This is a genomic window from Pseudomonas sp. GW101-3H06 (assembly GCF_059424605.1).
In genome coordinates this window covers 686,063-743,733 of the sequence record NZ_JBWKZO010000001.1, presented here as the reverse complement: position 1 = coordinate 743,733, position 57,671 = coordinate 686,063, and the positions used below count along the sequence as shown (strand labels likewise).

Below are 57,671 nucleotides of genomic sequence, written 5' to 3'. Positions count from 1 at the left end.
CACCGATACAGGGCAGAATACGCGCCGCTCAACCTCACCTTCGACCCCAGAGGATCGCCCATGGCTAAACCCAATTATTCCTTCGCCAAACGTCAGCGTGACTTGGCCAAGGAGCAGAAGAAAGAGGAAAAGCTTCAGCGCAAGAAAGCGATGGCTGAAGACGCAACACTGAACCCTGACGGTGACGTCGCGACAGAAGATGATGTTGAAGCACCGAAAGACCAGGCGCCCGATGCCTGAGACCCTCCGGGCCGGATGAACACATCAGGCCCACCGGATCTGTGTCCAGGGTTGGCAGTCTTGCTGCCGGCCCTCACGGGTCAATCTGAAATACCCAATCCCTGAACACTCCACACATCCCTGTGGGAGATTCTATGTTGCAGGCTCGCTCCCACAATTAGTTCTCTATCAATCCAGTGGCATCACGGTGACGCGGACCTCCGGGTCATGATTACCGCCTCCCAGAATCACCCCCCGCAACGGCGACACATCGGAAAAATCCCGGCCCCAGGCCAGGGTGATGTGTTCCAGTGCCGGTTGCACGTTGTTGGTAGGGTCGAAATCTACCCAGCCCAGCACCGGGCAATACACTGACACCCAGGCATGGGAGGCATCGGCGCCGATCAGCCGTGGCTGACCGGGCGGGGGCTGGGTCAGCAGGTAACCGCTGATATAGCGCGCGGCCAGGCCTCGGGAGCGTACGCAAGCCAGCATCAGGTGGGCGAAGTCCTGGCAGACCCCGCGCCGACGCTCCAGCACTTCCACCAGCGGCGTTGCCACTTGAGTAGCTTCGGCGTCGAAGGTGAATTCGCTGAAGATTTTCTCCATCAATGCCTGCACACCCAACAACAGCGGTCGACCTGCCGGAAAGCAGCTGTCTGAAAACTCGACGAAGTTGCGTTTCAAATGCACGTAGGGCGATTGAAACCGATAACGGCACGCATCCAGCAATTCAGCTGAAAGCGGCTGACTGCTGTAGGTCAACGCATTGCGGGTTGCTTCCCAGGCCGGGGACAGATTGAAATCCAGCGCAGGCCGGGGCAGCACTTCGATCGTGAGGCTGGCATTGACGAGCAGTTCATCATGAGGGCGCTCGAACGCCAGCCGGGTCAGCGGGTTGCCGAATACATCGAACTCATCACGGCGGGTCGTCGGGTCCGGACTGATCTGCAATTGCTGCTCGGTGCAACGTTGCCAGGTGCATGGACGCGGCCACAGATGCGCCAGTTGCTGGGCCAGGGAAACCGGGCTGTCGTAGTGATAATGGGTGTCATGGAAAATCTGGTATCGAGCACTCATCAGACGGACACCGTGCGCTGGCTGACATCATCGACATGGGCAAAATGACGCAAGGCCAGGCGATCGGATACTTGCCCGCTGGCATCGGCGATCTCTTGCAGCAGATCGGCCAAACCTTCGAGCGCCGCGCGCACGCTGGTTTCGCCGAACAGCGGGTTTTCCAGACAGCCCAGGTCAAATCCCGCCAGTCGCTCCACCAACTGCGGCAGCCCGGTTTCTCGCGGGGCACCAAAGTCATCGTTCAGGCGTTTGAGGGTACGGCTCACCAGTTTCAACTGGAACAGCACGGCGTGAGGGTTCTGTTCGTCGAGCAGCAACAGGTCCAGCACCGGGATCAACTGCGCCACCGCCAGATACCGCGAACGGTAGGTGATGCTGCTGTTGCCCAACTCCAGCAACCATTCGAGACCGGCCTGATCGAACGCGCCCGCACCCCGCAGAAACGCCGCCAGGCTGCCGCTGAGAAACTGCAGGCGCTCGATCCGTCGACCGATCATCAAAAAGCGCCAGCCTTCGTCCCGGGTCATGTCGTCGAGGGCAAAACCGGACAGCGCCGCCAGAGACATCACCAGACGGTTGAGGAAATCCAGCAGCTCGCCGAAGTCCGGCTCATCGGTCTCCAGCTCCATGGCTTCACGTTGCAACTCCACCAGCGCTTGCCAGTTTTCCCGCGAAAGCTTGCCGCGAACCTGCGAAGCCGCCCACTGCAAGCGCTGCAGGTTGGAACGCAGGCTGAACGGCCAGTCATCACCAAGTATCGCCGCCAACAGGCGCTCGGGCAGCTCGCCTTCATCGGGCAACAGCATCAGCCGTTCGCCCAGGTCGACTGCCGCCTGCAACGCCTGCGGATCATCACCGTCCACATAGCGCGCCAGCATGATGCGCAGCAATCGCGCACTGTCATCGCAACGCTCGCAATAACGGCCGAACCAAAACAGGTTTTCCACTACGCGCGACGGCAAATAGGGGTCGCGTCGTACCAGATCATGCACGCCAACGTTGCGCTGGGCTTTCCATTGCTCGCCACTGGGCGGGCGATCGCCCAGTATCCAGGTGTCCTTGCTCGCGCCACCGCGCTGCATCGACACGACTTCGGCATCGGCGTCGGCGGCCACTCGGGTCAACCCGCCGGGCAACACCCGATAACCATCGTGGCTGGCCACCGCATACACGCGCATGCCGATCGCCCGAGGCTGTAACTGCCCCCCCTCGGCCTGCCAGATCGGTGCCTGAGACAACTGCGCCAATTCTTGCGCCACATAAGCATAAGGTCGCGCCTGCATGCGCCGGGCGAGCTCATCACGCTGTTTTTCACTCAAATCGCGGCCAAAGACGGGTGTAAAGCTCTGAGAGGGGAACGCCGGTTTGATCAGTAATTCCGGCAGTTTCTCCAGCGCCTGGGCCAGTACGGGGGCTTCACCACACCACCAGGTAGCGATGGACGGCAGGATCAGTTCTTCACCGAACAGGAATTGGCTGATTTTCGGCAGAAAACCCAGCAAGCCCGGCGACTCCAGCACACCGCTGCCCAGGGCGTTGGCCACCAGTACCCGCCCTTGTCGAACAGCCTCAAGCAGACCCGGTACGCCCAGTGCCGAATCGGTACGCAACTCCAGCGGGTCACAGAAGTCGTCGTCGAGGCGGCGCATGATCGCGTGGACGCGGCGCAGGCCACTCAGGGTTTTCAGGTAAACCGTGGCATCACGCACCGTCAGGTCGCCGCCCTCCACCAGCGGATAACCGAGTTGGCGAGCGAGGTACAAATGTTCGAAGTAGCTTTCGTTGAATCGCCCCGGCGTCAGCAGTACCACCAGTGGCACGTCTTCATCGCTGGGTGCCTGGCGGGCAAGGGTTTCCTGCAGCGTGCGGAAGAAGCCGGCCAGATGCTGCACCTTCAGATCGCGGTACAACTCGGGGAAAGCCCGGGAGACGATGGTACGGTTTTCCAGCGCATAGCCGGCACCGGAAGGCGCTTGAGTACGATCCGCCGTGACCCACCAACGGCCATCGGGAGTGCGCGCCAGATCCACGGCATACAGATGCAGAAAGGCGCCGTCAGGCGGGCTGATGCCCTGACAGGGCCAGAGAAAATTGTTGTGGCCGAAAACCAGTTCGGCCGGCAGCAAACCTTCGGCGATCAGGCGCTGCGGCCCATACAGGTCGGCAAGCACGGCATTGAGCAATCGGGCACGCTGGGCGATGCCGGCCGACAACTGCTCCCACTCGTCAGCGGCAATCACATGGGGCAGCAGGTCCAGTTCCCACGGCCGATCGGCACCCTTGGGGTCGGCATAGACGTTATAGGTAACGCCGTTTTCCTGAATCTGCCGAGTCAGCAGTGCCTGCCGCTGCACCAGTTGCGCTGGCGTGCTGCGCTGCAATTGGTCGAACAGTCGACGCCAGTGCGGACGTACCTCGCCGCTGTCGTCGAGCAGTTCGTGATAGGTGCCCGCCGTCAGCGGGTAGCGGTCTAGCAGGTCAGGCATGGAAAGCTCGGCAGACAGCAAGGAACGGTCAGACTAACGCAGGCTCGTGACGCCCGGGTATACGAAAAGTCCGAGCGTCGCGTACGGTTTAGAAACGTCGTAAATCGAGCGTCATCGGCAGTTCGTCATTGATTTCCAGAATCGGTATAGGAAGTTTCCCTGGCGTGTGTCCGATGCGGAAGAATCGCGCCATGCGCCGGCTCTCTGCTTCATTGGCATTGACTGGCAAGGCCTCGTAATTGCGCCCGCCCGGATGTGCGACGTGGTACTGACAACCACCCAGTGATCGGCCCATCCAGGTGTCGAGCAAGTCGAATACCAACGGTGCATGAACCGGGATGGTAGGTTGCAAACAATTCGCCGGTTGCCAGGCACGGAATCTTACGCCAGCGACGAATTCGCCTACACGCCCGGTTGGCTGCAATGGCACGGGGATGCCGTTGCACGTCAGCAAATAACGCTGTGGCGGCAGGCCGGTGAGTTTGACCTGCAAACGCTCCAGGGATGAATCCACATAGCGCACCGTGCCACCGACCGCACCTTCCTCGCCCAGCACATGCCACGGTTCGAGTGCCTGCCGCAGTTCCAGCGCGATACCACTGACGGCGTAATCGCCCACCTTGGGAAAGCGGAACTCCAGATGGGCCGCAAACCACTCGGCCCGCACCGGATAACCCGAGGTATTGAGATCGACGATAACGTCGGCGAAATCCTGTTCGATAAAGTGCGGCAACAAGAACCGGTCATGCAGCTCCGTGCCCCAGCGCGCCAGTTTCGGCGGCGCGTAAGGCTCGCGCCAAAACCTCGCAACCAGCGCTCGCAACAGCAGCTGCTGAGCCAGGCTCATGCGTGCATGGGGTGGCATTTCAAAAGCGCGCAACTCCAGCAAGCCCAGGCGTCCTGTGGCGCCGTCCGGCGAATACAGTTTGTCGATGCAGAACTCGGCGCGGTGGGTGTTGCCCGTGACGTCGATCAGCAAGTTACGCAGCAGCAGGTCGACCAGCCACGGCGGGCACTCCTCGCCGGGTTCCGGCATCTGGGCAAAGGCGATTTCCAATTCGTACAAGGCGTCGTTACGGGCTTCGTCGACCCGCGGCGCCTGGGATGTCGGGCCGATGAACAGTCCGGAAAACAGGTAGGACAGTGATGGATGGTTATGCCAGTAACTGATCAGGCTTCGCAACAGATCCGGGCGACGCAGAAACGGCGAGTCAGCCGGTGTCGCACCACCCAGTACGAAATGGTTTCCGCCACCGGTGCCGGTGTGCCGGCCGTCGATCAGGAATTTCTCGGTAGTGAGTCGGGTCTGTCGGGCTTCTTCGTACAGAAATTCGGTGCGCTCGACCAGTTCATCCCAGGTCGCGGATGGTTGCACATTGACCTCGATTACACCGGGGTCCGGGGTGATGCGCAAATTGCTCAAACGCGGATCGCTGGGGGGTTCATAGCCTTCGAGCAGTACCGGGCAATGCAGCTCCCCGGCAGTGGCTTCAATGGCAGCGACCAGCTCCAGATAGTCCTCAGCGCGCTCCAGCGGTGGCATGAACAGGTACAGCCGCCCCTCCCGCGCCTCGGCGCAGAACGCCGTGCGCGTCAGCCAGTCGGCGGATTCGTCGATCTTCGGCATGCGCTCCTGCGCCTCAGCCGGCTCGCCATGGCTGTTCAACTGCGCGGTGTCGGGCAGCGGCGGGAAATCCTGATTCGGGTCCTGTGGATGAATGAATGGGTACTCGGCCGCTCTCACCCAAGGCTGCGAGCCGAGCGGCAGCCGATAACCCAGTGGAGAATCTCCCGGTACCAGCCGGCAATGCTCGTCGCGCAGGTACCAGCGCCCGCTTTGCCACTGATCGCCCTTGGCGGTACGCGCCAGCGGCAGCACCTGCCCAATGACCTTGTCCAGGCCCTGGCTGAAGACTTTGCGCAGCCGCGCACGCTCCAGCGGTTCTTCAAGACGTGAATCTTCGGCGCTGACGTTCTGCGGCAACGTGCCTTCGCGCCAGAGGTAGTAGAAATTGTCTTCGTAAGCCGGAAATACAAAGCGTGTCGGAATTTTCAGGCGTTCAGCCACACTCGCCAGAAACCGCCCGGCCAATTCGCCATCGGCACCATAATCTTGCTGCTCATCGGCAATCAGTGCGCTGTTATGCCAGATCGGCACACCGTCGCGACGCCAATAGCAATTGAGCGACCAGCGCGGCAGCTGCTCGCCGGGATACCACTTGCCTTGACCGAAATGCACCAGCCCTTGAGGCGCATAGTGTTTACGCATGCGCTGGAACAGTTCTGCGGACAGCCGACGCTTGTTCGGACCCAGTGCGGCAGTATTCCATTCGGCGCCGTCAGGATCATCGATGGACACGAAGGTTGGTTCGCCGCCCATGGTCAGGCGCACGTCCCCTTCGAGCAGGTCGGCATCGATCTGCCGGCCCAGAGCCTGGATCGCCAGCCACTGCTCTTCAGTGTAGGGCTTTGTAACCCTTGGCGCCTCCCAGATCCGCTCCACCGACATTTCATGGCTGAATTCACACTCGCAAGGTTCCACCAAGCCACTGATCGGTGCCGCAGAGGACGGATCGGGACTACAGGCCAACGGGATATGCCCTTCACCCGCAAACAGCCCCGAGGTTGCATCCAGGCCGATCCAGCCCGCACCGGGCAAGTAGACCTCACACCAGGCATGCAGATCGGTAAAGTCCACCTCGGTGCCGGAGGGACCGTCGAGGCTTTTCACATCGGCGGTCAACTGAATCAGGTAACCCGAGACGAAGCGCGCTGCCAGCCCAAGGTTTCGCAGCAGTTGCACCAGCAGCCACGCCGAATCGCGGCACGAACCTGAAGCCTGTTCCAGGGTGTGCTCAGGGGTTTGCACCCCCGGCTCCATACGAATCAGGTAGTCGACGTCTTCGCTCAGGCGCTGGTTGAGTGCAACGAGGAAATCCACGGCGGGCAGCGGCGTGCGGTCGATGCCCTCCAAATAGGCCTGGAACTTCGGTGTCAGGGGCAGGGTTTCCAGGTACGGCGCCAATTCCTTGCGCTCATCCGCGGCATAGGTAAACGGGATTTTTTCTGCGTAGGGTTCGAGGAAGAAGTCGAAAGGATTGAAAATCGCCATTTCCGCCAGCAGATCGACCTCAATGCGCAGCTCATCGGTTTTCTCCGGGAACACCAACCGCGCCAGGTAATTACCCTGCGGGTCTTGTTGCCAGTTGATGAAATGCTGCTCGGGCGAAACCTTCAGCGCATAGGACAGTATCCGCGTGCGACTGTGGGCCGCCGGACGCAGGCGAACGATCTGCGGACCAAGCTCGACGGCGCGGTCGTAGCGGTAATGCGTGACATGGTGCAATGCGACATGAATCGACACGGCGTGCCTCCTGCGAGCCTTGAGCGTATTCGAAAGCGCGCAAGACTTATGCCATCCAGCAACGCTGGCGCTTTCTCCTGTTACTGGGGGCAGTACAGCACCAAAATCGGGCGATGCGGGAAAATGGTTTGGCGTAGGTGCACGTAAATGTGGCGATCGACCAGAAATTGGTTGGCAGTTCCGGCCTCTTCGCGGGCAAGCCCGCGAAGAGGCCAGTGGCTCCAGCACAAATGGTTAAACCCTGAAATGCAAAACGCCAACCCGAAGGTTGGCGTTTTGTTCATCTCAAGCGAGGCTCAGCGCGGTACGACCGGCTTGCGCGCTGGCTTGGGTCCCTTGCCTTTGGCCGCATCCTTGCGTTCCTTGGCTGCCTGCTGGTTGCGGGCGAATGCCGCCGCCTTGGCCTGTTCACGCTTGTCCCACGGGTTGCCGCCATCGCTGGCACGCGGTGGCAGGCCGGTGTGCTGGGTCAGGATCTTGGTGGTCTTTTCCCCCGCCACTTTATGACTGCCGGCCGGCGTCGAGTTCTTGCGACGGGCACTCTGATAGCTGTCGGTGGACGGCTGGTGCAGCGGGATCAACTGGTTCTTGCCCGGCCCGATCAGGTCGGCGCGGCCCATACGGGTCAACGCTTCACGCAGCATCGGCCAGCCTTTCGGGTCGTGATAACGCAAGAACGCCTTGTGCAAACGACGCTGTTCCTCGCTCTTGACGATGGTCACCGCATCACTCTTGTAGGTCACCTTGCGCAGCGGGTTTTTGCCCGAGTGGTACATCGCGGTCGCGGTGGCCATCGGCGACGGGTAGAACGCCTGCACCTGGTCGGCGCGGAAACCGTTGCCCTTGAGCCACAGCGCCAGGTTCATCATGTCTTCATCGGTGGTGCCCGGGTGGGCGGCGATGAAGTACGGGATCAGGTACTGCTCTTTTCCGGCTTCCTTGGAGTACTTCTCGAACATGCGCTTGAACTTGTCATAGCTGCCGATGCCCGGTTTCATCATCTGATTGAGCGGACCTTCCTCGGTGTGTTCCGGGGCGATCTTCAGGTAGCCACCGACATGGTGGGTCACCAGCTCCTTGACGTATTCCGGCGACTCGACCGCGAGGTCGTAGCGCAGGCCGGAAGCGATCAGGATCTTCTTCACGCCCGGCAAGGCACGGGCACTGCGATACAACTGGATCAGCGACGAGTGGTCGGTGTTCAGGTTCGGGCAGATGCCGGGGAACACGCAGGACGGCTTGCGGCACGCGGATTCGATTTCCGGGCTCTTGCAGGCGATACGGTACATGTTCGCGGTCGGGCCGCCGAGGTCGGAAATGACACCGGTAAACCCCGGGACCTTGTCGCGAATTTCTTCGATTTCGCGAATGATCGACTCTTCGGAGCGGTTCTGGATGATCCGGCCTTCGTGCTCGGTGATCGAGCAGAAGGTACAACCGCCGAAGCAGCCACGCATGATGTTCACCGAGAAACGGATCATCTCGTAGGCCGGGATTTTCTCCTTGCCGTACGCCGGGTGCGGAATGCGCTGATAAGGCATGCCGAACACGTAGTCCATTTCTTCGGTGGTCATCGGAATCGGTGGCGGGTTGAACCAGACATCGACTTCGCCGTGTTTCTGCACCAAGGCACGGGCGTTACCCGGGTTGGTTTCCAGGTGCAACACGCGGTTGGCGTGGGCATACAAAACGGCGTCGCCGCGTACCTTCTCGACCGACGGCAGACGGATCACGGTCTTGTCACGGGTCATCCTCGGGCTGGCCAGAATCTGCACGACCTTGGCTTCCTGCGGATCTTCAACCGGCCCCTTCTCCTGTTCGATGGCGCAAGCCTGGGTGTCCTGGGTGTTCACGTACGGGTTGATGATCTTGTCGATCTTGCCCGGGCGGTCGATGCGCGTGGAGTCGACTTCGTACCAGTCTTTCGGCGTGTCGCGACGGATGAACGCGGTGCCGCGCACATCGGTGATGTCTTCGATCTTGTGACCGTAGGACAGACGCTGGGCGACTTCGACAATCGCACGCTCGGCGTTGCCGTAGAGCAGGATGTCGGCGCAGGCGTCGATCAGGATCGAGTTGCGGACCCGGTCCTGCCAGTAGTCATAGTGGGCGATGCGGCGCAGGGAGGCTTCGATACCGCCGAGTACGATCGGCACGTGCTTGTAGGCTTCCTTGCAGCGCTGGCTGTAAACCAGGCTCGCACGGTCCGGACGTTTGCCCGCCAGGCCTCCCGGCGTGTAGGCGTCATCGGAGCGGATTTTCTTGTCCGCGGTGTAGCGGTTGATCATCGAGTCCATGTTGCCGGCCGCGACACCGAAAAACAGATTCGGCTCGCCGAGCTTCATGAAATCGTCTTTGGACTGCCAGTTCGGCTGGGCAATGATCCCGACGCGGAAGCCTTGGGACTCCAGCAGCCGACCGATGATCGCCATGCCGAACGACGGGTGATCGACATAGGCATCACCGGTCACGATGATGATGTCGCAGGAATCCCAGCCAAGCTGATCCATCTCCTCCCTGCTCATCGGCAGGAACGGCGCTGGCCCGAAACATTCGGCCCAGTACTTGGGATAGTCAAATAACGGCTTGGCTGCTTGCATGTCGATAACCGGTGTTGGCTTTCATTGAATTTCGCGGGCGCGGAATATAGCACAAATTTTGACCAATTCCGACGGCTATGGTCGGAAATTGGTGATACCCCATTTGCGAGCAGGCTCGCTCCCACAGAGGAATGCATTCCAGGGTGGGAGCGAACCTGCTCGCGAATGGGGCCAGTTCAGGCAACAAAAACCTATTCGTCGTCGTCGAAGTTGTAGCTACCCGGCGCCAGGTTCTCGAATCGGGTGTACTTGCCGATAAACGCCAGGCGGATGAAGCCGATCGGGCCGTTCCGCTGCTTGCCGATGATGATCTCGGCAATGCCTTTGTGTTCGGTTTCCGGGTGATACACCTCGTCGCGGTACACGAACATGATTACGTCGGCATCCTGCTCGATCGCTCCGGATTCCCGCAAGTCGGAGTTCACCGGACGCTTGTTCGGCCGCTGCTCCAGGGAGCGGTTGAGCTGGGACAACGCCACCACCGGGCAGTTGAACTCCTTGGCCAGGGCTTTCAGGGAGCGGGAGATTTCGGAAATCTCGTTGGTCCGGTTGTCACCACTGGAACCTGGAATCTGCATCAATTGCAGGTAGTCGATCATGATCAGGCCGACGTCACCGTGCTCACGCACCAGACGTCGGGTACGGGCACGCATTTCCGACGGACTGATGCCGGCGGTATCGTCGATGAACAACTTGCGATCGTTGAGCAGGTTCACCGCCGAAGTGAGGCGCGGCCAATCGTCGTCCTCCAGCTGGCCGGAACGGACCTTGGTCTGGTCGATACGGCCGAGGGACGACAGCATACGCATGATCAGCGATTCGCCTGGCATCTCCAGCGAGTAAACCAGAACGGCCTTCTCACTGCGCAGCACGGCGTTTTCCACCAGGTTCATCGCAAAGGTGGTCTTACCCATGGACGGACGGCCGGCGACGATGATCAAGTCGGCCGGCTGCAGACCGCTGGTCTTCTCGTCGAGGTCGGTGTAGCCGGTGGACAGGCCGGTGATCGCGTTGTCAGTGTTGAACAGGGTGTCGATGCGGTCGATGGCCTTGGTCAGCAGTTCGTTCACACCCACCGGGCCGCCGGTTTTTGGCCGGGCCTCGGCGATCTGGAAGATCTGCCGTTCTGCCTCATCGAGGATCTCTTCAGCCGTGCGACCTTCCGGGTTGAAGGCGCTGTCGGCAATCTCGGTACTGATGCCAATCAGTTGGCGCAGGGTCGCGCGCTGGCGGACGATCTGTGCATAGGCTTTGATGTTGGCGACGGAAGGCGTGTTTTTCGCCAGCTCGCCAAGGTAACCGAGGCCACCGACCTGCGAAGTCTGACCTTCCTTGTCCAATTGCTCGGCAAGGGTCACGACGTCGATCGGGGAGTTCTGATCGGCCAGCTTGGCGATCGCGCGGAAAATCAAGCGGTGGTCATGTCGATAGAAATCACCGTCGGAGACTTGATCAAGCACGCGTTCCCAGGCGTTGTTGTCCAGCATCAGACCACCGAGCACAGCCTGTTCGGCTTCGATGGAATGCGGCGGCACCTTCAGCGCGGCGGTTTGCAGATCGTATTGCTCGGGAGCGGAGATTTCGTTCATGGCCACTTGGTTTTTTTAGGAAAAGCAGGGATTGAAAAACGGGTGTTACCAGAAAGACAAAGGGCACGACCTGTAAACAGGATCGTGCCCGATGTTACCGGCAAGCACCCGAGGGTGCCAGCCGACAAGTGCTGCTTAAGCTGCTACCACGACAACGCGTACGGTGGCTTCAACTTCGGCGTGCAGGTGCACGGCCACGTCGAATTCACCTACGTTGCGGATGGTGCCGTTCGGCAGACGAACTTCGCTTTTTGCAACTTCAACGCCAGAGGCGGTCAGTGCATCAGCGATGTCGTGAGTGCCGATCGAACCGAACAGCTTGCCTTCGTCACCAGCGGTGGCAGTGATAGTCACTTCCAGCTCAGCCAGTTGGGCGGCACGGCTTTCAGCCGAAGATTTACGGTCTGCTGCGGCTTTTTCCAGCTCAGCGCGACGCTCTTCGAACGCAGCCAGGTTGGCTGGGGTCGCAGCGGTAGCCTTGCCGTAAGGCAGCAGGTAGTTACGACCGTAACCAGCCTTAACGTTCACTTTGTCACCCAGGTTGCCCAGGTTGGTGACTTTTTCCAGAAGGATCAGTTGCATGTGAAAATCCTCTTAACTTTTAACCTTCACCGTTCGCGTTATCGGGGTCTTTCGACACCAGACGACCGCGAAAATCAATCAGGCTGTCGACGATGGCCAGGACCACCAGCAACGGATAGATCAGCTGCATGAACAGCAACAGCGTCACGTACAACCCCACCAGCCAGAACCTGGCCAGTCGCTTTTGCGCCACCAGCCCGTGAATCAGGGCCAGCCCGGCGAAAACCAGCGGTACGCTGCACAACGGCACAAGCATGGACATCTGGACACCGAGATTCGGTGTCACAACCATGCCCGCCAGCAGCAACATCGCGGGACCCAGCGGGATTCGGACGGCGCGAAACTCGCGACCGAAACCACCGGGGTTGTACAACAACGCCTGCCAGTAGCGCCCGACAATCAGGCTCAGCACACTGACGATTTGCAACAAGGCCGCTATCAGGCCGGTCAGGATCGGTGCAATCAGGGACGCGAAACGCGCTTGCTCGTCTACCGACATCTTTTGGTAGACCTCACCGAGTAGCGACGGCATGACTTTGATCAAAGCCTGCGCCAGCATCTCGATCTGGGGACCAAAAACCGTCCCCAGCACCACTGAAAACACCACTCCCATCGCTATGCTGACCAGCAGCACGCGGTTCCAGGACTCGCTTGCGCGCAAAACCAACGCAAGGCTCGCAGACCCCAGCAGCACCAGAAGCGCCCGTGGGTCGTCGGAGTAAAGCCACCAGATCAACGCCGGCAGCAGTCCCAGAGCAAGAACGCCCAGGGCGTCCTTCAATCCGCGCCGCAGGAGCACGAGGCATCCGGCGGCAGCACCCAACCAATACAACAACGGCAATGCCGCGCATCCAGCCACTACCAGAGTGGCCTGCATACGGCCCCGCATGATGAACTCAGCCAAGGCCCGCATACATTCAATCCTTTGCTACGTGTCGACTGCCCGGTCTCAGCGGCCGTGGCTGTCGGTGTAGGCCAGCAGGGCCAGGAAGCGGGCGCGCTTGATAGCGGTGGCCAGCTGACGCTGATAACGAGCTTTGGTACCGGTGATGCGGCTTGGAACGATTTTGCCGGTCTCGGATACATAAGCTTTCAGAGTGTTGAGATCTTTGTAATCGATCTCTTTCACGTCTTCAGCGGTGAAGCGGCAGAATTTACGACGACGGAAGAAACGTGCCATTTGATAGGCTCCTTAAAAGGTCCGTGGATTACTCGTCAGCGTTATCGCTGTTGTCGCTGTCATCACCCTCAACGCCTTCAGCGTCGGAGTGCTCAGGACGGTCGCGACGCTCACGGCGCTCACTGCGGTTTTCTTCAGCCTTGAGCATCTCGGATTGGCCGGTAACGGCTTCTTCGCGACGGATGACCAGGTTACGGATCACTGCATCGTTGTAGCGGAAGTTGTCTTCCAGCTCGGCCAGGGCCTTGCCGGTGCACTCAACGTTCAGCATCACGTAGTGAGCCTTGTGAACATTGTTGATTGCGTAGGCCAGTTGACGACGGCCCCAATCTTCCAGACGGTGGATTTTGCCGCCGTCTTCTTCGATCAGCTTGGTGTAACGCTCAACCATGCCGCCGACTTGCTCGCTTTGATCCGGGTGGACCAAAAAGATGATTTCGTAATGACGCATGAATGCTCCTTACGGGTTGTAGCCTGCCGCTCAAAAGCGGTCAGACAAGGAGTGAATGACACTTATGGACTTGCGTGGGTAAGGCACATGCGCGCCTGCCGTCACAGCAAGGGGCGCAATTGTAGAGAAGGGGCGTGGGAGGTGCAAGGTAATTGGTGATTATTTGAACAACCTCCAATCCTTGCCCGCGCACAAATGATTGTGGGAGCGAGCCTGCTCGCGAAGGGGACATAAACATTCAACATTGATGCTGAATGTTACTCCGCTTTCGCGAGCAAGCTCGCTCCCACAGGGATTACAACTGGCTCAAGCCTTTTTGGTGGCCGCTTTCGCGCCGCGCTGGCGCAAGGCCTCGAACAGACAAACGCCGGTCGCTACGGAGACGTTGAGACTGCTGACGCTACCCGCCATCGGCAGGCGGACCAGGTAGTCGCACAGATCGCGAGTCAGGCGACGCATGCCGCTGCCTTCTGCCCCCATGATCAGGATGGTCGGGCCGGTCAGGTCCTGGTCATAAAGACTGACTTCCGCCTCGCCCGCCGTACCGACAACCCACAAGCCACGCTGCTTGAGCTTTTCCAGTGTGCGCGCCAGGTTGGTCACGGCGACCAACGGAATCACTTCGGCGGCACCACAAGCCACCTTGCGAACCGTCGGGGTCAGCGTCGCGGACTTGTCCTTCGGCACAATCACCGCCAGCGCACCCGCCGCATCGGCGGATCGCAGGCAGGCACCCAGGTTGTGCGGATCGGTCACGCCGTCGAGCACCAACAGTAGCGGCGCTCCTTCAGTGCGATCGAGCAACTCATCGAGCATCGCTTCGCCCCAGACCTGGCTCGGACTGACGTCCGCGACCACACCCTGATGCACACCTTCGACCCAGGCATCCATTTCACGGCGTTCGGCCTGGCCGACCTGGACACGATTCTCGTTGGCCAGCTCGATCAGCGTTTGCACCCGCGGATCACTGCGGCCTTCGGCCAGCCAGATCTGCTTGACGCGTTTGGGGTGGTGACGCAGCAACGCTTCTACAGCGTGCACGCCATAGATTTTTTCCAACTGACTCATGACTTGGCCTTAGGTTTACGCGCCCCACCACTTTTGGCTGGGGCCGAGCCCGCTTTTGGCGGACCTTTACGATGTTTGCTCGGTTTGGCTGGCTTGCCGCCGGGAGCCTTGTCAGGCGCCGACCGTGAGGTCTTTCCCGCAGACGCCGCTTTACCGCCGCTTTTTGCGTCGGCCAACAGCGCCTTTTTCAATTCACGACTCTTGCGCACTTCAGCGTTTTTCGCCGCGGCATCGCTCGGACGATAAGCTTCGACAGCCTTCTCCTTGGCAGGACGACGACCGGTTTTTGCCGGCGCGGGCTCTGCGGCGGGCTTTGCCGCAGGAGCGGCGGTTTCATTACCGCGTTTCTTGCGACCGATCGGCGCGCTGATGGTTTTTTCGGCCATCTCGAAGTCGATCTTGCGCTCGTCGAGATCGACGCGCATGACCTTGACTTCAACGGTATCGCCAAGGCGGAAACTGCGCCCGGTACGCTCACCGGCCAGGCGGTGATGCACAGGGTCGAAATGGTAGTAATCGCCCGGCAGCGCCGTGACGTGCACCAGACCTTCGACGTAGATATCGGTCAGCTCGACAAACAGACCGAAACCGGTTACCGCCGTGATCACGCCCGGGAACGATTCACCCACGCGATCCTTCATGAACTCGCACTTGAGCCAGTTCACCACGTCGCGGGTCGCTTCGTCGGCACGGCGCTCGCTCATCGAGCACTGCTCACCGAGTTGCTCCAGCGCCGCTTCGTCGTACGGGTAGATGCGCGCCTTCGGAATGGTCATCGCACCGGCACGACGAACGTGTGGGGTGTCCTGCTTCGAATGGATGACGCTGCGAATCGCCCGATGCGTAAGCAAGTCTGGATAGCGGCGAATCGGCGAGGTGAAGTGGGTGTAAGCCTCGTAATTCAGGCCGAAGTGGCCTTGGTTATCGGCGCTGTACACCGCCTGGCTCAACGAGCGCAGCATGACGGTCTGGATCAGGTGGAAATCCGGACGATCCTTGATACCGGCCAGCAGTGCCTGGTAGTCCTTCGGCGACGGGCCGTCCTTGCCTTTGTGCAGGGACAGGCCGAGCTCGCCGAGGAAGGCGCGCAGCTTTTCCAGACGCTCCGGTGGCGGACCGTCGTGAACACGATACAGCGCAGGAATCTCGTGCTTTTTCAGGAATTCGGCGGTGGCCACGTTGGCCGCCAGCATGCATTCCTCGATCAACTTGTGCGCATCATTGCGCACGGTCGGCCGGATTTCGGCGATCTTGCGCTCGGAGCCGAAGATGATCCGGGTTTCCTGGGTTTCGAAATCGATCGCGCCGCGCACATGACGGGCAGCCAGCAACACCTTATACAGCGCATACAGCTGCTTGAGGTGCGGCACGACGTCGGTGTACTCGCCACGCAGCTTGCGTGCTTCGGTGGCTTTCGGCGTTTCGAGCATGGCGCTGACCTTGTTGTAGGTCAGGCGCGCATGGGAATGGATCACCGCTTCATAGAAGCAGTAGTCGGTCATTTCACCGGTTTTGGAGATGGTCATCTCGCAAACCATGGCCAGACGATCGACTTGCGGGTTCAGCGAGCACAGACCGTTGGACAGCTGCTCCGGCAGCATCGGGATCACACGCTCGGGGAAGTACACCGAGTTGCCACGAACCTGGGCCTCGGCATCGAGTGCCGAACCGAGCTTCACGTAGCTGGAAACGTCGGCAATCGCCACGTACAACTTCCAACCGCCGGAGAACAGGCGCAGCTTGCCCGGCCGGGCTTCGCAGTAAACCGCGTCGTCGAAGTCGCGGGCATCTTCGCCGTCGATGGTGACGAACGGCAGATGGCGCAGGTCGATGCGCTTCTCTTTATCTTTCTCTTCGACTTCCGGCTTGAGCTTGCCGGCTTCCTTGAGCACGGCGTCCGGCCAGACGTGAGGAATGTCGTAGGTCCGCAGGGCGACATCGATTTCCATGCCCGGCGCCATGTAATTACCCACGACTTCAACCACGTCGCCTTGCGGCTGGAAGCGTGGCGTCGGCCAGTGAGTGATCTTCACTTCGACGAACTGACCGATCTGGGCATTGGCGTTACGGCCCGGTGTCACCAGCACTTCCTGCTGGATCTTCGGGTTGTCGGCAACCACGAAACCGATACCGCCCTCCTCGAAGTAACGACCGACGATGCTTTCGTGAGCACGGGACACCACTTCGACAATCATGCCTTCGCGGCGACCACGACGGTCCAGGCCGGAAACACGGGCCAGGGCACGGTCGCCATCGAACACCAGACGCATTTGCGCCGGGCTCATGAACAGGTCATCGCTGCCGTCGTCCGGCACCAGGAAACCGAAACCGTCGCGGTGACCGCTGATGCGACCGAGGATCAGGTCGAGTTTGTCCACCGGCGCATAGGTGCCACGACGGGTATAGATGAGTTGAGCATCGCGCTCCATGGCGCGCAGGCGGCGGCGCAGGGCTTCGATCTGGTCTTCTGTGGTCAGACCAAACTCTTCGACCAATTGCTCGCGGTTAGCAGGCGAACCCCGATCAGCAAGATGCTGAAGGATCAGTTCGCGGCTAGGAATGGGGTTTTCATATTTTTCCGCTTCACGAGCGGCCTCGGGATCGAGGGACTGCCAATCGGCCATTAGAGAGTTTTCACCTTGTCTATATGCGGGTTAGTTTGGCATAGGCGTAATGAAACGGGAAATTTCAAGCTAAGACGGCCCATCTAAAGCCCTGTATCGACACCTCAACGCTGAATTGCAGACCGCTGGTGAAATTTTTCAGGTTTTTTTGAGACCGGGGGTTTACAGTTAAAAAGACGCTCCGTATAGTGCGCGCCATCGACGACGGACAACGTTGTCGATACTGCCCAGATGGTGAAATTGGTAGACACGCCAGCTTCAGGTGCTGGTGACCTTACGGTCGTGGAAGTTCGAGTCTTCTTCTGGGCACCAATTTCGAGCTTGAGATTAGATCAATTTCAAGGCTCACACAAAACCCGCGAAAGCGGGTTTTTTGCATTCTAAACCCCTGATTTAATAAATTTAAATCAGGGGTTTACAGATAAAAATACTCTCCGTATAGTGCGCCACATCAACAGCGGCAACGCTGAAGATGAATGCCCAGATGGTGAAATTGGTAGACACGCCAGCTTCAGGTGCTGGTGGCCTTACGGCCGTGGAAGTTCGAGTCTTCTTCTGGGCACCAATTCAAGTTCAAGGTTACGGCCTTGAATTTCACAGAAACCCGCGAAAGCGGGTTTTTGCGTTTCTGGCATCTGAAAAAGCCCCCCTTTATCAAAATCAATCCCATCTCACAAGGCGCATTTGAGAAAGAATATCGTTTATCATTGTTGCAAGATTTTGCAATGCGACAGTGAGGAACCCTGCGAATGATGCTTCGAAATACCCTGCGCCGAGGCCTGACCATCACCCTGCTCGGCCTGACACTCGCCTCTCCCCTCACCCGAGCCGCCGATCCGGTTTCCCTGACACTCTACAACGGCCAGCACAAGGAAGTCGGCGATGCGGTCGCCAAAGCCTTCGAAGCCAAGACCGGCATTCACGTTAACGTACGTAAAGGCAGCAGCAACCAACTCGCCAGCCAGGTCGTCGAAGAAGGCGATCGCTCCCCTGCCGACGTCATCTACACCGAAGAATCGCCCCCGCTGAACAAGCTCGGCGAACAAGGTCTGCTGGCCAAGGCTGACGACGCAACCCTGGCGGTTCTGCCCAAGGATTACGTCGCCGGGAATGGCACCTGGATTGGCGTGACCGCCCGGGTACGGGTTGTCGCGTTCAATCCGAAGCTGATCGATGAAAAAGACCTGCCGAAATCGGTGATGGAATTTTCCGATCCGAAATGGCAAGGCAAGGTCGGCTTCGTGCCCACCAGTGGCGCCTTCCAGGAACAGGCCGTGGCGATTATCAAGGTGCACGGCATGGACGCGGCCGAAGAATGGCTCACCGGCCTGCGCGCCTTCGGCAAGACCTACAGCAACAACATGGTTGCACTCAAAGCCGTGGAAAATGGCGAAGTGGCTACAGTACTGGTCAACAACTACTACTGGTTCGCCCTTAAACGGGAAAAAGGCCAGCTCGACTCGAAGCTGCATTACTTCACTGGCGGCGACGTCGGCGGGCTGATCACGGTTTCCAGTGCGGCCGTGTTGAAATCCAGCAAGCATCCCAAAGAAGCCCAGCAACTGCTCGCCTACATGGCCAGCGAAGAAGGCCAGCGAGTGATCACCCAGACCACCGCCGAATACCCGCTGCACAAAGGCATGGAATCGGATCGCGGCCTCAAGCCATTCAGCGAACTGCAAGCACCGAACGTCACGCCTGCCGACCTCGGCAATGCTGAAGAAGCCCTGGACCTGGAACGTGACGTTGGCCTGAACTGATGAGCACAACGCTATCCACCGCCGGGCGCCGCAGCGACGTGCCGCGACGCAAGCGGCCATCGATCTGGCTGCTGCTGCCGGTTTTGCTGCTGGTGGTGCTTAGCCTGCTGCCACTGGTCTATGTCGGGCTCAAGGCTTGGCAAGCCGGCTGGGCCGAAGCCATGCATCTGTTGTGGCGGCCCTACGTGTTCGGCCTGTTGCGCAACACTCTGGCATTGATGGTCGGCGTTACACTGGCCTGCGGCGTGATCGGCCTGACGTTGGCGTGGCTGCTGGAACGCAGCAATCTGCCAGGACGGCGGTTGTGGGGTGTGATTCTGTGCTTGCCGTTCGCCGTACCGGCGTTTGTCAGCAGCTTCACCTGGGTTTCCCTCAGCGCACACTTCGAAGGACTGGGCGGGGCGATCCTGGTCATGACCCTGTCCAAATACCCGCTGATCTTCTTGCCGGTTGCAGCGACCTTGCGCAACCTTGACCCCTCGCTGGAAGAGTCCGCGCGAACACTGGGACACAATCGCTGGGGCGCATTCTTCAAGATCACCCTGCCCTTGCTCTGGCCATCGCTGATTGCCGGCTCTTTGCTGATCGCACTGCACATGCTGGTTGAGTTCGGCGCACTATCGATCATTGGCCTGCAAACCTTCACCACAGCAATCTACCAACAGTTCGAACTGGAATTCAGCAACGCCAACGCGGCGATGCTTTCAGCGGTACTGCTGATACTGTGCCTGATGTTGCTGTGGCTGGAGCTTCGCGTTCGTGGCAAGGGTCGGCATGTGCGCACCGGACAGGGTGCAGCGCGGCAGGCGGAGCAAGTGCGGCTGGGACCATGGGCGATTGCCGGGCAACTGTATTGCCTGTTTCTGGCGATCGTCGGCAGCGGTATTCCGCTGGGCATGCTGGCTTACTGGCTTGCTGTGGGATCATCGGCCGCTTTCCCGGTTGCCGCCATCAGCGAGGCGCTGCTGTCGTCCCTGGCACTGTCGCTGGGCGGCGCGGCGCTCTGCCTGGTGCTTGCGGTGCCGGTGGGACTGTTGGTGGTGCGCTACAAAGGCCAACTGGCAATCTGGGCCGAACGCTTGCCGTATCTGCTGCACGCACTGCCAGGTCTGGTGATCGCCCTGACCCTGGTGTATTTCGCCTTGCACTATGTACCGATGCTGTACCAGACGTCGACGCTACTGTTGATCGCTTATGCACTGCTGTTTCTGCCCCTGGCCCAGGCGCCGATCCGCACAGCGCTGAACAAGGCTACACCGCAACTGGAAGAGGCTGCACGTACACTGGGTGCATCATCGTTCACCGCGTTTTGCCGGGTGACATTGCCAATCATCTTCCCGGCATTGGGAGCGGCGTTTGCGCTGGTGTTTCTGGATGCAATGAAGGAACTGACGGCGACGCTGCTGTTGAGCCCGACAGGACTCAACACCTTGGCGACGGAGGTTTGGGCGCATACCGCGAACGTGGAGTTTGCGGCGGCGGCGCCTTATGCGGCGTTGTTGATATTGGTGTCGGGGTTACCGGTCTATTTGCTTACGACGCGGATGTATCTGAGCCGCTGAAAGCGCTTTCGCGAGCAGGCTCGCTTCCACACTGGATCTCCTGTGAACTCACTCTTTGTGAACACCAGATACCCAATGTGGGAGCGAGCCCTCTCGCGAAGAGGTCAGTGCGAGCAAGATCAATCTTAAGCCCTGAACTGCCCCAGGCTCGCCTTCAACTGCGCTGCCAGGCCATCCAGCACCTTGCCACTGGCCGTGGTTTCCACCACGGCCTGAGCCGCTTTCTCGGCCTGTGCATGGATAGTCTCGACCCGTCCACGCACCGCCTGTGCACCCTGCGCCTGATGCGCCGCAGCCTGTGTCGCCAGGCCAATCGCCGCATGCACCTGCTCTACCGATGCCTGTACCGATTGCTGCAACCGCGCACTGTCACGCAATACCAGCAAACCCTCGTTGGCCTGACGCCCCGCTTGCCCGATCGCCGCCACTGCTTCGCGTGCACCTTGCTGCAATGCCACGATATGTGCCTGGATATCGCCAGTGGAGCTTTGAGTCTTGCTCGCCAGCGCCCGCACCTCATCGGCTACCACGGCAAACCCGCGCCCGGTCTCACCGGCTCGTGCCGCCTCGATGGCCGCGTTCAAGGCCAGCAAGTTGGTTTGCTCGGCGATCCCGTGAATCACCGTCAGCACCACCTCAATCTGCTCACTCTGCTGCGCCAGACGCTCGATCACTTGTGCACCGGTATCGACCTGCCCGGCCAACGCCTCGATCAGGCTGCCGACCTTCGCCGAGGTCCGGGTGTTTTCATCGGTGGCCTGACGAATATCCACCACCTGCTTCAATGCCGCCTGCATGGCATGGCTTTCAGACTGAGCCTCATCCGCCATCTGCGACAGCGCACGCAGGCTCTCGGCCACCTCATCGCGCTGCATGCCCGCCGCCGCGTCGGCTCCGGCGTTGCGCAAGGTCATGGCACCAATTTCCACCCCCGTGCGCTGAGCTACATCACCCGCCTCACGCACGATCGGCTGCAACTTATCCACAAAGCGATTGACCGCCGAAGCCATGTCGCCGATCTCGTCCTTGCTGTTGATCTTCACGCGCTTGGTCAAATCACCTTCGCCGGCCGCCAGGTCATCCATGGCGTTAATCAGCATTTTCAAGCGATTGACCACTCGACGGCCCAGCACCACTGCCAGCAATAGCAGCACGCCAGCACCCACGACCGCCAGGCCCGCACCGATGCGCCAGCGCAAGGTCGCCGCGGCTTCCTGCACCGTGGTGGTGGTGTTGGCTTTCATTTCAGAGGCTGTGGATTGCGCCGACTGCAGCCGTGCACGCATGGCTGTCGCGCTGTCGGCCGCCGCGCCTTTGAGGCTGTCGCCCACCAACTGATCACTGCTGGCAATCAAGGCCGAGAAGCGCTTGTCGAGGGCCGCCAGGTCGGTTTCCACCGAAGCGGTAGAGACCCCCATCAAGACCTTGCCGATTTCCACGCCATTGGGATTGATCGAGGCTTCGAGGTAGTAGACCGACGGATCGTTCTTCGCTGCATCCAACAGCTTGTCCAGCGCGCGTTCGCCCTGGCCTTTTTCCAGCAGCGCCTTGTTGATCGGGTTCTCCCGATTGAGATAGCGCGTCAGATGCTGGCCCGTTGCGTCGTCGTAGACCACGAACAGCACATTGGGATTGCGCTGCGCCCGACGCGCGAACTCAGAGAGAGTGGGAACGTCGCTGTCCCACATGGCGCGGGGTGCGACCGAAGCCAGAAGCTGCGCCATATCATTGGCGGAGTCCTTCAGGTCTTTTTCCAGAGTCGCACGCAGTTGCGCCTGCTCTTCCTTCAACCGCGAAGACAGACCGGCTGTAAGACGCTGACGCGTGCTGGCGGAGAGGCTGTCGAGGCTCGACGTGACTTCACGCCCCGCCTGCTCAAGTTCGCCGGAAAGTTTTTGACTGTCAGCTCCCAGGCGTACGCCAAGATCGGCTTCCAGCGCGGTCACCGTGCTCCGGGTCAGAGCAACAGCTACCAGCACCTGCACCAAAAGGGCGATACCGAGAGTAACGAACACAGGCCGCAAGAGACGGCTTTGTAACAGTGAGAGAACGGCCGACACTGGAAATCCCTCTGCATGAGCGCCATTAAATTGATGGCTCGCCAGAAGCAATTCTTACAGCAAAGGTCATGCCGTCCTACAGGCATATACGACAAAGGGCCCAATCAAGGGCCCTTTGTTTTTTACATCAACGACTTATCAAGCGAACGGATGACGCAGAACGATGGTTTCGTTGCGGTCCGGGCCCGTCGAAATAATGTCGATCGGCGCACCGACCAACTCTTCGACGCGCTTGATGTAGTTGCGCGCAGCTTGCGGCAGCTCTTCCAGCGTCTTGGCACCGAGGGTGGATTCTTTCCAGCCCGGCATCTCTTCGTACACCGGCTCCAGGCCGATGTAGCTGTCGGCGTCGGTCGGCGCGTCGATCACTGCACCATCCTGGTTCTTGTAGCCAACACAGATGTTGATGGTTTCCAGGCCGTCCAGTACGTCCAGCTTGGTCAGGCAAAGGCCCGAGATGCTGTTGACGTCGATGGCACGACGCAGGATGACGGCATCGAACCAGCCGCAACGACGGGCACGGCCGGTGGTTGCACCGAACTCGTGGCCACGCTTGGCCAGGAACGCGCCAACGTCGTCGAACAGTTCAGTCGGGAACGGGCCCGAACCGACACGAGTGGTGTAAGCCTTGGTGATGCCGAGGATGTAATCCAGGAACATCGGGCCGACACCCGAACCGGTGGCGATACCGCCCGCGGTGGTGTTGGAGCTGGTGACGTACGGGTAGGTACCGTGGTCGATGTCCAGCAGGGAGCCCTGGGCACCTTCGAACATGATGTCCTTGCCGGCACGACGCAGCTGGTGCAGTTCGGCGGTGACGTCGAGCATCATCGGCTTGAGCAGCTCGGCATACTCCATGCACTCGTCCAGGGTTTTCTGGAAGTCGATTGCAGGCTCTTTGTAGTAATTGACCAGTACGAAGTTGTGGTAGTCCAGCAGTTCGCCCAGCTTGGCGGCGAAACGCTCACGATGGAACAGGTCACCGATGCGCAGGCCGCGACGCGCAACCTTGTCTTCGTAGGCCGGGCCGATGCCACGACCGGTGGTGCCGATCTTCAGCTCGCCACGGGCCTTTTCACGGGCCTGGTCCAGTGCAACGTGGTAGGACAGGATCAGCGGGCAGGAAGGGCTGATACGCAGGCGCTCGCGCACCGGCACGCCTTTCTCTTCCAGCTTGTTGATTTCCCGCAGCAGGGCGTCAGGTGCAACCACCACGCCGTTACCGATCAGGCACTGCACGCCTTCGCGCAGCACGCCCGACGGGATCAGGTGCAAGACGGTTTTTTCACCGTCGATCACCAGCGTGTGGCCAGCGTTGTGGCCACCCTGGTAGCGCACTACGGCGGCAGCATGTTCGGTCAGCAGATCAACGATCTTGCCTTTGCCCTCATCACCCCATTGGGTGCCCAGGACTACGACATTCTTACCCATAACACTTGTCCTCATTCGCGCAAACTTGGTGCCGGCGGTGGCCGGCAGGAAAACTCAAGAAGCCAGTGGCGATACTTGCCAAAGCCCGTTCTGCTGAATCAATTGCCGGTCGCAGTCCGCTTCACGGGCGGCGGCCAAAGGTTGTCCAGGCAAGGCCTGAACGACACGCTGACCCTCACTGCGCAACTGGCAAACCTGCTGCCAGAGTGCCGCATCCGTACTGTCAGGCATCCAGATACCGCCAGACGGTAGCTCGATCTCAGCACGCCCCAGGGTCACCAGGGTTTTCAAATCGGTAGAGAAACCGGTTGCCGGACGGGCGCGACCGAAATCGGCGCCGATGTCGTCGTAACGACCGCCCTGGGCAATGGACTGACCAACACCCGGCACGAACGCGGCGAACACTACACCGGTGTGATAGTGGTAACCGCGCAACTCACCCAGGTCGAAGTACAACGGCAGCTCCGGGAAACGCACGGACAAACGCTCGGCAATCGCCAGCAGATCGTCCAGCGCGGCCAGAACCGGGGCCGGGGCCTTGGCCAGGCGCTCGCGGGCAGCCCCCAGTACTTCACGACCACCACACAGATCGACCAGTGCCTGCAGCATGGCCGACAGATCGGCCGGCAAGCCTTCGGTCAAGGTAATGACCTCGTCGATGGCTTTACGTTGCAATGCATTGAACAACTGTTGTTCGACTTCACCGGACAAGCCGGCGGCGCGGGCCAGCCCGCGATAGATACCCACATGCCCCAGGTCCATGTGCACGTCCGGCACATCGGCCAGTTGCAGCATGGCCAACATCAGACTGATGACCTCAACGTCACTGCTCGGGCTGGCATCGCCGTACAACTCGGCGCCCAACTGGATCGGGCTGCGCGAGGACGACAAGGCGCGCGGCTGCGCATGCAGCACGCTGCCGGCATAGCACAGACGGTTCGGGCCTTCGCGACGCAGGGTATGCGCATCGATACGCGCCACCTGCGGCGTGATGTCCGCGCGGAAACCCATCTGCCGGCCCGACTGCGGGTCGATGACCTTGAAGGTACGCAGATCCAGGTCCTGGCCCGCACCGGTCAGCAGGGATTCCAGGTACTCGATATGGGGAGTCACGACAAACTCGTAACCCCAGCTCTGGAACAGATCCAACACCTGGCGACGCGCGACTTCTATGCGCGCCGCTTCCGGTGGCAGTACTTCTTCGATGCCATCTGGCAGCAGCCAGCGGTCTACCGTTGCCATTACGCCATTCCCCTATGATCCGGGCGGCAAGCCTTTGGGCGAGCCTTGAGTGAAGCAGAAAACGCTCGGCTCAGCACAAACCACGCGCATGAGCGACGAAGCGAAAAGCCTGAAATGGGCTTCGCCAAGCACTTTCCTCGTAAAACCTGTCGAGCCATTGCGCTCGGGCACCTGCACAAAAACAGCAATCAAACGTGCAGACGCAAAAAAGCCGGGAATTTCCCGGCTGCCGCATCATACACACGTTTTCCCAAAGGATCACCCCGCCAGAGGTTTTAGCCGCCCGGCGGGATGATTCAGGTCAACGCCGTATCAAGGCTTGGCTTTTTCCAGGTAGTGGAAGAAGTCACTGCTTGGGTCGAGGACCATGACGTCGGATTTGTTCGCGAAGCTTTCACGGTAGGCACGCAGGCTACGGTAGAACGCGTAGAACTCCTGATCCTGACCGTAGGCCTTGGAGTAGATCGCAGCGGCCTGGGCATCGCCGTCACCGCGAATCTCTTCGGACTCACGGTAGGCTTCAGCCAGCAGCACGCGGCGTTGACGATCGGCGTCGGCACGGATGCCTTCAGCCAGTTCGTTACCCTTGGCGCGGTGCTCGCGAGCTTCACGCTCACGCTCGGTGCTCATACGCTCGAACACACTGCGATTCACTTCTTTTGGCAGGTCGATGGTCTTGACCCGGACATCGACGACTTCAATGCCCAACTCTTTTTCAGCCATCTTGTTCAGCGAAGCCGTGATATCCGCCATCAGCGCATCACGCTCACCCGACACCACTTCGTGCAGGGTGCGCTTACCGAACTGGTCACGCAGGCCCGATTCCAGACGGCGGGACAGACGCTCGTCGGCAATCTGCTTGAGGCCGGAAGTCGCGGTGTAGAAACGCTCGGCGTCCTTCACGCGCCACTTGGCGTAGGCATCAACCATCACGGCTTTCTTTTCCAGCGTCAGGAAGCGTTGTGTCGGTGCATCCAGCGTCATCAGGCGGGCGTCGAATTTGCGCACCTGGTTAACGTAAGGCACCTTCACATGCAGGCCTGGCTGAACATCGGTCTGAACCACGCGACCGAACTGCAGCAACACCGCACGCTCGGTCTGAGCCACGATGTAGAAGCAGTTCCAGGCAGCGATCGCCACGACGACGCCGACAATAAGGGCGATCAGCGATTTATTGCTCATCAGCGACTCTCCCTGGTACGTGCTTGCTGTTGCTGCAGATCAGCTGCCGCACGCGCATTCGCTTCATTGCTGGTGGCGGCTGCACTGCTCACCGGAGCGCTGGTGCTGCGACCACTATCGACCATTTTGTCCAGAGGCAAGTACAGAAGGTTGTTCTGGCCATTCTTGTTACCGGTCACGAGAACCTTGCTGGTGTTGCTGAAGACTTCCTGCATGGTGTCCAGGTACAGACGCTGGCGGGTGACTTCAGGCGCCTTGCGATACTCGGCGACCAGTTTGGTAAAGCGATCAGCCTCACCCTTGGCACGCGAGACAGTTTCGTCACGGTAGCCATTGGCGTCTTCGAGGATACGCTGGGCTTGACCACGAGCTTCCGGCACGACGCCGTTGGCGTAGGTTTCAGCCTGGTTGCGCGAACGCTGCTCGTCTTCACGGGCACGGATCACATCATCGAAGGCTTCCTGCACTTCACGCGGTGCCGCTGCGCTCTGTACGTTGACCTGAGTAACGGTGATGCCGGTGCGATAGGTATCCATGAAGCGTTGCAGGCGCTCCTTGATTTCGCTGGCCATCAATTCACGACCTTCGGTCAGTACCTGGTCCATCGCGGTGGAACCCACCACATGGCGCAAGGCGCTGTCGGTCGCGTGTTGCAGGCTGATTTCCGGCTGATCGACGCTCAGCACGAAGTCCTGCAGGTTGCTGATCTTGTACTGCACGGTCAGCGGCACTTCGACGATGTTTTCGTCTTCAGTCAGCATTTGACCCTGCTTGGTGTACGCACGCTCACGCGTGACGTTTTCCATGTACTTCTTGTCAATCGGCGGGAAATAAATGTTCAGACCCGGGCCGACGGTTTCGTAGTACTTGCCGAAGCGCAGCACCACAGCCTGCTCCTGCTCGTCGACTACATAGACCGCGCTGTACAGCCATACGGCCGCCAACACGACCAGGCCGATTCCGAGCAGACCGCCGAAGCCGCCGCTCTTGCCCGGACCACCACCGTCATCACCACGTTTCTTACCACCACCGAACAACCCGTTCAGGCTTTCCTGCAGCTTTCGGAAGGCCTCGTCGAGATCTGGCGGCCCCTTGCGATCGCCGTTATTACGGCGCTTGCCACCCCAAGGATCCTGATTATTCGAGTTGCCACCCGGCTCATTCCAAGCCATAGCGCTCTCCATCTGATAAAGCAAAGACGCACCCACGGCGCGCCGACCAATGCTACAGAATGCCTGTCACCACGGCACAACCGCTTTCTCAGGCTTTTATTGCAAAGTGTGTTGCTCGATGAATTCCAGCGGCTGCAAACCTTCGCGGCTCACCAGCCGATTCAATTCGGCCCGTGGCAAACGAACGGCCAGCAAGCTGAGACCTTCTTCGTCATGTTCTTCTTTCTGTACCGCACCGAGTTCGAAAAACTGCGCACGCAGTCGAGCAAATCGTTGCGGCAAGCGCAAGGTGCCAACAAACAAATCATCGCCGAGCAGTTCGGCCACGGCCTGCTTGAGCAGACCCAGGCCTGTACCCTCCTTGGCTGACAACCAGACCCGTTGCGGCTTGCCATCGGCATCGCGCTGGATCTGCGGTTCAACACCCTCGAGCAAATCGAGTTTGTTGTATACCTCAAGGATCGGCAAGTCCTGAGCCCCGATCTCACCCAGCACCACCATGACCTGCTCAATCTGGGCCATGCGCTCGGGCTCATGGGAGTCGATCACGTGCAGCAACAGGTCGGAATTGCTCGACTCTTCGAGCGTAGCCCGAAATGCCTCGACCAGTTTGTGCGGCAAGTGACGAATGAAACCCACGGTGTCGGCCAGCACGATCGGACCGAGATCGTCCAGTTCGAGTCGGCGCAGGGTCGGGTCGAGGGTGGCGAACAACTGGTCGGCGGCGAACACGTCAGACTCGGTGACCGAGTTGAACAGCGTCGATTTGCCGGCGTTGGTATAACCCACCAGTGAAACCGTCGGAATGTCAGCGCGCTTGCGGCCACGACGCGACTGTTCGCGCTGGCTGCGGACCTTTTCCAGGCGCCCCTTGATCTGCCGAAGGCGAACCCGCAACAGACGCCGGTCGGTTTCCAGCTGGGTTTCACCCGGACCGCGCAGACCGATACCGCCCTTCTGCCGCTCAAGGTGAGTCCAGCCACGAACCAGCCGCGTGCTCATGTGCTCAAGCTGAGCCAGTTCGACCTGGAGCTTGCCTTCATGGGTACGGGCGCGTTGGGCGAAGATATCGAGAATCAGACCCGTGCGGTCGATCACGCGACACTCGAATATCCTTTCGAGGTTACGTTCCTGACTGGGCGTGAGGATGTGATTGAAAATCACCAGATCTACCTGTTCGGCTTTGACCAGGTCGCGTAACTCCTCGACCTTGCCGCTGCCAATCAGGTATTTGGCGGTTGGCCGATTACGCGGCACGTTGAAAAACGCGACGGTCTCGGCGCCAGCCGACATTGCCAACTCCTGAAACTCCTGCGGATCTTCGCGCGCCTCAGGGTCCTGACCATCCAAGTGAACGAGAATGGCTCGCTCACCACCACCGTGGCGCTCAAAGAACAAAGGAGACTCCTATCAGGCGTTACCTGGCTCAGCATCACCTGCTTCGGATTCGGTTGCGCTAGGCAGACGAATTGGACGAACCGGCACTACTGTAGAGATAGCGTGTTTGTAGACCATTTGGCTGACGGTGTTTTTCAGCAGGATAACGAACTGGTCGAAAGACTCGATCGTGCCTTGCAGCTTGATACCGTTAACCAGGTAGATGGACACCCCAACTTTCTCTTTACGTAAAGTATTCAAGTAAGGGTCTTGTAGCGAATGCCCTTTTGACATGTGCCGCACTCCTTTAAGGATTCAATATAAAAAAAATAGGTAATCAGATGGCTTGTGGCCGTCACACCCCCAAGGATAGACGGCAATTGCAAGGACTCAGCTCAATATGGAGATGGTCCCCAGGTATTTCAAGGCGCGCGGCAGATTGTCGCAATCCAGGCTGTCCAGCCAGTGTAAATCAGCCCAACTGCGCAGCCAGGTGAACTGGCGCTTTGCCAATTGGCGCGTGGCGATGATTCCACGCTCCTGCATCTCGGCTGACGTCAGCTTGCCATCCAGGTAGTCCCAGACTTGTCGGTAGCCTACCGCACGTATAGACGGCAACCCGGCATGCAGGTCACTTCGCTCACGCAGGGCTACGACCTCGTCGATGAATCCCTGTTCCAACATTAAAGTGAATCTTTGTTTAATTCGCTCATGCAGTACCTGACGATTTGCCGGAGCAATCGCCAAGTTCGCGACAGTATAGGGCAATTGTTGCCGTCCCGAAGCGGCTGCTTCAGTACTTTGCGCAGATTGTTGCAGGCGAAGCGCGGTCATGCTCTGACCACTGACGCGATAAACTTCCAGCGCTCGACTGAGCCGCTGCGGATCGTTCGGATGAATGCGCGCCGCGGAAACCGGATCGATCACCGCCAATTGTTCGTGCAAGGCTTGCCAGCCGAGGCGTGCAGCCTCTTCTTCGATTTGTGCGCGCACGTCCGGGTCGGCAGCCGGCATATCGGCCAGGCCTTCGAGCAAAGCCTTGTAGTAGAGCATTGTGCCGCCTACCAGCAGCGGAATTTTTCCGCGCGAAGTGATATCTGCCATGGCTTCGAGCGCGTCACGACGAAAATCCGCGGCCGAATAACTCTCGGCCGGATCAAGAATGTCGATCAAACGGTGCGGAAACTGCGCCAGAAGCTCCTTCGACGGCTTGGCGGTGCCGATGTCCATGCCACGGTAGACCAGTGCCGAATCAACGCTGATCAGTTCGCAGGGCAGGACCTTGGTGAGTTCGATGGCCAGGTCGGTCTTGCCGGCGGCGGTCGGCCCCATCAGGAAAATGGCAGGTGGGAGCTGGCTCATCAACGACCGCGCAAAAACAGTTTGTCCAGATCGTCCAGGCCCAGTTGGGTCCAGGTCGGTCGGCCATGGTTGCATTGACCGCTGCGCTCGGTGTTTTCCATGTCACGCAGCAGACCGTTCATTTCCGGCAAGGCCAGACGCCGGTTAGCCCGGATCGCGCCGTGGCAGGCCATGGTGCCGAGTAATTCGTTCAGGTGTGCCTGAATCCGGTCGCTGGTGCCGTACTCCATCAGGTCAGCCAGCACATCGCCGACCAGCCGATTGGCTTCGGCCTGTTTGAGCAGTGCCGGAATCTGCCGGATGGCCAGGGTTTCCGGGCCCAGGCGCTGCAATTCGAAGCCCAGTCGCTGGAACCAGGCGGCATGCTCTTCAGCGCAATCGGCTTCACGCTGGCTGACCGCCAGGGACTCCGGCACCAGCAGCGGCTGTCCGCTCAGGCCTTCACTGGCCATGGCGACTTTCAGGCGTTCGTACATGATCCGTTCATGTGCGGCGTGCATGTCCACCAGCACCAGCCCCTGGGCGTTCTCCGAAAGAATGTAGATACCCTTGAGCTGCGCCAGCGCATAACCCAGCGGCGGGATGTCACCCTGCCCGGCCGGCAGCGCGACCGCATTGGCTTCGGGCAGCGGCGCGAAGAACTCGCGATAGGCGGCCTGGGCTTCGGCGGCAGGCACAGCGGACTGAGGACGCGGTGTGTATTGATACTGGTAACCACCCCCCGAACCCGATCCGGCTGGCGCATTGAACGACGGTTGTGCCTGAGGCTGCTCCAGCAACGCATTGGCCGCCAGACGCATTTCACCCTGGGGACCGAACTCACCGGCATCCAGCCCGGTAGGCCGGACAATCGCTGTCGCAACCGGCGCCGCCAATTGGTCTTCCGGCCGCACATCACCCAAGGCGCGGTGCAAGGTGCCATAGAGAAAATCGTGGACCATGCGCCCGTCACGGAAACGAACTTCGTGTTTGGTCGGGTGTACGTTGACGTCAACGCCCGCCGGATCGACGTCGAAAAACAGTACAAATGTCGGGTGTCGCCCATTGAACAGTACGTCGCGATAAGCCTGGCGCACCGCATGGGCCACCAGCTTGTCGCGCACCGCACGGCCGTTGACGAAGAAATACTGCAAATCCGCCTGGCTGCGGTTGAACGTCGGCAACCCGACCCAACCCCACAGGTGCAGGCCGTTGCGCTCGATCTCGATCGGCAGCGCCTGCTCCAGAAAACCGGGACCGCAAATCGCCGCGACTCGCCGGGCACGGGCCGCATCGTCGTGGGCTTCGTGCAGGCTGAGGATGGTCTTGCCGTTGTGGCGCAGATGGAACGCCACGTCGAAACGCGCCAGGGCCAAACGCTTGATCACTTCTTGCAGATGATCAAATTCGGTTTTTTCGGTCTTGAGAAACTTGCGTCGTGCCGGCGTGTTGAAGAACAGGTCGCGAACTTCGACGGAGGTGCCTACCGGATGCGCTGCCGGCTGTACGCGGGGCGCCATGTCACGACCTTCGGTCTCGACCTGCCAGGCCTGATCGGCTTCGCGGGTGCGGGACGTCAGGGTAAGGCGCGCCACGGAACTGATCGAAGCCAACGCCTCACCGCGAAAGCCCAGGCTCATGACCTGTTCCAGGTCTTCGAGATTGCGGATTTTGCTGGTGGCGTGTCGCGCCAGGGCCAGCGGCAGGTCATCGGCAGAAATGCCGCTGCCATCGTCGCGCACCCGCAGCAACTTGACGCCGCCCTGCTCCACATCGACATCGATGCGTCTGGCGCCGGAATCGAGGCTGTTTTCCAGCAACTCCTTGATCACCGAAGCCGGGCGCTCTACCACCTCGCCGGCGGCAATCTGGTTTGCCAGCCGAGGACTGAGCAGCTCGATGCGGGCAGCGTTGGTCAGCACCTGGTTCATTCTTTGGCCGCCAATTCAGTGCCAGGGATGGTCAAGTGCTGACCGACCTTGAGTTCGTCACTCGCCAGGTTGTTGGCACTGCGCAGCGCGGCCGGCGACACCTGATAACGCACGGCGATCATCGCCAGCGTCTCGCCCGGATTTACCCGGTGGTCACGCGGGCCTTGGGCGATTTTCCCGGAATCACGCAGCCAGGCGATGTAAGTGCCCGGTGGCGGATTTTGCTGGAAGAATTGACGCACTCCGCTGCTGATCGAGCGGGCCAGCGCCTGCTGGTGGCTCGACGCGGCCAGTTTCGAGGCTTCGTTGGCGTTGGAGATAAATCCGGTTTCCACCAGGATCGATGGAATATCCGGCGATTTCAGCACCATGAACCCGGCCTGTTCAACCCGCTGCTTGTGCAGCGGTGTGACCCGGCCAATGTTGCTCAATACTTTCTGACCGACGTTCAGACTGGAGGTCAGGGACGCGGTCATCGACAGGTCGAGCAGCACGCCGGCGAGCATGCGGTCCTTGTCGTCGAGGCTCACATTACCGGCACCACCGATCAGGTCGGAACGGTTTTCACTGTCGGCCAGCCAGCGCGCGGTCTCCGAGGTGGCACCACGATCAGACAGAGCGAACACGGAAGCACCGAACGCGGCGGTCGAAGGCGCGGCGTCGGCGTGGATGGATACGAACAGGTCGGCGCCCTTCTTGCGGGCGATTTCGGTACGCCCGCGCAACGGAATGAAGTAGTCGCCGGTGCGGGTCAGCTCGGCACGGAAACCCTTGATGCCGTTGACCTGGCGCTGCAATTCGCGGGCAATCTGCAGCACCACGTCTTTTTCGCGCTGACCGCGCGAGCCGGAGGCGCCCGGGTCTTCGCCACCGTGACCGGCATCGATCACCACAATGATGTCGCGTTTACCCGCCGGGGCCGGAGGCAGCTTGATAGCAGGCTCCGTCGGCGTGACCGGTACGGCTGGCACCGTGGCCACCGACGGCGTCGGTGCAGGCGGCGGCGCGGCATCGGCCGGGTTATCGAACAGATCGACCACCAATCGGTTGCCGTACTGGGCGTTGGGGGCCAGGGAGAAGCTTTTCGGGGTGACGGCCTTTTTCAGGTCGATGACCACCCGCAGGTCCGTCGGCGTGCGCTGGGCCGAGCGCATGGCGGTGATCGGGGTATTGGCGCTGTTGACGTTCAACGGCGCACCCAAGGACGCGCCATTGATGTCGATGACCAGACGATCGGGGGCCGTCAGGGTAAAGACGCTGTGCTGCACAGGGCCGGTCAGGTCAAACACCAGCCGTGTGTTGTCCGGCGCCCGCCACAGGCGAACACTGTTGACCTTCGTCTCGGCCACAGCGTCGACGGTCACCGCCAAAAACAATACCCCTACGGCAGCAACCAACGCGCGAAAGCGCATACCTAACCCCATCATTTATTTGGATTCCAATGCCAAAGCGGCACACCACGACTCGCCGCGCGAGCCCTGGGACAAAATTTTCAGCGAACGCCCGCTGTCTTGCGGGCTAATGGTAATGGTCAGGTCGGGCTTTGGCAAAAAGCCTGCACCTTTATCGGGCCATTCGATCAGGCACAGGGCGTCGTCTTCGAAATAGTCGCGGATACCGAGGAATTCCAGCTCTTCCGGATCGACCAGGCGATACAGGTCAAAGTGGAAGGCGCGAATATCGCCAATCTCGTAGGGCTCGACCAGGGTGAAAGTCGGACTCTTTACCGCCCCGACGTGCCCCAGCCCCCGGATGATGCCCCGGGACAACGTGGTCTTGCCCATCCCCAGGTTGCCTTCGAGAAAGATCAGGCCGTGCCCTTTAGTGGTTTGGGCGATGCGTGCGCCAAACGCGGTCATCGCCTCTTCATCAGCCAGGTACAGGGTTACTTCAGACACGGTGCTTGCTCCTCCAACAACTGACGAATGGCTGGAATCAGATCACTGGCCGCCAGCCCGCGGCCCAATTTACCTTGCTGCTCACCGGCATTGGCGTGCAGCCAGACCGCCAGGCAGGCGGCGTCGAACGTATCCATGCCCTGGGCCAACAGGGCGCCGACCAGACCGGCCAGTACATCACCCAGACCGGCGGTGGCCATGGCTGGATGGCCCTGATGACACACTGCCAACCGCCCGTCAGGACTGGCGATCAGGCTGCCGGCGCCCTTGAGCACCACGACCGCTGTATATTTTTTGCTCAAGGCGCGCACTGCCGCAGGGCGATCAGCCTGCACCTCGGCAGTACTCATGCCCAGCAGCCGCGCCGCTTCGCCCGGATGCGGCGTGATCACACAATCCCTGGGCAGTTTCACACGCTCCTGCGCCAGCATGTTCAGCGCATCGGCGTCCCAGACTTGCGCAAGTGGTGCATTGGCGGCAGCGGACAACAAACTGTGCCCCCAGGCAGCCTGACCCAAACCGGGACCGACGACCAACACGGAAACTTTTTGCAGCAATTCCATCAACTGATTGGCCGACGAAGTACCCAACACCATCGCCTCGGGGATTCGGGCCAAAGCGGCGGGCACATGTTCGCTGCGGGTCGCCACCGACACCATGCCCGCACCGGCGCGCAGCGCACTTTGCGCACTGAGCAGGATCGCGCCACCCAGTCCGCGATCGCCACCGATCAGCAGCACATGGCCGAATTTGCCTTTGTGGGAAGTGGGGGCACGGGTGGCCAATTGCGGCAGATTGCCAGCCGTCAGCCGCCGGGCACTGGTCGCAGTACTTTCAAGCAGCTGCGGATCGGCGTGCAGGTCGTTGAAGACCAACTCGCCCACCACGTCCGCCGCGTCACCGGTGAACAAACCCAGTTTCAAACCGATGAACGTCGCCGTCAGATCGGCTCGTACCGCATTGCCGAGGATTCGTCCCGTATCGGCGCAGAGTCCGGAAGGGATATCCACCGCCACCACTGGCAGCCCACTGGCGTTAATCGCCGCGATGACGCTGGCGTAAGGCTCGCGCACCTCACCGGTCAGGCCGGTGCCCAGCAAGGCGTCCAGCATGAGGCCGCGCAATTCGGAGTTTGCTGCCCAGGCTTCGATAAAGACGTTTTCGGACACCGCCTCAGCATGAGCCGCCGCCGCATCACCGCGCAGCTGCTGCGGATCGCCCGCCGCCAGTACCCGAACCGACCAACCGGCACGCTTGGCCAACACGGCCACCAGATAACCGTCACCGGCGTTATTGCCGTGACCGGCGACCACCGTCAATTCGCTCGCCGTCGGCCACTGGCGGACCAACGCTCGCCAGGTCGCCCGCGCCGCGCGCCGCATCAATTCGAAGCCCGGGGTACCGGCCGCAATCAAGCTCGCATCGAGCCCTCGGACCTGCGCAGCGCTGTACAGCGCGTCGGGTAAATCATCTTTAGTGTGCAGCATGCGTCTTCGGGCTCCGATGTCTGGCAGAATTATACGCACCTCAGCTCCGGTTTCTCTCGCCTCATGCCCGCTATTACCACAGACCTGCCCGCCCTCGCCCAATCCATCAAGGACTGGGGCCGCGAGCTGGGCTTCCAGCAAGTCGGCATCAGCGGCCTCGACCTGGGGGAGCATGAGCAGCACCTGCAGCGCTGGCTCGACGCCGGCTACCACGGTGAAATGGACTACATGGGCGCCCATGGCAGCAAACGCTCGCACCCGGATGAACTGGTACCCGGCACCTTGCGCGTGGTTTCGCTGCGCATGGACTACCTGTCGGGCGACACCAAAATGGCGCAGTTGCTGGCCCAACCGGAAAAAGCCTACGTCTCGCGTTATGCCTTGGGCCGCGATTACCACAAATTGATCCGTAAACGCGTGCAACAACTGGCGGAAAAAATTCAGGCCGTGATTGGTCCGTTCGGCTACCGTGCGTTTGTCGACAGCGCCCCGGTGCTGGAAAAAGCCATCGCCGAACAGGCTGGCCTGGGATGGATCGGCAAAAACACCCTGGTCTTGAATCGTAAAGCGGGGAGTTACTTCTTCCTCGCCGAATTGTTCGTCGATTTGCCATTGCCGGTGGACCCGCCCCACGCTACCGAACACTGCGGTCGCTGCAGCGCCTGCCTCGACATCTGTCCGACCAACGCCTTCGTCGGCCCCTATGTGCTGGACGCCCGACGCTGCATTTCCTACCTGACCATCGAACTCAAGGGTGCGATCCCCGAGGACTTGCGACCGCTGATCGGCAACCGGGTGTTCGGCTGCGATGACTGTCAGATCGTCTGCCCGTGGAACCGCTTCGCCCGTCCATCCGGCGAAAGCGATTTCAAGCCACGGCACAACCTGGACAACGCCGACCTGGCCGAGCTGTTCATGTGGGATGAGGCCAGGTTTCTGAGCAGCACTGAAGGCTCACCACTCAGACGGGCGGGTTACGAAAGCTGGTTGCGCAATCTGGCGGTCGGGCTGGGCAACGCACCATCAACGATTCCGGTTCTGGAAGCTTTAAAAGCGCGTCGCGATTATCCATCGGAGATGGTGCGTGAGCATGTCGAATGGGCATTGCAGCAACATGCCGACCGTCAGGCCTCGTCGTTGTAGATGAACTTCGGCATTTCCCAATGAAAACGGATCGCCAGCAAACGCAGCAGAAAACCGCCAAATAGCGTAATCAGTATCGCTTGCTCACCCGGCACGTTCAGCCAGAGACACAGCATGTAGCACCACGCCGCGGCGAACGAGACGCTGGCGTAGAGTTCGCGACGGAAGATAAGCGGAATGTCGTTGCAGAAGATGTCGCGCAGGATGCCGCCGAAAACCCCGGTAATCACGCCACTGACCGACGCGACCAACATGCCATGTCCCATTTCCAGGGCGGTCATGCAGCCGATCAGGGTGAACGCCACCAGACCGACGGCGTCGAGTACCAGAAACAGCGAGCGCAGATGACGCATCCAGCGGGCAGTGAACACCGTGAACATCGCCGCGATGGTCGTCAATATCAGGTATTCCGGGTGTTTGACCCAGGTCAGCGGGTAGTGGCCGAGCAGTACGTCGCGCACTGAACCACCGCCCAATGCCGTGACGCACGCGATCAGCACCACACCAAACCAATCCATGCCGCGACGGCCCGCGGACAAGGCGCCGGTCATGGCTTCGGCGGTGATGGCGATCAGGTAAAGCATCAGCAACATGGTGGCGGTCCTTGCAAAAAGGCGCGCAGTCTACTCACTTCACCTAAGCACCAAAAGAGCGCTCCCAAGAACTTCATCCTCTCACACGGTCGCTCCGTGACTGGACGGACGCCATCGCGGGCAAGCCCGCTCCCACAGGGTTATCGCTGACCTTGTGGGAGCGGGCTTGCCCGCGAAGAGGCCCGTACTGACACCACCCCATCAGAACTTGATGAAATGCTTACGGTAGTGCTGCAACTCGGCGATGGATTCGCGGATGTCGTCCAGGGCGAGGTGGGTGCTGCCCTTCTTGAAGCTGTCCCGCACGTCCGGCGCCCAGCGTCCGGCCAGCTCCTTGAGCGTCGAAACGTCGAGGTTGCGGTAGTGGAAATAGCTTTCCAGGGATTTCATGTGGTTATAAAGGAAGCGACGATCCTGGCAGATGCTGTTGCCGCAGATCGGCGACTTGCCCTTCGGCACCCACTTCTCCAGGAAGGCAATGGTGGCTGCTTCGGCTTCGGCCATGCTGACGCGGCTTTCGCGCACGCGCTGGGTCAAGCCCGAGTTGCCGTGGGTGCGAGTGTTCCACTCGTCCATCCCGGCGAGGATTTCGTCGCTGTGATGAATGGCGATCACCGGACCTTCGGCCAAGGTGTTCAGGTCGCTGTCTGTGACAATGGTGGCCATCTCGATGATGACGTCGGTATCCGGGTTCAGACCGGTCATTTCCAGGTCGATCCAGATCAGGTTCTGCGGGTTTTGCATGTGTCAGCTCCTAGGCAATGCTGCGCAGTTTAGCTTAGGCCGGTGGCCGGGCGTGCTAAACTCGCCGCCGTTTTACCTAATCGCTGCATTATTACTACGGAACACCCATGGCCAAACGCCAACTCAATCGTCGTCAAAACTGGCGCATCGAAAAGATTCAGGGCGAACGCGCTGCCCGCGCCGCCAAACGCGAGTCCTCGGCTGTCGAGGCACTCGAAGGTGGCGACCTGGGTCCGGAACAGCACGGCCTGGTGATCGCACACTTCGGTGTGCAGGTCGAAGTCGAGGCTCGTGATGGCGAGTTGGCCGGCCAGGTATTCCGTTGCCACCTGCGCGCCAACCTGCCGGCGCTGGTGACCGGCGACCAAGTGGTCTGGCGTGCCGGCAACCAGGGCATCGGCGTGATCGTCGCGCAACTGCCGCGTAACACCGAACTGTGCCGCCCGGACAGCCGTGGCCAGCTCAAGCCGGTTGCAGCCAACGTCGACATGATCGTCATCGTTTTCGCGCCATTGCCTGAGCCACACGCCAACCTGATCGACCGCTACCTCGTCGCTGCCGAGCACGCGGGAATCAAGCCGCTGCTGCTGCTGAACAAGTTCGACCTGATCGACGAGCATAACGCCCCGGCGCTGAACGCCTTGCTGGCGGTTTATCGCACCCTGGGTTATCCGGTGCTCGAAGTGTCGGCCCATCACGGCAACGGCATGGAGCAACTGCAGAAGCAACTGGACGGGCGCATCAGTGTATTCGTCGGCCAGTCCGGCGTCGGCAAGTCATCGCTGGTCAACAGCCTGCTGCCGGAAGTCGAAACCCGTGTCGGGCCATTGTCCGAGCTATCCGGCCAGGGCACTCACACCACCACCACCGCGCGGCTGTTCCACTTCCCCGGCGGCGGTGAGTTGATCGACTCCCCGGGCATTCGCGAGTTCGGCCTCGGCCACGTCAGCCGTGCCGACGTCGAAGCCGGCTTCATCGAGTTCAACGACCTGCTCGGCACCTGCCGCTTCCGAGACTGCAAGCACGACCGCGAGCCGGGTTGCGCGCTGCTCAAGGCCTTGGAAGATGGCCGTGTGCAACAACAACGGATGAACAGCTACCGCTCGATCATCGCGAGTTTGCCGGAAAACGGTTACTAAACAGAATCACCGGCCATCCTGCATCAATAGGGTAGCCGGTCATCCGCCATTCCTTACGAGCGCCTTGCCACCTTAAACATCAGACGTTTCTGTAAGACCGCGGCCCGTCTTCTTGAAGGGCAATTCTGATTAACCGCGTAAGCCTTGTAGGCGCCTTCCTATTGGATACATTCAACCCTCTTCGCACCCAAGCGATACAGAGGGATATTCATGCAGACCTTTCATTTGTTCATCAGTCATTCGTGGAATTATTCCGATGCCCACGACAAATTGGTGAAGCTGCTCACCGCGCATCCAACGTTCAACTTCAAGAACTTCTCCGTCCCATCGCATAACCCCATCGTCGGCGCCCTGACCGACAAGCAACTGGAAGAAGCCATCGAAAACAAGATCCGCCCTTGCTCGGCGGTACTGATCATGGCCGGCATGTACTCCACTTACAGCAAGTGGATCAACAAGGAAATCGAGATCGCCAAGCGCATGGGCAAGGTGATCATCGCGATCAAGCCTTTTGGTGCGGAACGGATCTCCACGGTGGTGCGGCAGGCGGCCCACGCGGAATGCGCATGGAATACCAGCAGCATCGTTAGTGCCATCCGCACGCACGCAACGGAGTGAATCATGCGAAGGGGATTGTTCATCGGAATCAATAACTACAACCATGTTTCCCAGTTAAATGGCTGCAGCAATGATGCGATGGCGATGGCGTCGGTGCTGAAAACCCATGCTGACGGAGACCCGAACTTCAAGAATATCGTACTGACCTCAGCCGAAGACTATCTGGGCCGCGAGGCACTTGAGGGCCATATCCAGGCTCTATTTTCCGGAGATTGTGATGTTGCGCTGCTGTATTTCGCCGGCCACGGTCATTTCGACACAGATAACGATGAAGGCATGCTACTGCCCCAGGATTATAAAACAGCCAAGGATGGAATTCGGTTGAGCGACATTCTGAACTGGGCAACCAAAGCCGAGAAAATCAAAAACAAAGTCATCATTCTCGACTGCTGCCAAGGAGGTGCTGCCGGAGAAATGCGCGGATTGCGTAGCGACAGCAGTGTAATCGGTGAAGGTATGACCATTCTCACCGCATGCAAAAAAGAACAACCGGCGATGGAAGGCTCCGGCCACGGTGTCTTTACCGGATTATTGCTTCAAGCACTTCACGGCGGCGCCGCAAACATTCTTGGGAAAATCACGCCCGGCAGTCTCTACTCATTTGTCGATAACGCCCTGGACGCTTGGGAACAGCGTCCGGTATTCAAGACCAACGTCTCGCAGTTCATTTCATTGCGCGAAGTCACGCCACTGATACCCAAAGAAATACTGCGCAAACTACCCGAATGGTTTGCAGAAGCGGAATCGGTGTACCCCCTCGCCCCCAGCTTTGAGCCCACTGAGCCTGAATTCAGACCGGAACACGGCGAGGTCTTCGCCCAGCTGCAAAAGTGCAACCGCCACAGCCTCATCGAACCGGTGGACGCCGAGCATATGTACTACGCCGCCATCCACTCTACCGGCTGCCGCCTCACCGCGCTCGGCGCCTATTACCGCGAACTCGCGATCAAGGGACACTTCTGATGCCAGTATTTATCAGCTACCGCCACATCGATCGGCCTTACGCCATCGCTATCAATAGCCGCCTGATACAGGCCAACATCAAGACCTACCTCGACGTACTGGATGCGGAATCCCAGACCACCGATGACATCACCGGAGTAATCACCCGCAACATCAGCGAATGCACACACCTGCTGGCGGTGGTATCGGAGAAAACCGCACTGTCGTGGTGGGTGCCGTTCGAAATCGGCGAGGCGACCATTACTAACCGACGCATCTGCTCGTTCAAGACCGGACCGGCAGAATTGCCGCTGTACCTCGATAAGTGGCCGAAGCTCAGCAGTGATAGAGACATCGAGTTCTTTATCGATGCCTATCGAAACGAAGCGACGCTCAAGCGTTCGATGTCACTGGAGTCGGTGACCGGCAGCGAGTCGGTGCGTAGCGTCAACAGGACCAATGCCGATCGATTTCATACCGACCTCAAGTCCAGGATCATCCGCGGGTTCTGAAGCTGCTGCAAAGATAGAGAAAGCCGCGACCTTGTCGCGGCTTTGGTACCCGCCCATGGATCAAGACAGTCAATTTGCTACGCGGACTCGGCGGGATTGCGATAGAAAAATACTTTACCGCCCTAAAGCAGCGAGCATAGAGCCATTTTCGATCATTTTCGTGACACCACGAAAAGGATCAGCAGCATCCGCTTTTTCGTACCATAGATATAAAAAAGCCACGATCGTCTCGTGGCCTTTTGGGGCTTCGAAGGGCTGCTGAGTTTGAATGAGTCAAGGCCGGATGAACTGACCGACGGGCGCAAGATATTGAGAAAGACAGGCATTGGAGTGATCCTCGTCACGCCCAGCCCCGAAAGCCATCCTTAAAACCTTGTCATATTTTTCCGCTGCCACAATAGCCTGAGCGTGGACGACTTTCGTGCTTATATGCGAGAAACCGTATATTTGAATCGCCTTCAAAATAATTGATTCGACACATTCCACTCGCTGAAAAAGTATCTGCTTGGCTCTTGCTGACTCCGACATCGATATACCAACGAGGGCACGTTTGTCACCCGTGGTAAATAAGTACGGTTGTCGATTTTGATAGAGAGAAAAAGCATGCATCAACAGCAAAAGCTCGCCAGCGTCGATACTGTCGATCTGAAGCAGTTCATCCATGAAGTCCAAATCGTCATCAGCAGCGCCAAGCTCGCGGCATGATTGAACGAGACTGCAAAGTCGATCATAGGTTTGATAGCAGCCAACACGCCTGGACACGCACTTTTCCACATCATTTAAGTAGAGAGAGTGCTTGGCACTGTCCAGGACGTAGCATTCAGAAAGTCCGCACTGAAAAACTGATAAAGCTTCTTCAACCAAGTCACATTGGGCTAGCTTTACCAATATGTCGTTGTCGGTGAGGAGAATCATTTATGCGATCAGTTTCCGCAGTAAATGCTCGCTGTCGTCTTTGAGATTCTCTCGAAGCTGCTGAAAAACAAAATCTGAAACCATTATCTGGTCAGTATGTTCTCCAGCGATAAGATTTGCGGCAGAAACACACAGTGCAAAAATGCTTTTGTTGTTATGGGCACAATTCAAAACGATATGTGTAGGATCAATTTGGTGATCTGTTCCATATTTCACTGCCAATTTTGCCAGCACAGGTGCTTTGACCAGCTGCTGAAGCTTTAAATTGCAAAGAGCATTACCGGTCAGTAACTGAATCGCAAACTGGTCTGCGGCAAGCTCATCGGCATCTTTGTCTAGCCCGTCACCTTCCTTGATTTCATCATCGACAATCGTTCCATTTGCACCGACATGACCTAAGGCAATATGCCCAAGCTCATGTGCCAAATGGAAAAGCAAGAAGCCGCTTTTTCGATTGTTAGAAAGCACAATCGATGGCCGGCCATTGATCGCCATGGCGATGCCATCCATTTTTCGGCCGAGCAAAGGTGTAGCCAAGTGGATGACCGGGATGCCAATGCTCCAACAATAGTCGAGCAACGCAGACAAACCTACCCAAGGAGCGCCAGACGAAAGCAAGTGCTCGCGAATCGCCTGTGCATCCGGTGGAGGCGGAACGAATTGAGTGTCTAGCGCAGAAAGCGCGAGGCGCGAGGCGCTGCGAGCCAAAGCAACCGCAAGATTCACATCTGCTTCAGAGGTTTTAGCAGACTTTTTGAATCGCTTATCCGCTGGTAGGTCGAACTCAATCCGCGGAGGCGTCTCACTGAAAGGAAGCATACGCAGACTTAATGCTTTGGCTAGATAGACCTTGGCTTGCTGCACACCTGAAGGTGACGCCTCGACCTCATCTGTCCACCAGTCAGGCAGCAGAAGAGCGAGCTTTCTTTTCGAAATGCCATGTTTGTCTAAGGCGGAGTAAAGATTCTGAACTGTGGTCATAGATCCCTCCTCCCTAGAATGGCATCACATGAAATGGGGCGCTCAAGCAGTAGACATCCTGTCTTGCCGCAAAACTCACGGGACAGTATAGATTCTTTGTAGCGGTTGCAAGGTATGCAGAGATTCGGACCATGCCGCTCGTCTTAGTCAGCCAGTGCCCCCGTCAAAACACAGGCTCTTCGAAACACAGCCCGCAAAAAAGCCGCGAATATCGCGGCCTTCTCGTTTTCAGCGTGCGGTTCTTTCCAGCGTCCAGCCCAGCACATCCAAGGCATCACAGCCGTCCTGGATCAACATGTGCGCGGCGCTGGCGAAATGCTCCAGATCGTGACCTTCGGCTTCTTTGACGCAAAGGCAGGTGACACTGTTGAGAAGATTGCGCGCGGCCTTGAGACGATGGACGGCGGTTTCGAGAAGATCGGCAGCGCGAGCTTCGGTGTCGATGTACAGGGTGGGACCGACGCTGAAGTTGCCTTGGAGCGGGTGAAATTTAGGCATGACTTGAATCTCATCTGATTGGTGAAACTCCCATCCTTTCGTGGCTAAACGAATTGGGGTGGTAGCTGTACGCGGGTTAGCCAACCGGACAGATGAACCCGGCACACCCTAAGGTGTCCCACGCACAGCCACCATAGACATGTAGATGTCAGACAGCAAAAAGCGCCGCGATTATACGGGCGCTTGTGCATCATCTGTTACGACTGGCTAAAGTCGATCACCGATTCGTCGGCGACGGCCAAACTATAGGCGCGCCTCCAGCGAAGTGAAACCCGGTTTATGCGTCTCGGAGACTTCCTACACCTTTCTCGGACACGGCCTCATTCGTTGATTTTTACCGCAATCAGTCGGACTTAAATTCATTCTTACAGGCACAAAAAAGCCGACATCACTGTCGGCTTTTTCATGGGTCACTGCCTGGGTGCTTCACCCGGTTTCGGCGCCGGATCATCAAACAGATTCAGCCGCTCACGAAGCTCGTGAGCCGGCAACGGCTCCTTATCCGCCGGCAACGCGTTCGGGTCGGTTGGCACTTCACCCGGACCGCCCTGCCCTTGCGTTGGCTCGGGAGCCGGTTCTGCCCCTTGCGAACCTTCAATGGCACGCTGGGCTTTCTTGGTCAGCACCACGATGTCGATACGGCGGTTGACCGGGTTGAACGGATGTTCGCGGTCAAACAAAACCGACGAGGCATAACCGACCACTCGCGCCACTTGCTGATCCGGATAGCTGCCCGCGACCAGCGCACGGCGAGCGGCGTTGGCTCGGTTGGCCGATAGCTCCCAGTTACCGAAATCACCCTGACCGCTGTACGGCTTGGCGTCGGTGTGGCCACTGATGCTGATCTTGTTCGGCACCGCCTTGATGGTGTCGGCCATGGCCAGCAGGATGTCTTCGAAATACGGCTTCAGGCGAGCACTGCCAGAGTCGAACATCGGCCGGTTCTCAGCATCCACGATCTGGATGCGCAGTCCGTCCGTGGTGATCTCGAACATGATCTGCTCTTTGAACTTCTGCAACTGCGGATTCTCTTCGACCTTGTTCTGCAATTCTTGCAGTAACAATTCGAGACGTTCCTTCTCCACCATCTCTGCCATGCCTTCAACCTGCTCGGCGTCGACAGTCACCTTGTCCGGCTGCGGCTGGGACTTCACCTCGGGATTGAGGGTGTTTTCCGGCGCCAACTCTGGCGTGCCGCCCAAATCGATGATGTAGGGCGTGCCGCTTTCAGTGAAGCCGATCGGGTCTTTGAAGTAACCGGCGATGGCAAGCTTTTGTTCCGGCGTAGCAGTGGACAACAGCCACAACACCAGGAAGAACGCCATCATCGCCGTGGCGAAGTCGGCGAACGCGATTTTCCATGAGCCACCGTGATGCCCGCCGGCATAGCGTTTGACGCGCTTGATGATAATCGGCTGGTTATTTTCCATGACTTATCTGCCGCGAACCGCTTGTTCCAGCTCGGCGAAGCTAGGGCGGTGCGCCGGGTACAGAACCTTGCGCCCGAATTCTACTGCCAGCGATGGCGGCATGCCGGAAGCCGAAGCGACCAGCGAGGCCTTGATGGCTTCGTAGACGTTCAGTTCTTCCTTGGCATCGTGACCCAGGGCATGCGCCAGGGGACCGAAGAAACCGTAGGCCGCGAGAATACCGAAGAAGGTGCCGACCAGTGCCGCACCCACGTGCAGGCCAATCATTTTCTGGTCACTTTCACCCAGCGAAGCCATGGTCACCACGATACCCAGTACCGCCGCGACGATACCGAAACCCGGCATGGCGTCGGCAATGCCGTTCACTGCGTGGGAGGGGTGGTCCAGATCTTCCTTGAGGCTGGCGAGCTCCATGTCGAACAGGTTCTCAAGTTCGTGGGGAGCCATGTTGCCGGAAGACATGATGCGCAGGTAATCGCAGACAAACGCTGTCATGCGCTCATCCTTGAGGACCGTAGGGTACTTGGCGAAGATCGGGCTCGCGGCCGGATCTTCGATATCGCCTTCGATCGCCATCATGCCTTCGCGGCGACTCTTGTTGAGGATCTCGTAGATCAGCCCCAGCACTTCCAGATAGAAAGCGTGAGTGAAACGCGAACTGAACATTCCCAAGGCTTTCTTGAGAACGTGCATCGCCATATGACCCGGGTTGGCCTGCAGGAATGCACCGAGGGCCGCACCACCGATAATCATCACTTCGAAGGGCTGGATCAGGGCGGCAATTTTGCCGTGGGAGAGCACGTATCCGCCGAGCACGCTCGCGAATACGACGATGATGCCGATTATTTTAGCCATAGGTAGGAGAGCACTTACTGAGTCGGGTTCAAGGTCATATTCGGAAGTTAAAAAATCTCTTCTTCTACTTATCGGCAAAACTGCGCCAGACTATAGCCAGTTCAGGCGAAAAGCCAATTTGACCCACTCCGGGCCCAGGTAATGTTGACGATGATCGCCTCCAGACATGGCTAACGAAACGAACGTCCCGCCTGCAAAACCGACCACGCTCGAAGGCTGGGTCAAGCTTCTCGATGGCGTGCGCCTGCCGGTTCCGCAAGACAGTCACGACCTTGTCTGTCGGGCGATCCGCGACAGTCGCAGCTCGCTGCGCGACATTGCCGAATTGATGCAAGGCAGCCCGGCCCTGGCATTGAGTGTCATTCGTCATGCCAATCGCCACACTCATGGCAGCATGACCGAGCCTGCGGAAAGCCTTGAAGTCGCGATCAATCGCCTCGGCCTAAAGCGCACCGAAGAATTACTCGAGCGCTTGCCCGCAGAGCCCATGGCCGAGATTCCGAAAGCCCTGCGTCAGCTGCAGATGATCAGCCTGCACGCCACCCAACAGGCCAACGGTTTTTTTGCCAGCCGCCTGGCGCGACTCTGGCAGGACATCCATTGGGGCAGCCTGCTGTTTCTGTCGCCACTGTGGCCATTGGCGCTGACGCATCCGCAATTACTCGAAGAATGGGAGCTGCGGGTCATCCACAAACGCGAGTCGGCGCGCAAAGTCGAGAAGCAACTGTTTGGCGTGCGCCTGCTGGAAATCGGCCTGGCCCTCGTAGATATCTGGCGTCTGCCGATCTGGGTACAGCAAGGCTATCGGCTGCTGCTCACCGAGCAGCGGGAACTGGTGAAAGTCTTGCGCATTGCCCGCGACAACGAGCATCCGTTGCGCCAGCAGAACCGCCTCGACGACGACCCGACGCTGCGCCGCTGGCTCAATCAACCGGCCAACACGGTGTTGCTGGCCAACGGCCTGGCGCTCTCGGCACAACAGGCCTGGGACAGCCCGCACAGTGAGCGTTGGCAGTACCTGACCAGCCTTTACCTGCAATTGCCGATGGGCGAAGTCCAACAGCAATTGCATCAGCAGGCGGCCAATAGTGCACGCCACCACGCCATGCCCGACCTCTGGCACCCCGCCGTTGCGCTGATCTGGCCGTTGGGCACGAACCGTGTCCACGCCGGGCTGCTGCCAGCACCGGCACCCACCACCGAAGACCTGGTGCAGTGGCGCAAACAATGTGCCGAGCTGCTGTTCGAGCCGAGCCGCTTTACCAACGCCATGCACTTGACCACTGCCGCCCGTGACGCTTTAGTCGCAAGCGGCATGCGTCGGGTAATGATCCTGATGGCCGACCGCACCCATGCCAATCTTCGGGTTCACCAGATTGCCGGGTTGCCGAAGGAAGTTGCCGGTATGAATTTCGCGGTCAACCAGAGCACCGTACTGCAGCGTTTGCTCGCGCAGCAGGCCCAAGTGCGTCTGACACCGGACAACAACGCGCAATTTTCCGCCCTGCTGCCTAATAGCCTGCGTTCGCAGTTCCGCGGCGAACATCTGCTGCTGCGCTCGCTTGTCAACAATGGCCGGGTGATCATGATTATCGTGGCGGACCAGGGCGGCGGGCCGTTTTCGGAGATCACCGTGCAAGCCTTCGGCAAAACCGCACAGTGCATCGAAAAAGCACTGCACAGCTTTAGTCAGCGCGGCAAATGACGCTGCGTTACAATCCCCCCTTTTGTGCCCTGGAGACCTCACATGCCTGACTTCTCTGGCTTGCCGCTGGTGATCGAACCGAGCGACTTGCTCCCTCGCCTCGACGCCCGCGAACTGATCCTGGTGGACCTGACCAGCAGTGCCCGCTACGCCGAAGGGCATATTCCCGGCGCACGGTTCGTCGACCCTAAACGCACGCAACTCGGTCAGGCGCCGGCACCAGGACTGATGCCGCCGCAAGCGGCACTCGAAGCCCTGTTCGGTGAGCTGGGGCACAACCCCGACGCGGTCTACGTGGTTTATGACGACGAAGGCGGTGGTTGGGCCGGGCGTTTTATCTGGCTACTGGATGTCATTGGCCACAGCAAATACCACTATATTGACGGCGGTCTGACAGCCTGGCTGGCAGAAGGCATGCCCATGTCGATCCAGATCCCGGCTGCCGTTGGTGGACCGGTTGCGTTGACCCTGCACGACGAGCCGACTGCCACCCGTGAGTACCTGCAAAGCCGCCTGGGGGCTGCCGACCTGGCGATCTGGGACGCGCGCGGACCACTGGAATTCTCCGGCGAAAAAGTCCTGGCAGCCAAGGGCGGACACATCCCGGGCGCCGTGAACTTCGAATGGACCGCCGGCATGGATCGGTCACGCAACCTGCGCATCCGCACCGATATGCCGCAAATCCTTGAACAACTCGGGATCAGCAAAGACAAAGAAGTGATCACCCACTGCCAGACCCACCATCGCTCTGGCTTCACCTATCTGGTGGCCAAGTCCCTCGGTTATCCGCGGGTCAAAGGCTACGCCGGCTCTTGGGGCGAATGGGGCAACCATCCCGACACCCCCGTAGAGAATTAAGGTTTTTAAGGACAGTTAATGAACAAGCGTCTGTTTATCGTCAGCCAGTACCTGCTACCCCACAACCTGCTCTCGCGACTGGCCGGCTGCATCGCCGAATGCCGCGTGCGCTGGTTCAAGAATGCCTTCACCGCCTGGTTCGCCCAGCGTTACCAGGTGAACATGTCCGAGGCCCTGGTCGAAGACCTGACCGCCTACGAGCACTTCAATGCATTCTTTACCCGCGCGTTGAAAGACGGCGCCCGCCCACTGGACGAAACGCCAGGCGCGATCCTCAGCCCGGCCGACGGCGCGGTCAGCCAGCTCGGCCCGATCGAACACGGTCGCGTGTTCCAGGCCAAGGGGCACAGCTTCAGCGTGCTGGAATTGCTCGGTGGCGACGCAGCCAACGCCGCGCCGTTCATGGGGGGTGATTTCGCCACCATTTACCTGTCGCCGAAGGATTACCATCGTGTGCACATGCCGCTGGCCGGCACCCTGCGTGAGATGGTCTACATTCCGGGCCGCCTGTTCTCGGTCAACCAGACCACCGCTGAAAACGTCCCGGAACTGTTCGCCCGCAACGAGCGTGTGGCGTGCATTTTCGACACCGAGCGCGGGCCGATGGCCGTGGTGCTGGTGGGTGCAATGATCGTGGCTTCGATCGAAACCGTGTGGGCCGGCCTGGTTACACCGCCGAAGCGCGAGCTGAAAACGTTCCGTTACGACGAAGCCGCCCGCGCACCGATCCACCTGGAAAAAGGCGCGGAACTGGGTCGCTTCAAGCTGGGTTCGACCGCTGTCGTGCTGTTCGGGCCGGATCAGGTGAAATGGGCTGAGGAACTGGCCGCTGGCTCACCGGTGCAGATGGGTCAGGGTATGGGCTCACCAAAAGCCCAAGTCATGTGAAGTACTAATGTGGGAGCGGGCTTGCTCGCTCCCACACTGGTTACAAGCACATCAGAGCTGCCCGTCGCGATCGCGGAAGCCCAGCAGATACAACACACCATCCAGCCCAAGGGTGGAAATCGCCTGTTTGGCCGACTGTTTGACCAGTGGCTTGGCGCGGAACGCCACGCCCAAACCGGCAATCGCCAGCATCGGCAGATCGTTGGCTCCATCGCCGACCGCAATGGTCTGCTCCAGACGCAAACCTTCCTTGTGCGCCAGCTCCTTGAGCAGATCAGCCTTGCGCTGCGCATCGACAATCGGCTCGACCGCCACGCCGGTCACCTTGCCGTCGACCACTTCCAGTTCGTTGGCGAACACATAATCAATACCCAGCTTGGCCTGCAATTGCTTGGCGAAGTAGGTGAAGCCGCCCGACAGAATGGCCGTCTTGTAGCCCAGACGCTTGAGTTCGGCGAACAGGGTTTCAGCACCTTCGGTCAGGCGCAGCGAGGCACCGATCGAATCCAGAACGCCGACATCCAGGCCTTTGAGCAACGCCAGGCGCTCTTTGAAGCTGGCGCGGAAATCCAGCTCACCCGCCATTGCCCGCTCGGTAATTTCTGACACCTTGTCACCTACACCGGCCGCCTTGGCCAATTCGTCGATGACTTCGGCTTCGATCAGGGTCGAGTCCATGTCGAACACCGCCAGACGGCGGTTACGGCGGAACAGGGAATCTTCCTGAAAGGCGATGTCGACGTTCAGCTCCTGGGCCACGCTGAGGAATTCTGCCCGCAACGCTTGCGGATCGGCCGCTTCGCCGCGCACGGAAAACTCGATGCAGCCCTTGCCCTTGTCGGCCGGAGTGTCCAGCGGCATGCGCCCGGACAGACGATCGATATGGTCGATGTTCAGGCCATATTTGGCGGTGATCGAACTGACAGCCTGCAATTGCCCGGCGGTCACTTTACGAGTCAAAAGCGTCACGATGTGGCGTTTTTTGCCCTGGTTGCCTACCCATTGCTGGTAATCCTCTTCGGACACCGGCGTGAAACGCACCTGTTGATCAAGTTCATAGCCCTTGAACAGAATGTCCTTGAGTACCGACTTGCCTTGTTCGGTGTCAGGAATTTCAACCAGGATGCCGAACGACAGGGTGTCGTGGATCACCGCCTGACCGATGTCGAGAATGTTCACACCACCTTGGGCCAGAACGCCGGTAATGGCCGCAGTCAGACCCGGACGGTCGACTCCCGTGATGTTTATCAGGACGATTTCGCGCAAGGCGCACCCCCGCAGGTGGAAAAAAACCGCATTCTACCCACATTCAGTGACCATCGGGCACCGTGAGCGCTTTGCCGGTCTAGGGCCTGTCGCTATACTGCGCGTCAACTTCACGGACAAAAGAGCCGAGCTCAAGTGAACCGGCCCACGCCAGTAAAAACCGACAACTTCTTTCTGCTGATCTTCCGTGCACTGCGCCACCGCCGTGTACCGATTGCATTGCGCATCGCCAGCCATAACGTGATCCTGGTCGCCCTGGCCCTGGTGATCTACGCCTGCGTGATGGGTTTGCAGTTCAAACAGGCCATGCATGAGCAGGCGGATGCGCTGGGTGAAAGCCTGACCACGCAGACAGCCACTTCGGCCACCGAGCTGTTGGTGTCCAACGACATCCTCAGCCTCAACGTGCTGCTCAACAACCTGACCAAGAACAAGCTGGTGGCCCACGCCGCCATCTATAGCATGGATAACCGCATCCTTGCCGAGGCCGGCCAGCGTCCCAAGCACGGTCTGCTGGGCGAGGCCGAAGGCATTTATCAGAGCAAGATCACCTTCCAGGACGTGACCGCCGGACAATTGCGCATCAGCCTGGACATGGATCAATTCCAACAGCCGATGACCATCAGCCTGCAGAGCATGGGCATTTTGAGCGCCATCCTGCTGGCTTTGTCCCTGGCTTTGAGCCTGCGCCTGGGCCGACACCTCTCCACACCACTCCTGCAATTGCGGGTATGGCTGCGCAACATTGACGAGCACACCCCGGCCACCGAACGCCAGGACGAGATCGGCGACCTGGCGCGCCAGCTGCACGCCAACTTCGCGCCGGAACCTGCCGAACCCGAGCCCGCGCCGGAACCCGAGTTCGACGACAACGACTATGACGATGCCGAACCGGGCTTCGAAGTGCGTAACCTGCGTGATCCAAGCTTTGATGAAAGCCGTCCGGTGACTGCGCTGAAGGCTGCACCACGGCGCACCGCCAACACCGTCGAAGACGATGATGAAGATGCATTCGCCGACCTGCTCGATGATGCGCCGGACAGCGCCTTGAAACCGCTGGCCAAACCCGTGATTTCCAACGTGCCACAGCACAGCGCGGTGCTGGCTGTTCAGCTGGGCTCCCAGGAGCAACTGCGTCGCCTGCCACGTACGCGCCTGGAAGAACTGCTCAAACGCTACCGCGACTGCCTTGACCAGGCTGCCTCGCTCTACCAGAGCGAACTGCATACCCTGAACGATGGCAGCACGCTGATGCTGTTCCACACCGAAGACAGCGGCGACGACTACCTGACCAACGCCATTTGCTGTGGTGAGCTGTTGCGCGCGCTGGGCCATCAGTTACAGATCGAAGTCGCCGACAGCGGCATCACCCTGCAATTGCAGCTGGGCCTGACCCTGGGCGACGAGCTGTTCGGCCTGAGCCAGATCGACCTGCTGCTGACCGACCCCGCCCAGGACGCCCTGGCCCTCTCGCAGCACAGCCGCAACCTGCTGCTGGTGGAGCGAAAGATCAGTGACGATGCCCTGATCCGCCAGCGCGCACGCATCCGGCCGATTGCCAGCCCGGAAGGCGCGTGCTGCGTGGAGCGCCTGATGGAGCCTTATCCGTCGATGCTGGAGCGACAGCTGGCGCGGATGCATGAGCGTCGGGCGTGATAGCCTCGAAATGAAAAAGCCCGCACACGAGTGATCGTCTGCGGGCTTTTTATTGCCTGTAACGGCGCCTTCGCGAGCAGGCTCGCTCCCACATTTGATCCAGGCTGCCCACAAAGGGTGTGATCACTGAAAACCCACTGTGGGAGCGAGCCTGCTCGCGAAGGGGCCGGGACAGGCGCAAGGCGTCTCCAGCCAGCTGAAACAACAAGGCCCGCATCAATGCGGGCCTTGTGTTGAATCGGTGTGGACTTAGAAGCGGAACACTTCCATATCCGTACGAATCGGTGCTGCCATCGGAATCTTTGGCTGCTTTTCCGCTTCCGCCGCAGGCGCCACAGGCTTGGCTGCCGGCTTTTTAGGCGCTTCGGCGATTGGCGGTTGATTGGCCAGTGGCTTGAGCGCCACTGACAGCTGTTCGGCGAGTTTCTGCAACAGCACACCCTGAGCCTGAACCTGAGCGGCCGTGGTGCCAGCGTGTTGCTCCTGCAGATGAATGATGCGGTTGTCGCGCACCTGACCACGGCGGTCGATCAGGCGCCATTGCGCATCGAGGATTGCGGGTTGTTTTTCACCCGAATCCAGACGCGTGATGGTCAGCAGTACTTGAACATCCGGTGTGAAGCCAACGGTTGCCGGTGCCAACACCACGCGCTGGCTGTCCAGGTGACCGGCGACCTGACGCAACAACAGCTGATCGATGTCCGAAGACAGGCTACCGGCCCAACGACCGTCGGCCGAGGCTTGCAGGCTGCCATCTGGCTGACGCTGCAACAGGGTTTCACGCTGAAGGTAGTCAGCAACGGTTACCGGGCCCAGCAATACTGCCATGCCCGCGCTTTGCGCAGGCTGAACCGGACTTCCGCTGTCCAGTTGATACAACGACACCGGCTGGTGAACGCTGCAACCCGCCAGGCCAAGAACGCCAGCGAGCATCAAAATAAAAGGAAGGCGCAGAGCAGTCATCGTCCCATCCAGGTGATCGCCACAAGGCTGATCACAGTGAAAATACTCAATAAATATGAAGAACGCTCGGCCACGCCGGCGCTTGAAAGGCCATATCATCCGTGAATATGCGTTCCGACTCCAGCGCCAAAGCGCCGATCTACGCGTTAAATCGTAGATCGGACGCTCTAGGACGCTTAATTGAGGTTTTCGACGAGCAGCGCATCTACCCGCTGAAAGCCACGTGGCAGCTTGTTACCACGACGCCCGCGCTCACCCTTGTAGTGTTCGAGGTCGTCCGCTTTCAGTGACAAGGTACGTTTTCCGGCCTGAAGCACCAAGGTGGCGCCATCCGGTATGACGGCGATGTCCGTGACATATTCTTCGCGACTGGCTACACGCTCACCGGAAATCCCGATGATCTTGTTGCCTTTGCCCTTACCTAATTGTGGCAGATCGCTGATCTTGAAGATCAGCAAGCGACCTTCGGTGGTCACCGAAGCCAGCCAGTTCTGTTCACGATCGGCCACCGGACGCGGCAGGATCACCTTGGCGTTGTTCGGCAGGCTCAAGAGCGCCTTGCCCGCCTTGTTCTTGGCCTGCAGGTCTTCACCCTTGACCACGAAACCGTAACCGGCGTCGGACGCGATGACGTACAACGCATCATCTTCCGGCATCAGCACGCATTCGAAGCTCGCCCCCGGCGGTGGCGTCAGACGACCGGTCAGCGGCTCGCCCTGACCACGCGCCGATGGCAGCGTATGCGCCGCCACCGAGTAACTGCGCCCCGTGGAGTCGATGAATACCGCAAACTGGTTGGAACGCCCGGTCGCCAGGGCCTTGAAGCCATCTCCAGCCTTGTAGGAAAGCCCCGTGGCATCGATCTCATGGCCCTTGGCGGAGCGAACCCAGCCTTTTTCCGACAGCACGACGGTGACTTTCTCGTTGGGCAGCAGATCGTGCTCGGTCAGAGCCTTGGCTTCAGCGCGCTCGACGATCGGCGACCGACGGTCGTCGCCGTAGGTTTCGGCGTCCTTGATCAACTCGGTGCGCACCAGTTTCTTCAGCTTGGCTTCACTGCTGAGCAAGGCTTGCAGCTTGGCCTGCTCCTTGAGCAGTTCGTCTTGCTCGGCGCGCAGCTTCATCTCTTCCAGGCGTGCCAACTGACGCAACCGAGTGTCGAGGATGTAATCGGCCTGGATTTCACTCAGGGCGAAGCGCTCGATCAGCTTGGCCCGCGGGTGCTCCTCGGTGCGGATGATGTGAATCACTTCATCCAGGTTGAGGTAGGCAATCAGCAAACCGTCCAACAGGTGCAGGCGGCGCTCGACTTTATCGAGGCGGAATTGCAGGCGGCGACGCACGGTCTGCACGCGGAATTCCAGCCACTCGACCAGCAAGGCCCGCAGGTTTTTCAGCTGCGGCTTGCCGTCCAGGCCGATGATGTTGACGTTGACCCGGTAGCTCGACTCCAACTCCGTGCTGGCGAACAGGTGTTGCATCAACGCATCGTGGTCAAAGTTCTTGCGCGCGCCCGGAATGATCACGATCCGGCACGGGTTTTCATGGTCCGATTCGTCACGCAGGTCCGCGATCTGCGGGGCCTTGGACGGTTTGGCCTGCATCATCGCGGCGATCTGCTCCAGCACCTTGGCGCCGGATACTTGATGCGGCAGCGCAGTGACAATGATGTCGCCGTCTTCGATGTGATAAACGGCGCGCATGCGCACCGAACCGCGACCGGTTTCGTAGATTTTCAGCAAATCGGCGCGCGGCGTGATGATTTCCGCCTCGGTCGGGTAGTCCGGCCCCTGGATGTGCTCGCAGAGCTGTTCGACCGTGGCTTTGGGCTCATCGAGCAACCGCACACAGGCGCTGGCGACTTCGCGCAGGTTGTGCGGGGGTACGTCGGTGGCCATGCCCACGGCGATACCAGTGGTACCGTTGAGGAGAATGTTCGGCAAACGTGCCGGCAACACCAGCGGCTCGTCGAGTGTGCCGTCGAAGTTCGGCCCCCAATCCGCGGTGCCCTGGCCCAATTCGCTGAGCAGCACCTCGGAGTAACGCGACAGCCGCGCCTCGGTGTATCGCATGGCAGCGAAGGACTTGGGATCATCCGGCGCACCCCAGTTGCCCTGGCCGTCCACCAGCGTGTAGCGGTAGCTGAACGGCTGGGCCATCAGCACCATGGCTTCGTAGCAGGCTGAGTCGCCGTGGGGGTGGAACTTACCGAGCACGTCACCGACAGTACGCGCCGATTTTTTGTGCTTGGAGTCGGCATCCAGCCCCAACTCGCTCATGGCGTAAATGATGCGCCGCTGTACGGGCTTCAAGCCATCGCCGATATGCGGCAAGGCACGGTCCATGATCACGTACATGGAGTAGTTGAGGTAGGCATTTTCGGTGAAGTCAGCCAGCGATCGGCGTTCTACGCCATCTAAGCTGTCTGCAAGGATGTCGCTCATGCGGGCCTCATCGGTTCGTTGTCTGGCGCAGCAGCATGGTGCCACCGCGCTGGGTAAATTCAAGTTTGTTCAGCGCGCTCATGCCGAGCAGCACCTGATCGCCATGCAGGCCCGGCGCCACCAGGGCGCGGACGTCCCGCAGCACGATGTCGCCCAGTTGCAGGCGTTCGATACGGGTGCGATAGCCCTGGCTCAGCCCATTGGCCGTGCTCAAGGTCACACCGAAACCTTCTTCAAGCTTCAAGCGCTTGGCCAGCTGTGCCGGAATCGCTACATCGGTCGCCCCGGTGTCGAGCATGAAGTCCACCGGCTGACCGTTGATCTGGCCGCTGGCGACAAAATGCCCTTGGGCATTGCCGATCAGTTTCACTTCGACAAAGCCGTCGCCCTGCTGCGAGCTGATCACGGCGTTGGGATTTTGCTGCCGCTCTTCCCATTGGCCAAAAAAACGCGTCGCCAAAAACAGCGCTGCGCACCAGGCCAGCACCATCAATACCCGTCCGGCACGTTTCCCTGGCGTTTGCTGACTCACGGCCTGGCGCTCCAGCCACCGTCAGGTGCGGCAAAGCGCCAGACGATCGGCCGCACCTCGCCATCGGCGCGGCTTCCGGTGTTGTTGTCGATACCGATCCATGCACCCTCGGCGTCCACGACCAGCGCTTCCGCCAGACCATAGTCCTGCGGATAACGGCGATGTTCCTGCAGCGCCTCGTCGGCATATGACCAGCAGCGCTCGACCTTCGCTGTCAAGGCGTCACGGCGACAAATCTCGAACACATTGCGCTCAAGGGTAAACAGCTTGCCGTTGAACAAAGACAGATCGGCAAAATCCCGGGGCAACGCCCGGGCTCGGGGAAACTGTGCTGGTTGCATTTCTTTTCCGGCCTCGCTCAGCAGCACGCAGCCGCCATCGCAGTCCCAGACGCTTTGCTTGCGCTTGATCAGCAACAACCCGCGACTGTCTCGCTCGGCGGCCAACCACAATTGGTCACCTTCGGGGCTGATCGCCAGGCCTTCGAACAGCGCATTGAAGCGCAACAGCATGCCACTGGCCCGCGCTTCACGAACCATGAGCGGCGAAATCTTCAGCCAGGACGTCGGCCCCGTTGGCGGAACTTGCAATACCGCCCCGTGTGACTCGCTGACCACGTAACGGTTGCCCGCACTGTCGCAGGTGATGCCTTCGAAATCCAGGTCACCACCGCGCACGAACGACGCCACCCAGGCACGTGAACGCAACCCCCAAGGCAAACCGTTGTCGGGCACCGGAGGAACGCCGATGCCGACCGCTTCAGCTTGCCAGACGTCGCCACCGGTTTCGAGGCGGTAGAGCTGGTCGTCGTCACGATCAGACACCGTCCACAACTCGTGGCCACATTGCGCCAGACCGGACAGGTTGCCGCCGCGCATGCCTTCGATGGCATGCTCGGACAACAGACGCAGTTGCGGTTTCGGCTCCGCAGACACCGTGATCGAGGTCAGCAGCAACGCACACGCCAGGGCAAAGCCCAGACGCATCAGCCCAGAACCTCGGCCAGGTTGCCCTTGGACTCCAGCCAGGTTTTACGGTCGCCGGCACGTTTTTTCGCCAGCAGCATGTCCATGATTTCCGAAGTTGCCTCGAAATCGTCCAGCGTCAGTTGCACCAGGCGCCGGGTGTTCGGGTCCATGGTGGTTTCACGCAATTGCGGCGGGTTCATTTCACCCAGGCCTTTGAATCGGGTGACCTGTGGCTTGCCGCGTTTCTTCTCGGCCACCAGGCGATCGAGAATCCCGTCGCGCTCGGCTTCGTCCAGGGCGTAATAAATCTCTTTGCCCAGGTCGATGCGGTACAG

The 57,671-nt window shown here is 59.6% G+C and carries 50 protein-coding genes and 2 tRNA genes (1 of these 52 cut by a window edge); 16 read left to right on the top strand and 36 right to left on the bottom strand.

Features of this window, described 5'->3' with window-relative positions; genetic code table 11:
* Nucleotides 1-60: 60 nt before the first annotated feature.
* A complete protein-coding gene (locus AC07ZE_RS03390; protein ID WP_095192115.1) occupies nt 61-240 on the top strand; it encodes a hypothetical protein in 180 nt (59 codons plus the stop codon).
* 168 nt (nt 241-408) lie between these two features.
* Here the strand turns inward: AC07ZE_RS03390 and AC07ZE_RS03385 are convergent, their stop codons facing one another.
* The 11 genes from AC07ZE_RS03385 to rnr all read right to left on the bottom strand — a co-directional run bounded on the left by AC07ZE_RS03385 (nt 409) and on the right by rnr (nt 17,243).
* Nucleotides 409-1,299, bottom strand: a complete 891-nt coding sequence (locus AC07ZE_RS03385) for a transglutaminase family protein (RefSeq protein ID WP_207261244.1) — start codon at nt 1,297-1,299, stop codon at nt 409-411.
* Nucleotides 1,299-3,785, bottom strand: coding sequence for a circularly permuted type 2 ATP-grasp protein (locus AC07ZE_RS03380; protein ID WP_207261242.1), 2,487 nt, complete (start codon nt 3,783-3,785; stop codon nt 1,299-1,301). Before AC07ZE_RS03380 ends, AC07ZE_RS03385 begins: the two co-directional genes overlap by 1 nt.
* 88 nt (nt 3,786-3,873) lie before the next feature.
* On the bottom strand, nt 3,874-7,149 hold the full coding sequence (locus AC07ZE_RS03375; protein WP_207261240.1) for a transglutaminase family protein: 3,276 nt from the start codon (nt 7,147-7,149) through the stop codon (nt 3,874-3,876).
* Nucleotides 7,150-7,445: 296 nt separating this feature from the next.
* On the bottom strand, nt 7,446-9,749 hold the full coding sequence (locus AC07ZE_RS03370; protein WP_207261238.1) for a YgiQ family radical SAM protein: 2,304 nt from the start codon (nt 9,747-9,749) through the stop codon (nt 7,446-7,448).
* Between the two features lie 191 nt (nt 9,750-9,940).
* On the bottom strand, nt 9,941-11,338 hold the full coding sequence (dnaB, locus tag AC07ZE_RS03365; RefSeq protein WP_077045379.1) for a replicative DNA helicase: 1,398 nt from the start codon (nt 11,336-11,338) through the stop codon (nt 9,941-9,943).
* Nucleotides 11,339-11,473: 135 nt separating this feature from the next.
* Nucleotides 11,474-11,920, bottom strand: coding sequence for a 50S ribosomal protein L9 (gene rplI / locus AC07ZE_RS03360; RefSeq protein WP_008058981.1), 447 nt, complete (start codon nt 11,918-11,920; stop codon nt 11,474-11,476).
* Nucleotides 11,921-11,939: 19 nt separating this feature from the next.
* Nucleotides 11,940-12,833 (bottom strand): YybS family protein, encoded by an 894-nt coding sequence (locus AC07ZE_RS03355; RefSeq protein WP_207261236.1) that lies wholly within the window; start codon nt 12,831-12,833, stop codon nt 11,940-11,942.
* 36 nt (nt 12,834-12,869) lie between these two features.
* Complete coding sequence (gene rpsR, locus AC07ZE_RS03350) at nt 12,870-13,100, bottom strand: 30S ribosomal protein S18 (RefSeq protein ID WP_002551829.1); 231 nt, start codon at nt 13,098-13,100, stop codon at nt 12,870-12,872.
* Between the two features lie 28 nt (nt 13,101-13,128).
* On the bottom strand, nt 13,129-13,551 hold the full coding sequence (gene rpsF, locus AC07ZE_RS03345) for a 30S ribosomal protein S6 (protein ID WP_095192121.1): 423 nt from the start codon (nt 13,549-13,551) through the stop codon (nt 13,129-13,131).
* A 306-nt stretch (nt 13,552-13,857) separates the two neighbouring features.
* Nucleotides 13,858-14,619, bottom strand: a complete 762-nt coding sequence (rlmB, locus tag AC07ZE_RS03340; protein ID WP_137804229.1) for a 23S rRNA (guanosine(2251)-2'-O)-methyltransferase RlmB — start codon at nt 14,617-14,619, stop codon at nt 13,858-13,860.
* Nucleotides 14,616-17,243 (bottom strand): ribonuclease R, encoded by a 2,628-nt coding sequence (gene rnr / locus AC07ZE_RS03335; RefSeq protein WP_207261230.1) that lies wholly within the window; start codon nt 17,241-17,243, stop codon nt 14,616-14,618. The genes rlmB and rnr overlap by 4 nt, the downstream gene beginning before the upstream one ends.
* A 225-nt stretch (nt 17,244-17,468) precedes the next feature.
* Here rnr and AC07ZE_RS03330 point away from each other — a divergent pair.
* The 5 genes from AC07ZE_RS03330 to AC07ZE_RS03310 all read left to right on the top strand — a co-directional run bounded on the left by AC07ZE_RS03330 (nt 17,469) and on the right by AC07ZE_RS03310 (nt 20,565).
* Nucleotides 17,469-17,555, top strand: a tRNA-Leu gene (locus AC07ZE_RS03330).
* 166 nt (nt 17,556-17,721) lie between these two features.
* A tRNA-Leu gene (locus AC07ZE_RS03325) sits at nt 17,722-17,808 on the top strand.
* A 22-nt stretch (nt 17,809-17,830) separates the two neighbouring features.
* Nucleotides 17,831-17,980 (top strand): hypothetical protein, encoded by a 150-nt coding sequence (locus AC07ZE_RS03320; RefSeq protein ID WP_207261228.1) that lies wholly within the window; start codon nt 17,831-17,833, stop codon nt 17,978-17,980.
* A 12-nt stretch (nt 17,981-17,992) separates the two neighbouring features.
* Complete coding sequence (locus AC07ZE_RS03315; protein ID WP_207261226.1) at nt 17,993-19,003, top strand: extracellular solute-binding protein; 1,011 nt, start codon at nt 17,993-17,995, stop codon at nt 19,001-19,003.
* Entirely contained in the window at nt 19,003-20,565 is a 1,563-nt protein-coding gene (locus tag AC07ZE_RS03310) for an ABC transporter permease (protein ID WP_207261224.1), read from the top strand. Before AC07ZE_RS03315 ends, AC07ZE_RS03310 begins: the two co-directional genes overlap by 1 nt.
* A gap of 125 nt (nt 20,566-20,690) precedes the next feature.
* Here AC07ZE_RS03310 and AC07ZE_RS03305 read toward each other — a convergent pair whose 3' ends face one another.
* The 3 genes from AC07ZE_RS03305 to AC07ZE_RS03295 all read right to left on the bottom strand — a co-directional run bounded on the left by AC07ZE_RS03305 (nt 20,691) and on the right by AC07ZE_RS03295 (nt 25,298).
* Nucleotides 20,691-22,625, bottom strand: coding sequence for a methyl-accepting chemotaxis protein (locus tag AC07ZE_RS03305; RefSeq protein WP_207261222.1), 1,935 nt, complete (start codon nt 22,623-22,625; stop codon nt 20,691-20,693).
* A gap of 138 nt (nt 22,626-22,763) precedes the next feature.
* Nucleotides 22,764-24,056, bottom strand: coding sequence for an adenylosuccinate synthase (locus AC07ZE_RS03300; protein ID WP_095192127.1), 1,293 nt, complete (start codon nt 24,054-24,056; stop codon nt 22,764-22,766).
* Between the two features lie 54 nt (nt 24,057-24,110).
* Nucleotides 24,111-25,298, bottom strand: a complete 1,188-nt coding sequence (locus tag AC07ZE_RS03295; RefSeq protein WP_207261220.1) for an ATP phosphoribosyltransferase regulatory subunit — start codon at nt 25,296-25,298, stop codon at nt 24,111-24,113.
* A gap of 49 nt (nt 25,299-25,347) precedes the next feature.
* Between AC07ZE_RS03295 and AC07ZE_RS03290 the strand changes: the two genes are divergently transcribed.
* The gene (locus AC07ZE_RS03290) at nt 25,348-25,593 is read left to right on the top strand and encodes a hypothetical protein (RefSeq protein ID WP_137804222.1); all 246 of its coding nucleotides are present in this window, start codon (nt 25,348-25,350) and stop codon (nt 25,591-25,593) included.
* A gap of 17 nt (nt 25,594-25,610) precedes the next feature.
* On the opposite strand, the gene hflC is transcribed toward AC07ZE_RS03290, so the two are convergent.
* The 9 genes from hflC to AC07ZE_RS03245 form a co-directional block, all read right to left on the bottom strand.
* A complete protein-coding gene (hflC, locus tag AC07ZE_RS03285; protein ID WP_095192129.1) occupies nt 25,611-26,480 on the bottom strand; it encodes a protease modulator HflC in 870 nt (289 codons plus the stop codon).
* A complete protein-coding gene (gene hflK / locus AC07ZE_RS03280) occupies nt 26,480-27,652 on the bottom strand; it encodes an FtsH protease activity modulator HflK (RefSeq protein WP_207261218.1) in 1,173 nt (390 codons plus the stop codon). Before hflK ends, hflC begins: the two co-directional genes overlap by 1 nt.
* Nucleotides 27,653-27,748: 96 nt before the next feature.
* Nucleotides 27,749-29,050, bottom strand: a complete 1,302-nt coding sequence (gene hflX, locus AC07ZE_RS03275; RefSeq protein WP_207261216.1) for a ribosome rescue GTPase HflX — start codon at nt 29,048-29,050, stop codon at nt 27,749-27,751.
* Nucleotides 29,051-29,062: 12 nt separating this feature from the next.
* Entirely contained in the window at nt 29,063-29,323 is a 261-nt protein-coding gene (gene hfq / locus AC07ZE_RS03270; RefSeq protein ID WP_007902656.1) for an RNA chaperone Hfq, read from the bottom strand.
* Nucleotides 29,324-29,419: 96 nt separating this feature from the next.
* Nucleotides 29,420-30,391 carry a tRNA (adenosine(37)-N6)-dimethylallyltransferase MiaA gene (gene miaA, locus AC07ZE_RS03265; protein ID WP_137804221.1) on the bottom strand — a complete coding sequence of 324 codons (972 nt, stop codon included), beginning with the start codon at nt 30,389-30,391 and terminating at the stop codon, nt 29,420-29,422.
* A complete protein-coding gene (gene mutL, locus AC07ZE_RS03260; protein WP_207267755.1) occupies nt 30,391-32,289 on the bottom strand; it encodes a DNA mismatch repair endonuclease MutL in 1,899 nt (632 codons plus the stop codon). The genes miaA and mutL overlap by 1 nt, the downstream gene beginning before the upstream one ends.
* An 8-nt stretch (nt 32,290-32,297) precedes the next feature.
* Entirely contained in the window at nt 32,298-33,728 is a 1,431-nt protein-coding gene (locus AC07ZE_RS03255; RefSeq protein WP_095192134.1) for an N-acetylmuramoyl-L-alanine amidase, read from the bottom strand.
* Nucleotides 33,729-34,199, bottom strand: coding sequence for a tRNA (adenosine(37)-N6)-threonylcarbamoyltransferase complex ATPase subunit type 1 TsaE (gene tsaE / locus AC07ZE_RS03250; RefSeq protein WP_095192135.1), 471 nt, complete (start codon nt 34,197-34,199; stop codon nt 33,729-33,731).
* Nucleotides 34,187-35,686, bottom strand: coding sequence for an NAD(P)H-hydrate dehydratase (locus tag AC07ZE_RS03245; RefSeq protein ID WP_207261206.1), 1,500 nt, complete (start codon nt 35,684-35,686; stop codon nt 34,187-34,189). The genes tsaE and AC07ZE_RS03245 overlap by 13 nt, the downstream gene beginning before the upstream one ends.
* A 63-nt stretch (nt 35,687-35,749) precedes the next feature.
* Between AC07ZE_RS03245 and queG the strand changes: the two genes are divergently transcribed.
* Nucleotides 35,750-36,829 carry a tRNA epoxyqueuosine(34) reductase QueG gene (gene queG / locus AC07ZE_RS03240; RefSeq protein WP_207261204.1) on the top strand — a complete coding sequence of 360 codons (1,080 nt, stop codon included), beginning with the start codon at nt 35,750-35,752 and terminating at the stop codon, nt 36,827-36,829.
* On the opposite strand, the gene AC07ZE_RS03235 is transcribed toward queG, so the two are convergent.
* Entirely contained in the window at nt 36,811-37,422 is a 612-nt protein-coding gene (locus AC07ZE_RS03235) for a trimeric intracellular cation channel family protein (RefSeq protein WP_095192138.1), read from the bottom strand. The genes queG and AC07ZE_RS03235 overlap by 19 nt on opposite strands.
* 201 nt (nt 37,423-37,623) lie before the next feature.
* Nucleotides 37,624-38,166, bottom strand: a complete 543-nt coding sequence (gene orn, locus AC07ZE_RS03230) for an oligoribonuclease (protein ID WP_207261203.1) — start codon at nt 38,164-38,166, stop codon at nt 37,624-37,626.
* Nucleotides 38,167-38,273: 107 nt separating this feature from the next.
* Here orn and rsgA point away from each other — a divergent pair, with 107 nt between their 5' ends.
* The 4 genes from rsgA to AC07ZE_RS03210 all read left to right on the top strand — a co-directional run bounded on the left by rsgA (nt 38,274) and on the right by AC07ZE_RS03210 (nt 41,377).
* Entirely contained in the window at nt 38,274-39,305 is a 1,032-nt protein-coding gene (gene rsgA, locus AC07ZE_RS03225) for a small ribosomal subunit biogenesis GTPase RsgA (RefSeq protein WP_008064125.1), read from the top strand.
* Nucleotides 39,306-39,515: 210 nt separating this feature from the next.
* On the top strand, nt 39,516-39,923 hold the full coding sequence (locus AC07ZE_RS03220; protein WP_207261201.1) for a TIR domain-containing protein: 408 nt from the start codon (nt 39,516-39,518) through the stop codon (nt 39,921-39,923).
* A gap of 3 nt (nt 39,924-39,926) precedes the next feature.
* On the top strand, nt 39,927-40,886 hold the full coding sequence (locus AC07ZE_RS03215) for a caspase family protein (protein WP_207261199.1): 960 nt from the start codon (nt 39,927-39,929) through the stop codon (nt 40,884-40,886).
* Nucleotides 40,886-41,377, top strand: a complete 492-nt coding sequence (locus tag AC07ZE_RS03210; RefSeq protein ID WP_207261198.1) for a toll/interleukin-1 receptor domain-containing protein — start codon at nt 40,886-40,888, stop codon at nt 41,375-41,377. Before AC07ZE_RS03215 ends, AC07ZE_RS03210 begins: the two co-directional genes overlap by 1 nt.
* 273 nt (nt 41,378-41,650) lie before the next feature.
* Here the strand turns inward: AC07ZE_RS03210 and AC07ZE_RS03205 are convergent, their stop codons facing one another.
* The 5 genes from AC07ZE_RS03205 to motA form a co-directional block, all read right to left on the bottom strand.
* On the bottom strand, nt 41,651-42,292 hold the full coding sequence (locus AC07ZE_RS03205) for a hypothetical protein (RefSeq protein WP_207261196.1): 642 nt from the start codon (nt 42,290-42,292) through the stop codon (nt 41,651-41,653).
* Nucleotides 42,293-43,273 carry an ImmA/IrrE family metallo-endopeptidase gene (locus AC07ZE_RS03200; protein ID WP_207261193.1) on the bottom strand — a complete coding sequence of 327 codons (981 nt, stop codon included), beginning with the start codon at nt 43,271-43,273 and terminating at the stop codon, nt 42,293-42,295.
* A 228-nt stretch (nt 43,274-43,501) separates the two neighbouring features.
* Nucleotides 43,502-43,771, bottom strand: a complete 270-nt coding sequence (locus AC07ZE_RS03195) for a hypothetical protein (protein WP_207261185.1) — start codon at nt 43,769-43,771, stop codon at nt 43,502-43,504.
* Between the two features lie 410 nt (nt 43,772-44,181).
* Nucleotides 44,182-45,201: a flagellar motor protein MotB gene (gene motB, locus AC07ZE_RS03190; RefSeq protein ID WP_207261183.1), complete on the bottom strand. Its 1,020-nt coding sequence runs from the start codon at nt 45,199-45,201 to the stop codon at nt 44,182-44,184.
* A 3-nt stretch (nt 45,202-45,204) separates the two neighbouring features.
* Nucleotides 45,205-46,056, bottom strand: coding sequence for a flagellar motor stator protein MotA (gene motA / locus AC07ZE_RS03185; RefSeq protein ID WP_095192145.1), 852 nt, complete (start codon nt 46,054-46,056; stop codon nt 45,205-45,207).
* Nucleotides 46,057-46,222: 166 nt separating this feature from the next.
* On the opposite strand from motA, the gene AC07ZE_RS03180 reads away from it, so the two are divergent.
* The 3 genes from AC07ZE_RS03180 to asd are packed head-to-tail and all read left to right on the top strand — an operon-like array spanning nt 46,223 to nt 49,507.
* The gene (locus AC07ZE_RS03180) at nt 46,223-47,761 is read left to right on the top strand and encodes an HDOD domain-containing protein (protein WP_207261181.1); all 1,539 of its coding nucleotides are present in this window, start codon (nt 46,223-46,225) and stop codon (nt 47,759-47,761) included.
* Nucleotides 47,762-47,803: 42 nt separating this feature from the next.
* Nucleotides 47,804-48,619 (top strand): rhodanese-like domain-containing protein, encoded by an 816-nt coding sequence (locus AC07ZE_RS03175; protein WP_207261179.1) that lies wholly within the window; start codon nt 47,804-47,806, stop codon nt 48,617-48,619.
* A gap of 18 nt (nt 48,620-48,637) precedes the next feature.
* Nucleotides 48,638-49,507 (top strand): archaetidylserine decarboxylase, encoded by an 870-nt coding sequence (gene asd / locus AC07ZE_RS03170; RefSeq protein WP_207261177.1) that lies wholly within the window; start codon nt 48,638-48,640, stop codon nt 49,505-49,507.
* Nucleotides 49,508-49,558: 51 nt separating this feature from the next.
* On the opposite strand, the gene serB is transcribed toward asd, so the two are convergent.
* Entirely contained in the window at nt 49,559-50,773 is a 1,215-nt protein-coding gene (gene serB, locus AC07ZE_RS03165; RefSeq protein WP_095192149.1) for a phosphoserine phosphatase SerB, read from the bottom strand.
* Between the two features lie 135 nt (nt 50,774-50,908).
* On the opposite strand from serB, the gene AC07ZE_RS03160 reads away from it, so the two are divergent.
* The gene (locus tag AC07ZE_RS03160; protein WP_207261175.1) at nt 50,909-52,429 is read left to right on the top strand and encodes an AhpA/YtjB family protein; all 1,521 of its coding nucleotides are present in this window, start codon (nt 50,909-50,911) and stop codon (nt 52,427-52,429) included.
* Nucleotides 52,430-52,678: 249 nt separating this feature from the next.
* On the opposite strand, the gene AC07ZE_RS03155 is transcribed toward AC07ZE_RS03160, so the two are convergent.
* From AC07ZE_RS03155 to parE, 5 genes are all read right to left on the bottom strand, one after another.
* Nucleotides 52,679-53,392 (bottom strand): PqiC family protein, encoded by a 714-nt coding sequence (locus AC07ZE_RS03155; RefSeq protein ID WP_207261173.1) that lies wholly within the window; start codon nt 53,390-53,392, stop codon nt 52,679-52,681.
* A gap of 176 nt (nt 53,393-53,568) precedes the next feature.
* A complete protein-coding gene (gene parC, locus AC07ZE_RS03150) occupies nt 53,569-55,836 on the bottom strand; it encodes a DNA topoisomerase IV subunit A (RefSeq protein WP_207261171.1) in 2,268 nt (755 codons plus the stop codon).
* A gap of 7 nt (nt 55,837-55,843) precedes the next feature.
* Entirely contained in the window at nt 55,844-56,368 is a 525-nt protein-coding gene (locus AC07ZE_RS03145; RefSeq protein ID WP_207261169.1) for a retropepsin-like aspartic protease family protein, read from the bottom strand.
* On the bottom strand, nt 56,365-57,354 hold the full coding sequence (locus AC07ZE_RS03140) for an esterase-like activity of phytase family protein (RefSeq protein ID WP_207261167.1): 990 nt from the start codon (nt 57,352-57,354) through the stop codon (nt 56,365-56,367). Before AC07ZE_RS03140 ends, AC07ZE_RS03145 begins: the two co-directional genes overlap by 4 nt.
* Nucleotides 57,354-57,671 carry the 3' end of a DNA topoisomerase IV subunit B gene (gene parE, locus AC07ZE_RS03135; RefSeq protein WP_095192155.1) on the bottom strand. 1,587 nt of this gene lie beyond the right edge of the window, so only the last 318 of its 1,905 coding nucleotides appear in the window; the start codon falls outside the window, past its right edge; its stop codon occupies nt 57,354-57,356. Before parE ends, AC07ZE_RS03140 begins: the two co-directional genes overlap by 1 nt.

Coding starts and splice junctions, on each gene's coding strand:
- AC07ZE_RS03390 (WP_095192115.1), top strand. CDS start 61: ATGGCTAAACCCAATTATTCCTTCGCCAAACGTCAGCGTGACTTGGCC.
- AC07ZE_RS03385 (WP_207261244.1), bottom strand. CDS start 1,299: ATGAGTGCTCGATACCAGATTTTCCATGACACCCATTATCACTACGAC.
- AC07ZE_RS03380 (WP_207261242.1), bottom strand. CDS start 3,785: ATGCCTGACCTGCTAGACCGCTACCCGCTGACGGCGGGCACCTATCAC.
- AC07ZE_RS03370 (WP_207261238.1), bottom strand. CDS start 9,749: ATGCAAGCAGCCAAGCCGTTATTTGACTATCCCAAGTACTGGGCCGAA.
- dnaB (WP_077045379.1), bottom strand. CDS start 11,338: ATGAACGAAATCTCCGCTCCCGAGCAATACGATCTGCAAACCGCCGCG.
- rplI (WP_008058981.1), bottom strand. CDS start 11,920: ATGCAACTGATCCTTCTGGAAAAAGTCACCAACCTGGGCAACCTGGGT.
- AC07ZE_RS03355 (WP_207261236.1), bottom strand. CDS start 12,833: ATGCGGGCCTTGGCTGAGTTCATCATGCGGGGCCGTATGCAGGCCACT.
- rpsR (WP_002551829.1), bottom strand. CDS start 13,100: ATGGCACGTTTCTTCCGTCGTCGTAAATTCTGCCGCTTCACCGCTGAA.
- rpsF (WP_095192121.1), bottom strand. CDS start 13,551: ATGCGTCATTACGAAATCATCTTTTTGGTCCACCCGGATCAAAGCGAG.
- rlmB (WP_137804229.1), bottom strand. CDS start 14,619: ATGAGTCAGTTGGAAAAAATCTATGGCGTGCACGCTGTAGAAGCGTTG.
- rnr (WP_207261230.1), bottom strand. CDS start 17,243: ATGGCCGATTGGCAGTCCCTCGATCCCGAGGCCGCTCGTGAAGCGGAA.
- AC07ZE_RS03315 (WP_207261226.1), top strand. CDS start 17,993: ATGATGCTTCGAAATACCCTGCGCCGAGGCCTGACCATCACCCTGCTC.
- AC07ZE_RS03310 (WP_207261224.1), top strand. CDS start 19,003: ATGAGCACAACGCTATCCACCGCCGGGCGCCGCAGCGACGTGCCGCGA.
- AC07ZE_RS03300 (WP_095192127.1), bottom strand. CDS start 24,056: ATGGGTAAGAATGTCGTAGTCCTGGGCACCCAATGGGGTGATGAGGGC.
- AC07ZE_RS03295 (WP_207261220.1), bottom strand. CDS start 25,298: ATGGCAACGGTAGACCGCTGGCTGCTGCCAGATGGCATCGAAGAAGTA.
- hflC (WP_095192129.1), bottom strand. CDS start 26,480: ATGAGCAATAAATCGCTGATCGCCCTTATTGTCGGCGTCGTCGTGGCG.
- hflK (WP_207261218.1), bottom strand. CDS start 27,652: ATGGCTTGGAATGAGCCGGGTGGCAACTCGAATAATCAGGATCCTTGG.
- hfq (WP_007902656.1), bottom strand. CDS start 29,323: ATGTCAAAAGGGCATTCGCTACAAGACCCTTACTTGAATACTTTACGT.
- miaA (WP_137804221.1), bottom strand. CDS start 30,391: ATGAGCCAGCTCCCACCTGCCATTTTCCTGATGGGGCCGACCGCCGCC.
- AC07ZE_RS03255 (WP_095192134.1), bottom strand. CDS start 33,728: ATGATGGGGTTAGGTATGCGCTTTCGCGCGTTGGTTGCTGCCGTAGGG.
- AC07ZE_RS03245 (WP_207261206.1), bottom strand. CDS start 35,686: ATGCTGCACACTAAAGATGATTTACCCGACGCGCTGTACAGCGCTGCG.
- queG (WP_207261204.1), top strand. CDS start 35,750: ATGCCCGCTATTACCACAGACCTGCCCGCCCTCGCCCAATCCATCAAG.
- AC07ZE_RS03235 (WP_095192138.1), bottom strand. CDS start 37,422: ATGTTGCTGATGCTTTACCTGATCGCCATCACCGCCGAAGCCATGACC.
- orn (WP_207261203.1), bottom strand. CDS start 38,166: ATGCAAAACCCGCAGAACCTGATCTGGATCGACCTGGAAATGACCGGT.
- rsgA (WP_008064125.1), top strand. CDS start 38,274: ATGGCCAAACGCCAACTCAATCGTCGTCAAAACTGGCGCATCGAAAAG.
- AC07ZE_RS03220 (WP_207261201.1), top strand. CDS start 39,516: ATGCAGACCTTTCATTTGTTCATCAGTCATTCGTGGAATTATTCCGAT.
- AC07ZE_RS03215 (WP_207261199.1), top strand. CDS start 39,927: ATGCGAAGGGGATTGTTCATCGGAATCAATAACTACAACCATGTTTCC.
- AC07ZE_RS03210 (WP_207261198.1), top strand. CDS start 40,886: ATGCCAGTATTTATCAGCTACCGCCACATCGATCGGCCTTACGCCATC.
- AC07ZE_RS03205 (WP_207261196.1), bottom strand. CDS start 42,292: ATGATTCTCCTCACCGACAACGACATATTGGTAAAGCTAGCCCAATGT.
- AC07ZE_RS03200 (WP_207261193.1), bottom strand. CDS start 43,273: ATGACCACAGTTCAGAATCTTTACTCCGCCTTAGACAAACATGGCATT.
- AC07ZE_RS03195 (WP_207261185.1), bottom strand. CDS start 43,771: ATGCCTAAATTTCACCCGCTCCAAGGCAACTTCAGCGTCGGTCCCACC.
- motB (WP_207261183.1), bottom strand. CDS start 45,201: ATGGAAAATAACCAGCCGATTATCATCAAGCGCGTCAAACGCTATGCC.
- motA (WP_095192145.1), bottom strand. CDS start 46,056: ATGGCTAAAATAATCGGCATCATCGTCGTATTCGCGAGCGTGCTCGGC.
- AC07ZE_RS03180 (WP_207261181.1), top strand. CDS start 46,223: ATGGCTAACGAAACGAACGTCCCGCCTGCAAAACCGACCACGCTCGAA.
- AC07ZE_RS03175 (WP_207261179.1), top strand. CDS start 47,804: ATGCCTGACTTCTCTGGCTTGCCGCTGGTGATCGAACCGAGCGACTTG.
- asd (WP_207261177.1), top strand. CDS start 48,638: ATGAACAAGCGTCTGTTTATCGTCAGCCAGTACCTGCTACCCCACAAC.
- AC07ZE_RS03155 (WP_207261173.1), bottom strand. CDS start 53,392: ATGACTGCTCTGCGCCTTCCTTTTATTTTGATGCTCGCTGGCGTTCTT.
- parC (WP_207261171.1), bottom strand. CDS start 55,836: ATGAGCGACATCCTTGCAGACAGCTTAGATGGCGTAGAACGCCGATCG.
- AC07ZE_RS03140 (WP_207261167.1), bottom strand. CDS start 57,354: ATGCGTCTGGGCTTTGCCCTGGCGTGTGCGTTGCTGCTGACCTCGATC.